Source organism: Armatimonadota bacterium (assembly GCA_029907255.1).
Lineage (GTDB): Bacteria > Armatimonadota > UBA5829 > DTJY01 > DTJY01 > JAIMAU01.
The window spans coordinates 1-57,671 of record JARYMF010000012.1; the positions used below are offsets into that span (position 1 = coordinate 1).

45 protein-coding genes (1 of these 45 running past the window's edge) are annotated in these 57,671 nt (G+C 47.9%); 15 read left to right on the plus strand and 30 right to left on the minus strand.

Annotated elements, in window-relative coordinates; genetic code table 11:
* Together QHH26_10970 and QHH26_10975 are read right to left on the minus strand one after the other, a co-directional pair.
* Nucleotides 1-942: GerMN domain-containing protein (locus QHH26_10970; protein MDH7482475.1), on the minus strand; the 942-nt coding region annotated here is incomplete at its 3' end.
* A 146-nt stretch (nt 943-1,088) separates the two neighbouring features.
* Nucleotides 1,089-3,275, minus strand: coding sequence for a hypothetical protein (locus tag QHH26_10975; protein MDH7482476.1), 2,187 nt, complete (start codon nt 3,273-3,275; stop codon nt 1,089-1,091).
* 329 nt (nt 3,276-3,604) lie between these two features.
* Here QHH26_10975 and QHH26_10980 point away from each other — a divergent pair, with 329 nt between their 5' ends.
* Nucleotides 3,605-4,981 carry a hypothetical protein gene (locus tag QHH26_10980; protein MDH7482477.1) on the plus strand — a complete coding sequence of 459 codons (1,377 nt, stop codon included), beginning with the start codon at nt 3,605-3,607 and terminating at the stop codon, nt 4,979-4,981.
* Nucleotides 4,982-5,085: 104 nt separating this feature from the next.
* Here the strand turns inward: QHH26_10980 and QHH26_10985 are convergent, their stop codons facing one another.
* Together QHH26_10985 and QHH26_10990 are read right to left on the minus strand one after the other, a co-directional pair.
* A complete protein-coding gene (locus tag QHH26_10985; protein MDH7482478.1) occupies nt 5,086-5,811 on the minus strand; it encodes a hypothetical protein in 726 nt (241 codons plus the stop codon).
* Nucleotides 5,812-5,838: 27 nt separating this feature from the next.
* On the minus strand, nt 5,839-6,273 hold the full coding sequence (locus tag QHH26_10990) for a hypothetical protein (protein MDH7482479.1): 435 nt from the start codon (nt 6,271-6,273) through the stop codon (nt 5,839-5,841).
* A 133-nt stretch (nt 6,274-6,406) separates the two neighbouring features.
* Here QHH26_10990 and QHH26_10995 point away from each other — a divergent pair, with 133 nt between their 5' ends.
* Nucleotides 6,407-7,135, plus strand: a complete 729-nt coding sequence (locus QHH26_10995; GenBank protein ID MDH7482480.1) for an NTP transferase domain-containing protein — start codon at nt 6,407-6,409, stop codon at nt 7,133-7,135.
* 34 nt (nt 7,136-7,169) lie between these two features.
* On the opposite strand, the gene QHH26_11000 is transcribed toward QHH26_10995, so the two are convergent.
* From QHH26_11000 to QHH26_11020, 5 genes are all read right to left on the minus strand, one after another.
* On the minus strand, nt 7,170-7,856 hold the full coding sequence (locus QHH26_11000; protein ID MDH7482481.1) for a glycosyltransferase family 2 protein: 687 nt from the start codon (nt 7,854-7,856) through the stop codon (nt 7,170-7,172).
* A 44-nt stretch (nt 7,857-7,900) separates the two neighbouring features.
* Complete coding sequence (locus QHH26_11005) at nt 7,901-8,641, minus strand: M48 family metallopeptidase (GenBank protein ID MDH7482482.1); 741 nt, start codon at nt 8,639-8,641, stop codon at nt 7,901-7,903.
* Nucleotides 8,638-9,090, minus strand: a complete 453-nt coding sequence (locus QHH26_11010; protein MDH7482483.1) for a hypothetical protein — start codon at nt 9,088-9,090, stop codon at nt 8,638-8,640. The genes QHH26_11005 and QHH26_11010 overlap by 4 nt, the downstream gene beginning before the upstream one ends.
* 100 nt (nt 9,091-9,190) lie before the next feature.
* Nucleotides 9,191-12,049 (minus strand): pitrilysin family protein, encoded by a 2,859-nt coding sequence (locus QHH26_11015; protein ID MDH7482484.1) that lies wholly within the window; start codon nt 12,047-12,049, stop codon nt 9,191-9,193.
* Between the two features lie 98 nt (nt 12,050-12,147).
* Nucleotides 12,148-12,708, minus strand: coding sequence for a hypothetical protein (locus tag QHH26_11020; protein MDH7482485.1), 561 nt, complete (start codon nt 12,706-12,708; stop codon nt 12,148-12,150).
* 319 nt (nt 12,709-13,027) lie between these two features.
* Here QHH26_11020 and QHH26_11025 point away from each other — a divergent pair, with 319 nt between their 5' ends.
* The 5 genes from QHH26_11025 to dxs all read left to right on the plus strand — a co-directional run bounded on the left by QHH26_11025 (nt 13,028) and on the right by dxs (nt 18,621).
* Complete coding sequence (locus QHH26_11025; protein ID MDH7482486.1) at nt 13,028-13,879, plus strand: 3D domain-containing protein; 852 nt, start codon at nt 13,028-13,030, stop codon at nt 13,877-13,879.
* A gap of 86 nt (nt 13,880-13,965) precedes the next feature.
* Nucleotides 13,966-14,838, plus strand: coding sequence for a 16S rRNA (adenine(1518)-N(6)/adenine(1519)-N(6))-dimethyltransferase RsmA (rsmA, locus tag QHH26_11030; protein MDH7482487.1), 873 nt, complete (start codon nt 13,966-13,968; stop codon nt 14,836-14,838).
* A gap of 49 nt (nt 14,839-14,887) precedes the next feature.
* Nucleotides 14,888-15,844 (plus strand): 4-(cytidine 5'-diphospho)-2-C-methyl-D-erythritol kinase, encoded by a 957-nt coding sequence (ispE, locus tag QHH26_11035; protein MDH7482488.1) that lies wholly within the window; start codon nt 14,888-14,890, stop codon nt 15,842-15,844.
* Nucleotides 15,845-15,907: 63 nt separating this feature from the next.
* Nucleotides 15,908-16,705: an NTP transferase domain-containing protein gene (locus tag QHH26_11040; protein MDH7482489.1), complete on the plus strand. Its 798-nt coding sequence runs from the start codon at nt 15,908-15,910 to the stop codon at nt 16,703-16,705.
* 5 nt (nt 16,706-16,710) lie between these two features.
* Nucleotides 16,711-18,621: a 1-deoxy-D-xylulose-5-phosphate synthase gene (dxs, locus tag QHH26_11045; GenBank protein MDH7482490.1), complete on the plus strand. Its 1,911-nt coding sequence runs from the start codon at nt 16,711-16,713 to the stop codon at nt 18,619-18,621.
* A 9-nt stretch (nt 18,622-18,630) separates the two neighbouring features.
* Here the strand turns inward: dxs and holB are convergent, their stop codons facing one another.
* The 10 genes from holB to QHH26_11095 form a co-directional block, all read right to left on the minus strand.
* Entirely contained in the window at nt 18,631-19,668 is a 1,038-nt protein-coding gene (gene holB / locus QHH26_11050; protein ID MDH7482491.1) for a DNA polymerase III subunit delta', read from the minus strand.
* A gap of 1 nt (nt 19,669) precedes the next feature.
* Nucleotides 19,670-19,999: a cyclic-di-AMP receptor gene (locus tag QHH26_11055; GenBank protein ID MDH7482492.1), complete on the minus strand. Its 330-nt coding sequence runs from the start codon at nt 19,997-19,999 to the stop codon at nt 19,670-19,672.
* A gap of 19 nt (nt 20,000-20,018) precedes the next feature.
* Nucleotides 20,019-20,639 (minus strand): dTMP kinase, encoded by a 621-nt coding sequence (gene tmk / locus QHH26_11060; GenBank protein ID MDH7482493.1) that lies wholly within the window; start codon nt 20,637-20,639, stop codon nt 20,019-20,021.
* Nucleotides 20,640-20,783: 144 nt separating this feature from the next.
* Entirely contained in the window at nt 20,784-22,328 is a 1,545-nt protein-coding gene (locus QHH26_11065; GenBank protein MDH7482494.1) for a R3H domain-containing nucleic acid-binding protein, read from the minus strand.
* A gap of 198 nt (nt 22,329-22,526) precedes the next feature.
* On the minus strand, nt 22,527-23,240 hold the full coding sequence (locus QHH26_11070; GenBank protein ID MDH7482495.1) for a DUF1559 domain-containing protein: 714 nt from the start codon (nt 23,238-23,240) through the stop codon (nt 22,527-22,529).
* 262 nt (nt 23,241-23,502) lie between these two features.
* Complete coding sequence (locus tag QHH26_11075; protein MDH7482496.1) at nt 23,503-24,207, minus strand: DUF1559 domain-containing protein; 705 nt, start codon at nt 24,205-24,207, stop codon at nt 23,503-23,505.
* Between the two features lie 95 nt (nt 24,208-24,302).
* Complete coding sequence (locus QHH26_11080) at nt 24,303-25,139, minus strand: prepilin-type N-terminal cleavage/methylation domain-containing protein (protein ID MDH7482497.1); 837 nt, start codon at nt 25,137-25,139, stop codon at nt 24,303-24,305.
* Nucleotides 25,140-25,451: 312 nt separating this feature from the next.
* Entirely contained in the window at nt 25,452-26,189 is a 738-nt protein-coding gene (locus QHH26_11085; GenBank protein ID MDH7482498.1) for a 16S rRNA (uracil(1498)-N(3))-methyltransferase, read from the minus strand.
* A gap of 226 nt (nt 26,190-26,415) precedes the next feature.
* The gene (locus tag QHH26_11090) at nt 26,416-26,790 is read right to left on the minus strand and encodes a response regulator (protein MDH7482499.1); all 375 of its coding nucleotides are present in this window, start codon (nt 26,788-26,790) and stop codon (nt 26,416-26,418) included.
* Nucleotides 26,791-26,928: 138 nt separating this feature from the next.
* Nucleotides 26,929-28,266, minus strand: coding sequence for a GGDEF domain-containing protein (locus QHH26_11095; GenBank protein MDH7482500.1), 1,338 nt, complete (start codon nt 28,264-28,266; stop codon nt 26,929-26,931).
* A gap of 158 nt (nt 28,267-28,424) precedes the next feature.
* On the opposite strand from QHH26_11095, the gene QHH26_11100 reads away from it, so the two are divergent.
* The 3 genes from QHH26_11100 to QHH26_11110 all read left to right on the plus strand — a co-directional run bounded on the left by QHH26_11100 (nt 28,425) and on the right by QHH26_11110 (nt 31,384).
* A complete protein-coding gene (locus QHH26_11100; GenBank protein MDH7482501.1) occupies nt 28,425-29,162 on the plus strand; it encodes an isochorismatase family cysteine hydrolase in 738 nt (245 codons plus the stop codon).
* Nucleotides 29,163-29,175: 13 nt separating this feature from the next.
* The gene (locus tag QHH26_11105) at nt 29,176-29,538 is read left to right on the plus strand and encodes a DNA polymerase ligase N-terminal domain-containing protein (GenBank protein ID MDH7482502.1); all 363 of its coding nucleotides are present in this window, start codon (nt 29,176-29,178) and stop codon (nt 29,536-29,538) included.
* Between the two features lie 319 nt (nt 29,539-29,857).
* Nucleotides 29,858-31,384, plus strand: a complete 1,527-nt coding sequence (locus tag QHH26_11110; GenBank protein MDH7482503.1) for a tetratricopeptide repeat protein — start codon at nt 29,858-29,860, stop codon at nt 31,382-31,384.
* Here QHH26_11110 and QHH26_11115 read toward each other — a convergent pair.
* The 6 genes from QHH26_11115 to QHH26_11140 all read right to left on the minus strand — a co-directional run bounded on the left by QHH26_11115 (nt 31,378) and on the right by QHH26_11140 (nt 41,118).
* Nucleotides 31,378-32,913 (minus strand): MBL fold metallo-hydrolase RNA specificity domain-containing protein, encoded by a 1,536-nt coding sequence (locus tag QHH26_11115; GenBank protein ID MDH7482504.1) that lies wholly within the window; start codon nt 32,911-32,913, stop codon nt 31,378-31,380. The genes QHH26_11110 and QHH26_11115 overlap by 7 nt on opposite strands.
* 88 nt (nt 32,914-33,001) lie before the next feature.
* Nucleotides 33,002-34,498: a GAF domain-containing protein gene (locus QHH26_11120; protein MDH7482505.1), complete on the minus strand. Its 1,497-nt coding sequence runs from the start codon at nt 34,496-34,498 to the stop codon at nt 33,002-33,004.
* 198 nt (nt 34,499-34,696) lie between these two features.
* Entirely contained in the window at nt 34,697-35,347 is a 651-nt protein-coding gene (locus QHH26_11125; GenBank protein ID MDH7482506.1) for a hypothetical protein, read from the minus strand.
* Between the two features lie 161 nt (nt 35,348-35,508).
* Complete coding sequence (locus tag QHH26_11130; GenBank protein MDH7482507.1) at nt 35,509-36,945, minus strand: aspartate ammonia-lyase; 1,437 nt, start codon at nt 36,943-36,945, stop codon at nt 35,509-35,511.
* 24 nt (nt 36,946-36,969) lie between these two features.
* Nucleotides 36,970-37,689 (minus strand): BON domain-containing protein, encoded by a 720-nt coding sequence (locus QHH26_11135; GenBank protein ID MDH7482508.1) that lies wholly within the window; start codon nt 37,687-37,689, stop codon nt 36,970-36,972.
* A gap of 111 nt (nt 37,690-37,800) precedes the next feature.
* Entirely contained in the window at nt 37,801-41,118 is a 3,318-nt protein-coding gene (locus tag QHH26_11140) for a lectin like domain-containing protein (GenBank protein ID MDH7482509.1), read from the minus strand.
* A 177-nt stretch (nt 41,119-41,295) separates the two neighbouring features.
* Here QHH26_11140 and QHH26_11145 point away from each other — a divergent pair, with 177 nt between their 5' ends.
* Nucleotides 41,296-41,940: a hypothetical protein gene (locus QHH26_11145; GenBank protein MDH7482510.1), complete on the plus strand. Its 645-nt coding sequence runs from the start codon at nt 41,296-41,298 to the stop codon at nt 41,938-41,940.
* A 17-nt stretch (nt 41,941-41,957) separates the two neighbouring features.
* Here QHH26_11145 and QHH26_11150 read toward each other — a convergent pair whose 3' ends face one another.
* Genes QHH26_11150 through QHH26_11160 form a run of 3 tightly spaced genes read right to left on the minus strand, consistent with a single transcriptional unit; the run spans nt 41,958 to nt 48,099 of the window.
* Entirely contained in the window at nt 41,958-44,039 is a 2,082-nt protein-coding gene (locus QHH26_11150; GenBank protein ID MDH7482511.1) for a sulfatase-like hydrolase/transferase, read from the minus strand.
* 28 nt (nt 44,040-44,067) lie between these two features.
* Complete coding sequence (locus QHH26_11155) at nt 44,068-45,099, minus strand: LacI family DNA-binding transcriptional regulator (GenBank protein MDH7482512.1); 1,032 nt, start codon at nt 45,097-45,099, stop codon at nt 44,068-44,070.
* A gap of 48 nt (nt 45,100-45,147) precedes the next feature.
* Nucleotides 45,148-48,099, minus strand: a complete 2,952-nt coding sequence (locus QHH26_11160) for a beta-galactosidase (protein MDH7482513.1) — start codon at nt 48,097-48,099, stop codon at nt 45,148-45,150.
* 231 nt (nt 48,100-48,330) lie between these two features.
* On the opposite strand from QHH26_11160, the gene QHH26_11165 reads away from it, so the two are divergent.
* Both QHH26_11165 and QHH26_11170 read left to right on the plus strand, forming a co-directional pair.
* The gene (locus QHH26_11165; protein MDH7482514.1) at nt 48,331-51,162 is read left to right on the plus strand and encodes a hypothetical protein; all 2,832 of its coding nucleotides are present in this window, start codon (nt 48,331-48,333) and stop codon (nt 51,160-51,162) included.
* A gap of 71 nt (nt 51,163-51,233) precedes the next feature.
* A complete protein-coding gene (locus tag QHH26_11170; GenBank protein ID MDH7482515.1) occupies nt 51,234-52,271 on the plus strand; it encodes a uroporphyrinogen decarboxylase family protein in 1,038 nt (345 codons plus the stop codon).
* 8 nt (nt 52,272-52,279) lie between these two features.
* On the opposite strand, the gene QHH26_11175 is transcribed toward QHH26_11170, so the two are convergent.
* A complete protein-coding gene (locus tag QHH26_11175; GenBank protein MDH7482516.1) occupies nt 52,280-53,326 on the minus strand; it encodes an ABC transporter permease in 1,047 nt (348 codons plus the stop codon).
* Nucleotides 53,323-54,990, minus strand: coding sequence for an ABC transporter ATP-binding protein (locus QHH26_11180; GenBank protein MDH7482517.1), 1,668 nt, complete (start codon nt 54,988-54,990; stop codon nt 53,323-53,325). The genes QHH26_11175 and QHH26_11180 overlap by 4 nt, the downstream gene beginning before the upstream one ends.
* Nucleotides 54,991-55,129: 139 nt before the next feature.
* Between QHH26_11180 and QHH26_11185 the strand changes: the two genes are divergently transcribed.
* Together QHH26_11185 and QHH26_11190 are read left to right on the plus strand one after the other, a co-directional pair.
* Nucleotides 55,130-56,497: a CCA tRNA nucleotidyltransferase gene (locus tag QHH26_11185; GenBank protein ID MDH7482518.1), complete on the plus strand. Its 1,368-nt coding sequence runs from the start codon at nt 55,130-55,132 to the stop codon at nt 56,495-56,497.
* Nucleotides 56,498-56,558: 61 nt separating this feature from the next.
* On the plus strand, nt 56,559-57,671 hold the 5' portion of the coding sequence (locus QHH26_11190) for a DUF6067 family protein (GenBank protein MDH7482519.1). 825 nt of this gene lie beyond the right edge of the window; 1,113 of the gene's 1,938 nt are visible here — the first part of the coding sequence; its start codon is at nt 56,559-56,561; the stop codon falls past the right edge of the window.

The following is a 57,671-nucleotide window of genomic DNA, read 5'->3' on the forward strand; positions in this document are numbered from 1 at the left end:
ATGCTCCGTGCTGCAGTCGTAATAAGTGATTGTACCTGTAGGACAAGAAGTACCATAGCAGTCGCCTTGGTATCCATTCGTATGTATTGAAATATAAATATCCGTGCCGTCGTAGTCCGAAGCAAGCGGCCTGGAGCGGATGTCATCGTTAATCTCGGTAGCGCCGTCTCCAAGTGAGCACCCACTATAGCTTCCGTATACGCTACATGGATAGCCAACGTGCTGAAGCCAGTAACAAGCTGCCATCTGCCACCAAGGCTTGCCACTATACGAGCAAGTACCATAGTTCTTGTCTGTACAACGCACCATCTTTACGGTCATGCCATCCTGTGCCAAATAGGTCTGGATGTACTGGCAGATTTCAAGGTTGTGGAAATCTTCTTCGTTCAGCGGCGAGCAGTATACAGGTCGCTGAGTGTACCAGCCACTGCCGTTCCAGAACCAACCGTGACCAGGCGATAGGGTGATGCTGTGGCCAGATAAGCTGTTGATACTAATGCTGCTTCGGGGTTCGATAACGGGAGTTGGTGCTACCCACTCGGCGATTGGAATCCCGTCCGCAAGCACATTGACATTTGCATCGATTCCCCAGTTATACAAAGTCCATTTCACCTGGTCGTGAATCGCCATAAGGGCTGCTTCCGAAACGCCATTGGCGACAAGGCGTTTGGAGAAATTCACCGTTGCTTGATCTCCCTCAATTCTTAAATCAAGCAACTTCGTGCCCTTTGGAATGGCGGAGGTGAGGCCTGCCGCAAATGGAGTTCCTGGGGGTGGCGCGGCTAGCTGGGACAATGCCGAGTAGACATCTACGGCTTTCGGACAATTCACGACGTATATTTCGCCGAAGCCGTCTACGTAGGCAACTGGTCCTGCCAGGGCGCTTACTGCTGTGCAAATGCACGCCACTGTGACGAGGAGAAAAAGTGTTGAGGCTTTCATTGCATCCCTCCCATGATGATTTTTGCTCGTGCTTTCTGCGATCGCTGGTGGCCATGGGATTTTGGATGCGGTGGAAACGATCGACATAGCGCTTGCGAGCTTTACCGCAAGCAATTGTAATAAAAGCAAGCTTGTTTGTCAAGTTCTTAAAATAAAATTTCAATCCATAAGCCATCCGCTGAGTTCGGGTATTTGATTAGGAGCGTCTTGCTTTTTGCATCCCAGATTGATTCAACTTGGTTTTGGCTGTATTCTCCTACTTTAATTGACTTTGGCGAACGGGGGAGCGCTATGCGAGTTGCCGCAACGGTACCGGATGGCCCCTCGGAGTGGAAGCGTATGGAGTTCGGGGAGACTTTAACGCCAAGGACTTTTGATGCCGAGGCGATGATTTTAGGTTTTGTTAAATCAAGTTTCTGCAAATCAATCAGTAAAAGTCTCGCTCCTGGGTCAACTGTTACCTGACGAGTGATTTTCAAGTTTGCATCGAAAAGATTTACAAATAAGCCTGTCAACTTCCTTGGTGAGACTTTGAGTGTTTCTTCAAGGCCGGCGGCGATTACATAGGGTCCACGGCGAAGAATTAGATAGTTCGTTTCAACCCAGGGCAGTTTCGCTTGAGTGAATGCCTGCTTTGCCATGCTTACGGTAAGCTCAGCGCCTTTCGCATCCTTGGTCAGCGATGCTGGGCTAATGCGCTTGTATATGAGCGAACCTTTGCCGATTTTGTATATCCCTTCGCCTGATTTCGCACTAAGCCCCAGCAGTTCGAAGAGGTGAATGCGAGGTGCAGGGTAATTCATGCCGTTAGTATTCCACCATTCCTTCACTGAATTATACGGGTCTGAGTCGTCGTCAACAAAAACGAGCACGCCGCCGGCTTTTATCCAATTCGCTAAGTAGGTATGCAACTCAGGTGTTGGTGGCTTCATGCCTTCGTATGTTAGAAATAGCACTTTATAAGGCTTAAGATATCCTGGAAGGCCTATATTTTCGTACTGAACTGGGTGAACCAATGCCCCGCGTTTAAGCAGCGGCATAGCCAGCCCGAAAAACGACCCCATGTGAGGGTCGCTTGGGTTTGGTTCGCCGCGCTGGAACATCATTGTGTCAGAAACAAGTATTCCGATGCCGGTTACGCCGCAACTCCATTCAATTTTGGGTTGATTCATGTCATTAAGGGCGTTCATAACTATTAGCAATTCTGTGGCGTAATCTGGAGGAATATTCTCCCGCTCGACTTCCTCCCCCGGTTTTCGCTCGGTAATATCTTTTACAGGATACTTGCCTAGGAATACCCTGTCGGGCCACGGCGCAACCTCATAGCGCCATACGTCTGGCCACATAAGCGATGCAACTAACGTGCATTCCCAGTTGCGTTTGTAGTCTGCCCAGCTGTGCTCGGGATTGTCCTCGACTGGATCATTAAGAAAATACATCCGCCGCCCGGTAGAACGCACGAGATTACTACACACCCCATATTCGAAGAAGGCATACTCGAATGTCCGTTCTTTGCCGACTCCCTGGTACACATTCCAACTCCTTGCAGTGCCTGTCCAGACTTGCGCAATATATCCATCGCAACCGTTCAAGAGCACAAGGCTTTGTTCAGGGCTGACGATACCCCAGTGGGCGTAATTTAACATACTGTGAGTAGGGACGTAGCACCGAATCCGCCGCCCGATTTGCTTGCCATATTCGATAACAAAGTCGAAAACTTGCTGGAGTGCTCGCCGATAGAGGCAATACATAAGTTTTGATGCCCTATATTGAGCATCTGGTGAAGTGTGCGGTGGAATCCAAGGCTCGCCATAATATGCCTCCCATTCGCGCTTGAAGCTCTCTGCATAGCCGCCACGGACCCAAAATTCGGGCTCCTCGAGATAGATTGCTTCTGCTCCCGCATCTATTGCTTTTTTGACACCTAAACAGAGATACTTGCCGAAGGTTTCTGTTGGTGAAACGTAAGGAACATCTGGCCCATGGAGAATTGGATTGCCATATTTGTCCGTTTGTGCTTCATCTTCATGGCTTTTGCCATCCCAGCGGCCGTGGAAGTAGTCTTGATAACCTCCCCATGCGACACCGGTCATTAGGTGTACTCGATATCCCTGGTCGCGCCAACCTTTAATTCGCTCCGCCACGTTGCCGCCAAAGCCATAGACTATTGCGACATCGGATTTTAGGTCAACCTGTGGACTGAAGGGGCTGGCTATCTGAAAACTAGTTCGCTCAAGATATTGTTTTGGGTCGCGCATCTTTTCACCACTCGCCTTGCTGGTTATTAAAACAAAAAACGTTAGTATGGCGGTAGTCCACCTAAAATGCTTCATGCTATTTGAAACCCCGATTCAAATATAATGTTATCTCTGCAAATTATGTTATTCGCAGGCGAACTATTAACCTGCAATTATTTTTAATAAGCAGTTTAGGCGTGCTTTAAATTGGGTAGTAAGAAATTACATGCTTGACAAAATTAAAACCAAGCGTTATATTTACTAATAATCTGCAGCTATTAATAATGAGCTAACTTAAGCAAAGCCCTACTAAGCACCTTATATTTGGAACTTTCCAAAATAGTTTAAAGGAGGTGGTTGGTATTTTAGCGTTTTTTGGGCTAACGGCAGCTCAAATTATAGATTCAAAAAGGAGGTAGACTGAGATGAAGAGTTTTGTTATTGCTCTTTTACTGCTGGCTTCAGCGTTATCGGTATCATTGGCGCAAATCCCAGGAGCGATATGGACAACCGATGCTGATTGCCTGGCAGTCAACCGCAACATCTTCTACGCAAAAACCGACGTATATCTGAACGGCGGACCATCATGCAAAGGTTGCTTAGGCTTGCCTGATGGGAATTATTACTACCAAGTTACTGACCCATCAGGGTCGGTGTTGCTTAGCACTGCACCGTTGGAAGAGCGAGTAGTTGAAGTTGTTGGTGGACGGATTACTAGCTGCAAGCAGCTGTATCCATTTGATGACACCCCGAACCCTGGCGGGGAGTATAAAGTATGGGTGACGGCAGTTGCAGACTATGACCCGCTAGATCCTGCTGCAGTTTTTGGGTTCGTGCCGGCAAAGTCAAAAACCGACAACTTCAAAGTAAAGTGTAGTGAGGATGGCGGTGGTATTCAAAGCTTTTTCAGTTTGTCGGGCTATAAATACTACGACCTTGATTTAGATGGAGAAAGAGATACCACCGAAGTAGGCATACCTTACTGGAAAATAGCCTTATATGAAAACTCGATTTCACCAGAAAACCTTGTGGGAATACAATGCACTTCCCCTGGTGGGGACGGTGTGCTACCTGGCTACTATTTATTCCCAAATTTAGCGCCTGGCACGTATATTGTAGTCGAGTTGATGCCTTTGGGTCCATGGCTGCAAACAGGTCCAAAGGAAAGCAGCATTGACCTAAACCCAGATCCTATGGTTACTGTCACTACCAGCAAATACAATGATAACGGTATTGTTTACACCGTTGTTGTGGAAGAAGGTATTTCGAATCTTTACGCTGTCGAAAATATTGACTTCGGCAACATTTGTCTTGGCCCTGGTGGCGGGAAAACACTGGGCTTCTGGACAAATAAGAACGGCCAAGCGATACTCCAAAAGCCAGAGAATTGGAGTATAGTGACAGGGTCGGGCGCTCTGAGTTGCCCGGTTTTGGCAGGTCTTCCATATACAAGAGCTGAAGCGCCTTATCTTAATAGCCCAAGCGAAATTAAGCGCTTCCTAATAAATGCAAATGCCGTAGACATGAGATACATGCTTGCTGCCCAGTGGCTCGCTATGGGGCTAAATGTTCTGGTGGGCGATGTTAATCCGGGCTCAATAATCTATATGGGCGATGGCACGTTCAAGACAATTCTCGAAATCCTTGATGACGTTTGTACTAACGGTGCTTCGTGGGACCGAATGACGCAGGAGTATTTTAAGAACGCCCTGGATAAAGCAAACAATAATATGAACTTCGTCCAGCCCACACCCTGCCCGGTGGTTTATGACGACACACTCCCACCTTGCCCTGGGATGTAATTCAACTCACAGGTGCTGCGGTGAAATCAAAAGCCACAGCACCTGCACCACATGAATAGAGGCGACCAAATAGCCGCTTTGAAACCCAAAGTCCATTTAGGTATCTATAGCTTTATGTCCACAAGGCCGGTTACACTAGTTTGGGGTACCCGGCTTATGCGCTGAACCACATTCTCGCTGGAAACCGGCACTAAAACTTTTGCTCTTATTGCATTGCCGAACATGCCTTCCACTTGTGCAACGGCCGTGACTTTATCCAATTGGTCTCGTGAGCCGGTTACAAGCGCTCCTCCAACTCTGGTGCCGCTTCCAACGCTAATTATTGGCACGACTTTCTGGCTGGTGGCTGTTGCGGGAGTCTCTGTTTCTCCTGCGAAAAGTGCTGATTTGAGATTGACCTCCCACTGCCGAGCTAGAAGGAATGGCGTTGTCTGGTTTATCCTGGCATGTGGCTGGTCTGCCGTAATTATAATCTCGGAATTTGCTAGAACGACATCCTGGCCATTTATGCGTCCGGTTGTATAGTCTTCAGGCTGAAGGTGTTTTGTTACAATGTTTTTCAATCTTTGTGCAACAATCTCGGCTCTGCGCGCCGGAGAAAACCCGCCAGCAGTCGTTCTGATTCTGAAGATAACTTGGCCATCAATTAATACTTCGCCCACTTGCTGGCCGCTTATGATGGCGCTTCTTGAAGTAATCTCGGGGTTGGAAGTCGCCTGGGCAAAAGCAGGTGACAATGTCGGTGTTTTGTCAAGTCTTGAGACGCCAATTAATGCGTATGCAGCTATAACAATTAAAGCCAATGTAGCAGTCAAAACTTTCCTTTTCATTTTCTTCGGTTTCTCCTTTCACGGTTGTTAAATCTTGAAGTCGAGAATCGCCGAGACACCTACTCCTTCGATGCGGCGCATATTTCTTAACGGGTTTGTCGTGTCCATTGGGAAAAGCAGCCTTGCGCGGGCATCTGATATTCTTGCCTCCGCCTGACCAACTCCCCTCACATCATCTACTTTATCGGTTGGACCGACAACTTGAGCGGCTCCAACATATGCGCCTGAGCCAACCGAAATTATTGGTACAACCTTCGTAGTGCCTTCCCATTCCACACCATTCTGGCTTGCAAGCTGATTAACAAATCTGTTTATGTCGTTGCCGAAAGTTCGGACAACATACGCAATGCCAAACAATTTGAGCGCACGCTCAACCAGAGACTGTCCTTGCACGGTTGGTAAGCAAATGCTAAATGCCACTACTACCGCCAAAGTAATACAGATAATTTTGTATACAACCATCTTATTTCCACCTCGATATCGTTTGGTTTTTTGGCTTATACCCTTTAGCCTGATTCGCGAAACTGGCGGATTCGCTAAGGACAGCTTGTGAAAATCACGCCCAGATTGCTACAATAGTGCGGTGTTTCAAAATATGATGGAATTTCAGGCGATAGTATTAGCGGCAGGTAGGGGCCGCAGAATGGGGTCGAAGGAGCCAAAAGTACTTGTATCTCTCCTTAGTCGGCCTCTAGTGTGTCACGTGCTCGATAGACTGGCAGAAGTTGGGATAGAGCATCCAATAATTGTTGTCGGCGTGGGAGCCGAGAAGGTTCGGCAAACTTTGGGCGATAATTACTTATATGCTTTTCAACAAGAGCAGCTTGGCTCGGGCCATGCCGTTCTCTGTGCTGCGGAGCTTGCGCGCGGCAAATCTCGCAATCTCCTGGTTATGTGTGGTGACAGCCCCTTGTTCAAAACCCAAACCATTCGTTCTCTTATGGAAGCCCACTTATTTGAGAAGCCAACTATTACATTGGTTTCTGCTGTACTGGATGATCCCAGAGGCTATGGGCGCATTATTAGGGATTCGAACGGCGAGATTATGGCAATAGTGGAAGAAGTAGACGCTACCGACGAAGAGAAGGCTGTCAAAGAAATCAATGGTGGGTGCTATGCCTTTAATGCAGAGTGGCTGTGGGATAATCTTAACCTAATGACGGAGAATGAAGCTGGTGAGAAATGCCTTACTCAAATGGTTGATATTGCGATAAAGCAACACAGGCGGGTGATTTCCGTGTCCGCAGAACCCGAGGAAGTATTAGGCGTTAATACATATGATGATTTGGCTACTGCTGAGCGCATACTGGCTAGCCGAAGCTAACCCTACGTTTACTGCTGCAAAGTACTAGGCAAACTTACAGTCCATCATCTACTCTGCCGAGAGCTTGTCTAATACGAACTGCACTTCGTGAGGTTGAGATTATAAACTTTATAATTTCGCCATACATCTTCAGCCTTGCCCAAGTGCCGTGAATTCTCCCCAGCTTTTCTTCTTTCATCGGATGCGTCATTCCTGGGAGTGGAACGAATACTGTTACGAGGCCCTTTTGCGAAGCATATCTCCCCAACGCAATCTCAGCGCCAAAGCGTGCTTGTTCTAAACCAGGAACGGAGAGAACGTGCTTGCTGTAAATCGCTCGCTGGCCTGAGATAAAGGGCGCTAGGCTCTGAGCCCAGTCAGTACGCCACCTGCCGCCTTTGAAGATGCCAATGCTCATATCTGCCCTGCCTTCTAATACTGGTTGCAAAAGTGCCTCCGCAAGGTTAGGAGTTAGGCCAATTAAATCGGCATCGAAAAATGCGACGACATCTGCGCTAGCGCACTTAACGCCGGCGACCAAGGCAGCGCCTTTGCCAAGATTGCGAGGCAAGCGAATGGCAGTAACTCCAGGATAGCTAGCTGCTACCTCATAGGTTCTGTCCGTGGAGCCATCACTTACTACTACTATGTCATCTAATTTGCTACATTGCCGGAGTGCGTCGAGTACGGCTCCTATCCGGTGCTCTTCATTGTACGCTGGGACAATAGCGGCGACTCTCAAGTTATTCTCCTTCTTGTGCTCCATCATACTTGGAAATTGTAATGCTACTCAGCCCCACCGGCGCGCAAAGCATCGTAATATTCTTGAGCCCGCTTGATGCGCTCTGAGGTTACTGGGTGCGTCCTAAATATTTGTTCGAACCGCGAGGGTTGGTCCTTCTGTTTCTGGAGAAGGGAATTAAAGAAATTGATTAGCCCTTGTGGGTCATACTTTTGGCAGCGGTACATATACTTAATACCAAGCTTATCTGCCTCAAATTCTTGCTTCCTGCTCCATCGGAGAAATTGAAGATTTGCGAAAAGAGTTGCTATTTCTTTTGTTTGACCCTTTGTTAGTGTGCCGATTAATAGTTGCGCTTGTATTTCCCTGCCCAACATTTGAGCATGGTGTCTTGCAGCTATATGCCCGATTTCGTGTGCGATAACGCCGGCAAGTTGGTCGGGTTTTCCTTGGGTCTCATCTATTAGGCCCTTGTATATATAGACCCATCCTCCAGGGAGCGAAATAGCATTCACGTCCTTTATGTCAAGGATTTTGAACGTGTAAGTAAGGTCGGGCCTGTCTGAACAACGCTGTGCTAGATCTTGGCCAATTTGGTTTATCAATGCATTTAGGGCAGGGTCTTTGTCCACTGGATATCTGCTCTCTATTTGTTGGGATGCTTCTTGGCCAATTTCTATCTCTTGACTTTTGCTGACTAGCGACTCAGGTTTACACCCGCAAACAAACAGGCTAACGATCGCTATAATAAAAAGCACGAAAAGCATGCGTTTGAGGTTTGTCACTTTGTTCGGCCTCCTTTGCTGTCGTTTGCGGGCAGCCTCGATTGGTTGCTCCAAATCTTTTCTAAGGCACTGCTAGTCTGGTCAAGCTTTTTCCGAAGGTCTTCAAGCATCGTCCAGCTAGGTTTTTCAGTAAAACGAGGTAGCCGGTCTAGCTTCTGCAGGCTCTTTTGCAATTCGACCTTTGCAGTCTTAAAGTTGCCTTTTGAAATTAACTTTGTTGCCTGCTCAATGTGTTTACGGGCTTCTTCTACTAGCGCAAAATCTGTAGACTGAGTGCCAGCAGTTTGCTTAACCGCCTTAAGCTGGGCAACCTTGATTTGCAGAGCCAAAACTTGCGTTTTCAACGCCGATACCTGCCACGCATTGTATATAGATAAGGCAATGGCGACCGTAGCCAGGCTCATGAGAAACAGGCTGGACATACAGCCGCGATATCGGCTACCTCCCATTCATGGCCTCCGTCATTCGTATACCCCTGCTCTTTATGTGCAAAACCTAGAGCAATTGCCTGTCATTATACCAACAAGGTGATGTTGGTGCAACTGGTTGCTACCTTGAATTCCTACTTCCTGTAGCTTCTGAGTAAGGCCCAGCTATTACCAGAGTGTATCTGTCAGGATGGAGATATTTCTTTGCCATTGCGTTAACTTGTTCGAGAGTGACCGACCTGTATAGTTTCTGGTAGTTTTGGATATAATCCATTCCCAGACCAAAGAACTCTGCTGCCCATAGGATATTCGCAATTGAGGAGTTCTTTTCTAGTCGTACAGGAAAAACGCCGGTGATATAGTCAATTGCTGTTTGAACTTCTTCTTTTTTTGCGCCGTTACTCCGCATGAGGGTCATTTGCTCAATAAGGACCTTGATTGCTTTTTCGACATTCTTGGGATTTGTTCCCAGTTTGGCATACCATGGCCCTGCTCCAAGGTTTGCTTCGAAGGTGCTGTAGACGTCGTACACGAGTCCCATTTTGTCACGAATCTCATCACCAAGTCTGCTGCCAAGAGCACCGCCGCCTCCTAGCACAAAGTTCATTACCATTGCGGCATAAAAATCTGGGTCGGTACGTTTTAGCCCCCCTGCATAGCCAAGTATCACATCTACTTGTGATTTGTCTGGCATAGGAATTATTTTCTTTTCTATCTTTGTCTGTAAGGGCACGTCCGGAATCACTGGCCGCTCTCCAGAGGCGTCGGTATTCCAATCGCTGAAATAGGCCTTGATTTTTTCAATGGCTTGCTTCGCGTCAACGTCGCCGACTACAACCAAAATCATCCCTTTTGGGCCATAGCGAGACTTGTAGAAACTTACAATGTCTTCGCGCTCAATTGCAGATGTATTTGCTAGTTCTTCCTCGATTGTTAGTGCATGATATGGGTGGTCGGCAGGGAAGATTGTGCCTTTGAACGTGCGAAAGGCAAGGGCTTCTGGACTATCTTCCTCTTGCTTAATTGATGAAAGCCGACGCGCCTTTACTTTCTCGAATTCGTTTGTTGGAAACGTTGGGTTTCTCAGCACATCGGAAAGTAGGTCAAGAAGTTTGTCGAAGTATTTTGAGAGTGCATAACCTGTGAAGTTTGCCGATTCGGTAGATGCATTGGCATCCAGGCTCATACCCACAAAATCTTTCTCTTTCGCAATTTGGTCTGCACTTCGTCGAGTTGTGCCTTTCATCAGCATTTCTGCTGTCATTTCAGCCAATCCATGCTTGCCTGGTGGATCAAAAGCACTTCCTGCGTTAAGACTGCCCTGTATGCCGACTGTTGGATTGCTTCGGTTCTCATGGACAATAATTACTATGCCATTATCCAAAACGACTCTTGTAGGCTTGATGGAGGGCAGTGTCGGCTTAACTTTCGCAATTTTAGCCTTACTTGGTGGTTGATTCGGCGATGACAATTTGATAAAGCTAGCATTGGGGATAGTTTTCTTTTTGAAAGAAGGTTGAACGAAATTGGCTTGCCATTTATTTGATTTCAAAATGGGATGGATGAAGACAGAATCAGTGCCATCATAAGATGTTGCCTTATTTTCTGCAGGTCGGTATGCCGCATATTTGAACTTGAGCGGCAGAGGTTGGCCTCCGACTGCTGCAGGGTGTTTTCCTTCGGGTATAAAAGTGACAACCGTTCTGTTTTTCTCGGTGAAGTATTTCTTGGCGACCCGCTGGATGTCGTCTTTGGTTACCCTTCGCACATTTTCAAGATACCGTTCCACAAAGCGCCAAGAAAATATGGTTTCGAAATACCCAAGCTGGCGTGCCTGATTTGTGACGCTGTCATTGGTATAGACAAAGCTAGCCTCAAGCTGGTTGAGTGCTTTCTGAAGTTCTTCATCGCTTATGGGTTCTGTCTTAAGCCGTTCTATTTCTGCTATGAGGGACGCCTCAACATCCGATATCTTTACTCCATCTTTTGCGGTTGCGCCTAGGATGAAAAGATTTGGGTCTTTGCTAATTGATGCGCTCGCCCATGCTGATGTTGCAAGTTGCCTGTCAACGAGGGCTTTGTACAATCGGCTGCTCGTCCCACTGCCTAGAATAATCTCTATTACGTCAAGTGGATAGATATCCGGGTTGCCAATTGCAGGGGTATGGAATCCGATTACTATGCGTGGAACAGCACCGGCCTTTCGGACGACCGCACGCCTTTCGCCGATTTGTTGTTCTTCTTTTGCTGTAACCTCCGGCGGTTTTGGGCCTGCGGGAATCTTGCCGAAGTACTTCCTAACCATTTCAATCGCTTTATTAGTCTCAAAATCTCCAACTATTACGATAGTTGCGTTATTTGGCTGATAGTAGGTTCTATAGTATTTGTAAAGGTCAGCGCGAGTAATGCTCTCAATATCATGTCTGCGACCTATTACTGGCCATAGATAAGGATGCGAACGGAAAGCTAGCGAATAAAGTTCGTTGTAGACCAGACTCTCTGGATCGTTTTCATCTCCTTCGAGCTCAGAACGAACGACAATCCGCTCTGCTTCAAGTTCTTTGGGGTCAATTAGACTATTTACCATGCGGTCGGCTTCTATTCGCATGGCTAGCTCTAGTTTTTCGCTGGAGAGAGTCTCCCAGTAGAAGGTGAAATCTCGCCAGGTAGCTGCGTTGCTTATTCCACCGTTTTTGCGAATCAGGGCGTCAATCTCACCCTTCTTAAAGGTTTTTGTGCCTTTGAACTGCATGTGTTCAAGAAGGTGTGATAGCCCTGTCTTGCCGAGCTGTTCGTTTCGCGATCCAACCTTGTACCACACCATGAAGCTTACGACGGGCGCGGCGTGGACCTCTTTTGTGATGACTTTCAAGCCGTTTGGGAGGATAGTCTCGCGAACCTGTGTTGCAAACGCAGGTATACATGTAAGCAAAGTTGCAAGTATCAGGATTGGGATAATTCTAGCGGCTCTTGCTTTCAAAGATATTTCCTCCTGTGAGCGAACTCTGGGGTGATATTATAACAAAAAAAGCCCACTCTAATCATTGGGAGTGGGCTTTTCGTTGGGTATGAATTGTCTTATTTTGACGTTGCCGCTTCTCGCTGACAGGCTGGGCACATTGGGCGGCCAAATACTTTTGTGCTATAGGTAGCTTGTCCTTTTGTTATTTCTCGACCGCACCCCTCTGTTGTGCAATAGAATTGTTCCGGCTCTTTTCCTGTTGAGCCGCTCTTAGCTCCTGCTAGGAGTGGTTCACCGATTGGAAGAGGTGAATCAACTATCCGCTGACCTTCGTCGAGCTCAGGCGCAAACTGCGTCCCAAAGCCGCATACAGCGAGCGCGCGTCCTATGGAGCCCGTCTCGGCCTTCTCGACGTAGTCCGAGAATCCGTTTGAGGTTTCCATTTTTGTGCCTTTTGCCATCAGGCGTCCTTCGGCGTTATAAACGAGAGCCTCGAAGATTGCATAACCTTTGTCAACGTCAATCGCAACTGGCCTGGTTTCAATTCCCCAATCAGGATGTTCTTGGCGGAACCAAACCAACCTTGAAGCTACCGGCAAGTATTCTTTGCCACCTTGTACTTTGATTAAATGTTTCTTTACGTCAAATGCCATCTCTACACTTACCTTTCTAACCACTTACACAAGCTTAAAATGCGAAATGATGCTAAAGAATCTATTGCTGATACCAATAATTATAGAGGTTTTGTGACTTTTATGCAACAGCAACAAATGTTAATAATTGACAACGAAGTGCAAGTAATATCTATAGTAGCATGCATTCTTACCCTTGGTTGACACCCTTACCCAAGCATGTTAGAATATGACGCCTTGTAGGTAGCTCATTGAGGAAGCTTTGTAAAACTCAGGGTGGGTGTGCTAAAAGTTGCTTGATGGGGCCTGGGATGTTTCACATTTGCGCAAAATTGGGTAATTCCTCCGCCGGAGGGACGGATAAATGCAATTTCTTGGCCTAAGAGGTTCAAGCTTGTATTTCCTTAGCGAATCAAAATTCGCGCGAAAGGTTTTTCCGTGCATTGCCGCTGTCGCATTAATCTTTGCGATGGGCGTAACTGCGTCTACTCAAAGTGCAAGGCAATCTGTTTTGGTTTCGATTACATGCGATGGCCAGACTTGGGAATATGTCTCCTGCCAGGGAACGGTAGGAGGGATTCTCAGGGAAGCTGGCGTTGGGCTTGGCAAAAAGGACCTTGTCATACCTAGCCTTAGTACGCCGGCAAAACATAGAATGGCAATCCGGGTCATTCGAGTCGAGGAAAAAATTGTTGTTCAGCGTGAGCCTATTCCTTATAAGACTGTAACGAAATTCAATCCTCACTCGCGCCTTGACCGCGTCGTACTTCAGAAGGGCGTCGCCGGAGTGAAAGAGGTAACCTACAAGGTTACTTACAAGAACGGAAAAAAAGTTTCAAGCGAAGTTATTGGTGCGAAGGTTCTTCAAAAGCCACGTAGCGAAGTTGTTTCCATATCAAGGGGCACTTTGCTTGCATCACGTGGCGGGTTCGTCAGATGCCTTCGCATGCGCGCTACTGCCTATGCACCATACGTATGCGGTGGCAGCAAAAGCGGGCGTACAGCATGTGGTATGAAAGCCGGAAAAGGTATTGTTGCGGTTGACCCGCGTGTGATTCGGTTGGGCACCAAGCTGTATGTCGAAGGGTATGGATATTGTGTAGCTGGGGATGTCGGCGGCGCGATAAAAGGCAATCGCATTGATCTTGGCTTCAATACGTATCGAGAAGCTATTAGATTTGGTAGTCGGTGGGTTACCGTTTACGTTCTAGAATAGCCACTAGGTTTACTTTCAACTGCAAATCGGAAGCAGGAACTTTACAAAGATTATGAGCCACCGACTGATATGTGCTTTTATCTGCCATGCGCTCAATTGAATTGACGTCCCCAACCAAACTAAATGAGCTTTTTCGCCAACATGGCTTCTCCCCCAAGAAGCGATTTGGTCAGAATTTCCTCGTTGACTGGAATATCCTAAATAAGATTTTGGATGCCGCCGACGTTCGAGAGGGCGACCACGTTCTCGAGATTGGCGCAGGTGCCGGCACGGTTACGCTTGCCATGGCGGAGCGAGGCGCGAGAGTAGTGGCCGTGGAAATCGACGGCACTCTGCTTGACATTCTTTCAGAATTATTTGCTGACCACTCAAACGTTAGAATCATTCATGCTGACATTCTCAGCCTCAGCCTGCCTCAATTTCTTTCCAGCCAATTTGGGTCGGCAAAAGTGAAGGTCATTGGCAATTTGCCCTACTATATCACGAGCCCAATTATAACCGAGCTCCTCCTGGCGCGTTCACAGATCGAACTAATCGTGCTTATGATCCAAAAAGAAGTTGCCGACCGCCTGAAAGCCTCTCCAGGTACAAAAGATTACGGTTCGATGAGTGTTTTTGTGCAGTATTATTCGGAAATTGAGGTCATTGCTTATGCATCGAAGACCGTTTTCTTTCCTCGACCGGATGTATCGAGCGCGATAGTCCGACTGACGCCTCGCAGTGTCCCGCCAGTCAAGGTTCCAAGCGATGAGTCTTTTTTCGCGGTTGTGCACTGTGCATTTGGACAGCGGCGAAAAACATTGCTCAACAGCTTGTCCGACTGCCAGGCTCTCGGGCTCTCAAAAGACCAAGTCTTGCAAGTGCTTCAAAAGGCGGGTATTGATTTTTCCCGCCGCCCTGAAACCCTTTCCCTTGAAGAGTTTGCCCAAATAGCCTCAGCCTATTCTAGCTTGGAATAAGGGGAAACCAAAATGGAGTAAATGCCCTGGTTAGGTTGACAAGAGGCATATGCATACGTATACTGAACGAGTGAATTCTAATAGCTATACAGCCATCATTCATTCGTATGCTAAGGTAAACTTGACGCTCGATGTGCTTGACTTGATGCCCAATGGCTTCCACGCAATTGAAAGCATAATGCAGACTATCGCCCTGCACGACACGATTCGGCTTTCGCTGGTTGAGCCTCCTGGGGTCCGTGTGGTTTGTGATTTGCCAGATATCCCGACCAACGAGCGGAATTTAGCATACCGGGCAGCCGTGCTTTTTCTAGAAAACGTGGGCTTAAAGCTGGGAATCGAAATTCAACTTAAGAAGCGGATTCCGCCTGAGGCAGGTCTTGGAGGAGGGAGCAGCAATGCCGCCTCCGTACTTAGAGGTTTGAATCACCTTGTTGCAAGCTCAGAGCTAAAGGTTAGCAAGGATGGAGTCCTAAGTCTTGAAGCTATGATTGACCTTGCGGCAAGAATTGGCTCAGACGTGCCTTTTTTCTTAGTTGGCGGAACAGCGTTTGTTCGCGGCAGAGGTGAGGATGTCGAGCCACTGCCGGACATCCGGCGCTGGTGGATGGTCATTGTGAAGCCGCCATTTGGAATTTCTACTGCCTGGGCGTATAAGCGCTTGGATGAGATGCGTGAGGAATGTGGATGGCGGGTACATAAGGAACAAGGTACAGCTTCTGCACGTATGTTGGATTGTATTCGGAAAAATTGCGATGAGCTTCCCAGCCTGTTGAGCAATGATCTTGAGGCCCCTGCTCAAGAACGTCATCAGGAGATAGCCACCATCAAAAGTGCTTTAATAAAAGAAGGCGCAAAAGGGGCGCTTATGTGCGGAAGTGGTTCGGCTGTGTTTGGCCTTTTTGAAGATGAAGACTCAGCTCAGCAAGCCGTAAAAAATCTTAATTTTGGCTTTGGGAGAGTATTCAAAACGCATACGATTAGTAGAAAAGAAGCGCAGGTTTAATTTTTGAGCAAACTTAGCTTTTTTTAGTTTAATGTCGCCCAGAATCCTTATAAGGAAGGTACTATGGCTAGCAAGAATGAAAGCTGTTCATTACCCGCATTTATAATAGCAGGTGCGCCTGCCGAGCCGGAATTCGAGCGGAGGTATGGAGTGAAGTACCGATGCGAAGTACCAATCGCCGGCAGGGCAATGCTTCTCCGTGTATTGGATGCGTTATCAGCATCGCCTAGGGTCAAGGGTATATACATAATTGGACATGCCGAGTCAATCGAAGGAGCTTGCATCCTAAAGCCTCGCGGCAGTTTCATAGATAACTTGCTAGTTGCAGTGGAAGCAGAGCCCGAAGCTAAGCGCCTTTTAATTGTCACGTCGGACATTCCGATGCTAACGTCGGCTGCGGTTACTAATTTCATCGAACTTTGTGGCGACATGAGCGCAGATTTCTACTACCCTATAATCTCCAAAGAAGTGAATGAACATCGCCTGCCAGGCATTCATAGGACTTATGCCAGGCTTGCCGAGGGTATGTTTACTGGCGGAAATATGGTAATCATTAATCCTCAAATGGTGCTACAAAATGCAGGAATCATCGGGGAGATACTTTTGGCTCGAAAGCATCCCATGAAAATTGCACGGCTTATTGGACTTGGGACTCTCTTCCGCGCTGCATTGGCACAAAAGGTTTGGCCTGGAGCTTTAAGCATTGCGCGGCTGGAGCATGTAGCCGGTCGCATTCTTAAGGGCAAAGTAAAAGCTGTGCCCGTCGAATTCCCTGAGATTGGCGCCGACGTAGATTCGCCAGAGCAGGCGGAAACAATCGAAAGGTTGATTAAGCAGAAGCAGGAAGGTGAACGCAGATAGGAAAGATTCTTGAGAAGATAACTAAGCCAGCGGACCTAAAAGGTCTTTCGGCAGAGCAACTGAACACCCTTGCCGCGGAGATTCGAGAGGAAATAATTAACGGCGTGGCAAAAAACGGTGGTCATCTCGCTTCGAATCTTGGAGTGGTTGAGCTAGCCACCGCTTTATATGCATGCTACGATTTGCCGAAAGACATTGTTATATGGGACGTAGGACATCAGTGCTACCCCCATAAGCTTCTTACTGGCAGGTATCACCACTTCAAGACGCTTCGGCAGTTCGGCGGCATAAGTGGTTTTCCAAAGCGGAGCGAAAGCCCATATGACTTCTTTGGAACCGGTCATGCTAGCACGTCTATATCAGCTGCCCTTGGATTTGCAAAAGCACGCGATCTAAAGGGCACAAAAGAGCATGTGGTTGCAGTAATTGGCGATGGTGCGCTCACCGGTGGGCTTGCCTGGGAGGCACTAAATAATGCTGGCCAACTCAAGACGAGCCTAACGATTGTCCTCAATGACAATGAAATGTCTATTTCAAAAAGCGTGGGCGCGTTTGCAACTCATCTTAGCAAGCTACGCATGCTTCCGCTCTATAGGAAGATGGAGCATAGGGCGAAGGAAGTCATCGAAAGCTTGCCGGTAGGCGGTAAAACGATATCTCGAACTGCTGAGGGCATCCTTCATGGTGTGACACACCTGATTGGGGCACAAGCTGGTATTATATTCGAAGAGCTTGGTTTTACATATCTTGGTCCAATAGACGGCCACGACATTAGCCTGCTTCTTGATGTTTTTTACCATGTTAAGCAGATTGATGGGCCTGTGATAGTCCACGTCCTAACTACCAAAGGCAAAGGGTATGAACATGCTGAAAATAATGCACGAATGTTCCATGGAATCGCGCCATTCCAAGTGAAAGACGGCAAAGTCGAGCAAACATCAAGGTCGCTTACTTATACTGAGGCATTTGCCAATGCCTTGGTTGACCTTGCTGAGAAAGACGAGCGGATAGTTGCCGTGACGGCGGCGATGCCCGACGGCACAGGGCTAAGCAAATTTGCTGAGAAGTTCCCTGCGCGGTTTTACGATGTCGGCATTGCCGAGCAGCATGCTGTAACATTTGCAGCTGGGCTTGCGGCTGCTGGGCTAAGACCAGTTGTTGCGGTGTATTCAACTTTTCTTCAGCGTGCGTATGATCAAATTGTCCACGACGTATGCCTTCAAAAGCTCCCCGTTGTTTTTGCTATAGACCGTGCGGGACTAGTTGGCGACGACGGCCCAACGCATCATGGTGCTTTCGATCTCTCATATCTCCGCCATATCCCCAATCTCGTTTTGGCGGCGCCAGCTGATGTCGCAGAGCTTCGTGATATGCTTGCACTTGCTTTCTCTTATGATGTGCCGTTTGCAATTAGATATCCGAGAGGTTCGGCGATAGATATTACTGCATACAGGTCTTCAGAACCCAGCGTTTCGATGGGCATGGCGGAATTGCTTGCCGAAGGAGATGATGTTTGTATAATTGCTGTTGGTCCAATTGTGGCATCGGCTCTGAGAGCTAGGGAGATCCTTCAAGAGTCGGGGGTTTCGGCGGCGGTGGTGAATGCTAGGTTCGTGAAGCCACTTGACTCCAAACTAATTCTCAGCCTTGTGTCCCAATGCCGACGATTGGTGCTTGTTGAGGAGAATGCAGTTCAGGGTGGCTTTGGCAGCGCAGTTCTTGAATTGCTTGCCGCCTCGGGAATAGGCGATGTGGATGTCAGGCAAATTGGCCTTCCGGATGAGTTTGCCGCTCACGGTGCAACTTCAATGCTTTACGAGCTTTATGGTTTGGATGCCGAGCATATCGCGGCAGTTGCACTTGAGTTAGTAACGAGAAAGTCTAGCGGTCTTGAAATTAAAGAGATAAGAGGTTGAATATAACTATCATATATTATCAGGCCGAATATCAAACAGCATATTCTCAAGTGCTAATTGAGCAGTGACATTTCCAGCCAAGTATCGCCGTGTGTCCATTATTGACTTAATTGCCGCTTGAAGCCGCTCTCTTGTATAGAGAACCACCTGCTCTTTCAAATCATCCACCATGTCAATATTGCAAACTGGCGCGTCGTTTCCCCGAATCTTAAGCGAAAGAAGGTCAGAATACCAGGAAAGGATGTAGTCCAGCAGTCTGTGGAGCCTTCCAATTCGCGTGCGTTCGTCGGTATCCGACTGTGTTCCTTCGGCCATCTTGCGAATTGTCTCGGCGGTCTTGAATGCTAGTACTGGTGGCGAGGTGGGCCAATTGCGGATGAGTCCTAGCACAGCAGCTCGGTCCTCAAGCATCGCAGGGTCGGATGCCATGCGTATTGCTCGACCGATGGCGCCTTGTGAGCATGCAGCGATTAGCTTTACTTTTTCCTCGGGAAGGTCGAAATTTCTTTTTAACATCGCTTCGACCTCAGACGTCGAAGCTCGCATAAACCTTATTGTTCTGCACCTCGACCGGATGGTTGGAAGGAGAAGGGTGGGGTTGCAGGATAGCAGAATGAGGACGGCATAGGAGGGTGGTTCCTCTAGGATTTTAAGAATTGCATTTTCAGAGCTGGGGTTCAGGGTGTCTGCTTGTTCGATAATTACAACAGACCAACGGCCTCCAAGAGGTGCGAATTGAAGGCTCTTGATCATCTCTCGCATTTGGTCAATCTTTGTCTGGTCGCCTTCTGGGGTGATGATTCGGACATCGGAGTGTGTGCCGGCTTCTATCCGCCTGCAAGATATACATGTGCCGCACGCATCCTCGTTATTTTCGAAGGTTTTGTTGACGCAGTTTAGCGCAGATGCAAATGCAAGAGCGGTTGCCATCTTGCCGGTATTTGCTGGACCTACGAAAAGATAGGCATGTGCAACTTCGCCGCGTCGAAGCGAGAATTTAAGTGCACGAATGGCACCTTCTTGACCTTCAATGTCAGAAAACCTCATGTCAGAACCGTTCGAAGCGTTCTACATCCACAACAAAGACGACTGCGCCGCCGACAAGCACTTTTACAGGGCTTGGCATAAATACGCCTACCGGACCGGCATCTGGTGGGATGAAATTTGCATATTGCTCGCGGGTTTTGCAGCTATCTCGGATTACGCCAAGCAACTCTTCCAGCCGCTTTTCCTCGACGCCTATGAGAAAAGTGACGTTACCATCGCGAAGAAAACCACCAGTGCTTGCCAGCTTTGTAAACTTAAAGTTTGAGCGGAGGAGAGCCTCCGAAATCCTTGCTTTGTCTCTGTCGTGGATGACTGTGATGACTAGTTTCATTTTGGCCTCCCACAAGGTATTATATTGGCAATCCGAGCTTTTCCGCAACATGGCGTAAGATTTCCTGGTGGACTGTCTTGACATCGCGGGATGAATCTATGACGACAATTCTGTTGGGGTTTAGCCTTGCCTCTTCCAGAAAGCCGGCGCGAACTCGCTGATGATATTCAATGGACTTGCGCTCGATTCTATTCCACCTGCGCTGGCGTCGGAGGCCTGTCTCAACATCAATATCGAGGAGCAAAGTGAGGTGCGGCATCAAACCGTTTGTTGCAAAGTGATTTAGTTGACGAATAAGCTCTAAGTCGAAGCCACTGCCGTAGCCTTGGTATGCGGTTGTTGAGTCAATATACCTGGCGCATATGATGGTAACGCCAGCCTCAAGGCTCGGGCGGATTACTCTTTCCGTATGTTGGGCACGTGCGGCTAGATAAAGGAAAAGCTCGGTTCTATCGGTTATCTCATCGTCTGCTCCTTGGAGGAGAATGTTCCTAATTTTTTCGCTGATTGGGTCGCCGCCAGGCTCTCGCGTTAGCTTTACTTTGATTCCATGTTTTATTAGGGCATCGGCAAGCATTTCGGCCTGCGTCGACTTGCCGGATCCTTCTGGCCCTTCCAAAGTTATGAAATAAGCATCCACATATGTCTCCAGGCAATGTTTTTTTTCTTAAATAATTATAAATGAAAGCGGCTTAATCCTGAAATTTTCAAAAGCATTTGCCTAAGCCATACACTTTTTACTCTTAGATCTTGGTTGTTTGTGGGGGGACACTGAGAAATTATGTTATGGTCTCATGATTCTTACGCGACGAAATGGCTCGGTTCCAACGCTTTCTGAGATGAGTTTATTTTCTGCGGCAAGTTGATGTTGTAGCCGCCTGATGTAACTGCTTTGCGGCATTAGTTCCGCCATTTCCTCGCCCGCCAGAACCCGTTCTATTGCTTCCTCTGCCTCACGGAGCGCAAGCTCTTCGTTTTCAAATTCCGAAACCTTGAATATCGTCTTGAGAACCGTTGCTATTTGGGTGTACGTGTTGCTTTTGACGATATATGTAGGAATTTCGCGTTCAGTAGCATCTTTCAATTTAGCGGGTTCTTTCCTAGCATGTGCTTTGAGGGTAATGATTACATCTGCCTCTCGCCAATCTTTGGTGATGTATGCAGGGACTTTAAGTTCTCGAATTGCTCGTTCGAGCCTATTCCTACTTACACCATAGGGGAAAATTCGAACTGTCTGGGGTAGGGGTTTGGCTTGAGGAATTGGCGGCACCAGTGTGCCTACCTCTTCGGGAGCTCGCACATCGAGGTCGGCTTCTTGGACAACCTCAACTTCGCCCTCAGGGTTTCTGATGCGGATTTCAGGGCGAGGAGGTGTGCCACGCAGTAGCTTATCCACAACCTTCGCCACGTCGTGGTGAATGGCTAGCTTGTCAACTTCCATGATTTCTATGACTATGTCGAATGTCGGTGGTGCTTTTCGCTCTAGCACCGTTTTTTGTGTGCCTCTCCGCTTTGCCTCCTCGTCGCTAAGGGTTACTGCTTGGATGCCTCCGACAAGGTCGGAAAGAGTGGGGTTCATCAGTAGGTTTTCGAGCGAGTTGCCGTGGGCAGTTGCAATGAGCTGTACCCCTCGCTCAGCAATTGTTCGCGCTGCAAATGCTTCAGCTTCCGTGCCAATTTCGTCAATAACTATGACCTCAGGCATGTGATTTTCAACTGCTTCAATCATGACCGCATGTTGGAGCTCGGGTGACATAACTTGCATGCGGCGAGCATGTCCAATGGCTGGATGTGGTATATCTCCGTCGCCAGCTATTTCATTTGAGGTATCCACGACGACGACGCGCTTTTTAAACTCGTCGCTTAAGACGCGGGCAACTTCGCGTAGCTTGGTAGTTTTTCCGACGCCTGGGCGACCTAGCAAGAGGATGCTCTTACCGCTCTCCACGACGTCGCGAATTATGTCTATGGTGCCATATACAGCACGGCCAATTCGGCATGTAAGGCCGACTATTTTTCCTTGGCGGTTGCGTATGGCGGAAATGCGGTGTAAAGTGCGCTCGATTCCAGCTCTATTGTCTTTTCCAAATGCTCCGACCCGGGAGACTACGTAGTCAATATCCTCAGAAGTAACTTCTATATCGCAAAGCTCCAGTACCCTAAGTGGAAACCGGGCTTCGGCAGGCCTGCCGAGGTCAAGAACAATCTCCAACAGCTCGTCCAGGTCTGGTTGGTCCTGAAGGCAAGCACGAATGTGCGTCGGCAGGACATCGAGTAGCTGATCGAGGTTGTCAGTTATTTGCTCCTGGCGCATGCGCGTCCTTTCCATTGTAGATGTCTAATGACCAAAGGGGGTGCGCATCCCAAAAATTCCTTACCCAATATGCGCCGTTTACACAACTATGTTCTGCAAACTCTACGAAATTCCTGCTGAATTTCATAGTACATCAGCAATAATAGCAAGAGAGCGAACCTATTCTAAAGTCCGCTCTCTATGTCTTACTTTATTCGCCACTTGAAAGTTGCATTAATTATTGGCTGGTTTGGGCCCTGACATGCGGCACCATACATTTCCAACGTAGCCGAGTTCGTCAACGTTGTTATCCTTTAAAAGATAACGCTCATTTGTCATTGCGCTTACGTGGCCGTCAATCCAGAGCACGTTGTTCAGGCCGTTGTGCCGTCCTGGCGGTGCTATGTAGTTCAAGGGCGGGTTTGGTGTGGCGGCGAAGAATGTACCCTTCTGTCCGCCAGGCCAACATGTTTCGGCTATTCGCACTGTCTGTGCGGGATAGCGTACCTTGCTTAATGGTACGACTCGAGCATCGCTTCCATCGAGTTTGTACCAGCCACCGCAGTAGACGTTCATGCCATATGACCGCTCCGCAGACCAGGAGGCTACTTCGTCCGCTTCAAAGCTTGGGCATCTGTAGATTTTTCCCAAGTTCGTGCCTGTCATCCTACCCCCTTCGATTTGTTTTAGATAGGGGTCAAGCAATTGCGGCCAGTGTGCTCCTGCCCAGTCGAAAGGTGCGCCCCATGGAACGAGGACGTCATCCCAGTCAGACTGGTACATTTCGGCGGCTACGCCGAGCTGCTTTAGGTTGTTGGCACAAGTTGTCTGCATTGCCCTTTCTCGGGCTTTCGCGAACACAGGGAATAATATTGCCGCGAGAATGATAATAATTGCTATGACCACAAGCAACTCGATGAGTGTAAAGCCTTTCTTTCCACTCGCCATTTCCGATCTCCCTCCTTCTTTTTAAGAGTCATTTATTAGAAGGTAACCTAATTTGTAAGGCTTGTTCAGCCCTCTGCTTTCAAATGCTATCTTCTACTTTAATTTTACTACAAAGCTTCTCTTTAAGCAAGCTTTTTTTTGCAATCTATGGCGATTGGGACGCCAGTAATTGATTTTTCAAGTTCAAAGGTCTAAGAAAAAGGCGGGCCGTACCCGGTGCCCGCCTTTTTCTTAAATTATTGCCAAGTTTACGTTCATTCCATTAATTATTGGCCGGCTTCGGACCTTCTAACCTGCACCATACGTTTGGCCCACCTGGTCCTGTGCCGTTATCCCTCAGCATGTAGCGCTCATTTGTCATTGCACTTACATGACCGTCTATCCAAAGCACATTATTTAGGCCGTTGTGCCTACCCGGGGGAGCAACGCCATCCGTTCGAGTGGGGTATGGTGCGAAGAAGGTTCCCTTCTGAGCCGCTCCCCACCATGTCTCGGCTATGCGGACAGTCTGCGCCGGATAGTGTACCTTTGAAAGCGGAACAACTACAGCGGTTTTCGGGTCGCTCATCCATCCACCGCAGAAGGGGTTCATGCCATATGAGCGTTCCGCAGACCAGGATGCTACTTCATCCTCCACTGCGCTTGGGCACTTAAATACTTTGCCCAATTTGCCTTCTGTATCCATTGTGTCGCCCATTATCTGCTTTAGATATGGGTTTAGCAGTGTGGGCCACATGCCTTGCCCCCACTGGAATGGAGCGCCGTAAGGAACGAGGACGTCATCCCAGTCAGACTGGTACATTTCGGCGGCTACGCCGAGCTGCTTTAGATTGTTGGCACAAGTTGTCTGCATTGCCCTCTCTCGAGCTTTCGCGAACACAGGGAATAGGATTGCCGCAAGAATGATAATAATGGCAATTACGACCAGCAGCTCAATTAGGGTAAAACCCTTCTGTTTACCAACCATTTTATTCCCTCCCATCTGTCCCCGTATTGTCTTGGGACTATTGGAGAGCAGGGAATGGGTTGGGCTTGAACCATGCCCTGCTCCCTAAAAATTAATTACAATCTATCCCACAGCCTGTTATCTGGGGCTTTTCCTTGTTCGCGGTTTCTTGGGTCCTGGCTTCTATTGCCATACCAAAGACCTGCAGCAACAAGTTCTTGGGTGTCGCGCGTTGAGGTGTGCCCATCACACCAGGCGACATTGGTTTTGTTATTGTGCCTTGGCCTCACGTACTGATTCGCAGAAATTTGCGATCCCTTAGTATTAGTCGAGTCAGGGTTTGGTGGGACCGGGTCAACGAAGCCGTAGGGCGGAAATGCCCATACCGTTGCGTTCTCCACTAGCAGGATTGTCTCAGATGGGTTCACTATCCGTCCCAATCTGGCGGCTCCCCAGTTGAACTTGTAGCTTCCTGCATATGGGTTGGTTTTGGTATCACCAAACTTATACGGCAAACCAAGGAACAGGAAGTTATATCCGTAGCTAGCTTGGTCAGGTTGTCCTCTGCGAAGATAAACCTTCCAAACTTTGCTTGCATCGGGGCATACAAAACAACCCCTCAGTACGCCGTCTACTACCTCTCCCGATTTTACATAGGGATCAATCCGAGATACCCAGGTCCGAGAAAGGAAAACAGGATCTGCGCCTACTAAGGTATAATCCCCATTGTACCTATCCCTAGGTATCTCTGTGCAAGGGAAGCGTTCGTCGTAGTCCGATGTATACATCTGGAACGCTTTGGCAAGCTGGTTCAAGTTGGACAAACACTGGCTTGATCGTGCCTTAGCCCTTGCTGATAAAAACACGGGGAAGAGAATCGCGGCCAAAATAGCAATGATTGCTATGACCACAAGCAACTCAATTAGGGTGAATCCTTTCTTTCGGTTTTTCATTTTCACCTCCTCCTCCTAAATCAGTTGATAATGCGGCGGGTGCTTAGAGCAAATGTTATACTCCTCACCACCCTTGGAGCGCGACTAGTACAATTGCTAGTTTTTGCTCCTACTTCCTCTGACGATGTAACCACATCGCAGAGTTCCATAGGATGGTGATGATCTCTTCAGGAGCAAGAGCATGCTAATGTATACGTTTTCATTAGCTCCCAGCGCAATTTCCCCTTTCTCGTAGTCTACCAAATGTTTTTTAGTTTGTCAAGGAAATTTTTGCCTGATTAGAAACTACTTATAATCTCGTCGCAAGTTATTCTACGTACCAACCAAATTGTATATAATCAACGCACTTCCTACAATAGCCGCCGTTTCTGCTCGCAGAATTCTTGGCCCAAGCGACACCGTGGTCGCTCCATTTCTTTTTGCGATATCAATTTCTTCTGTTGTGAAGCTCCCCTCCGGACCTATGAAAAAGGCAACTTCATTTACTTTTTCTATGTTTCGAACCGCGGCCCACAGGGTTACTTCTTTTTCTTGCTCCCATGCAATAAATCTTCTGCCTTGGTTTTTTACCCGAATTATTGCATTCTCAAACGAAAATGGACCCTCCACGCTTGGCACGCGGGTTCTGCCTGATTGCTCGGCGGCTTCTCTGACGATTGCGCGCCACCGTTCAAGTTTTGTGTTCTGTTTGTCTTCGCTTATTCGGCGCACTGAGCGCTGGGCTTGCACAATCAGGAATTCTGATACGCCAATCTCTGTGCACTTTTGCAGTGCAATGTCCATTTTCTCGCCTTTTAAAAGGCTCAAGCCAAGCGTTAGGCGAATGCTTGGTTCGGTTTTCGGTATTCGGCTTTCAAGGATCTCAACTAAAACGCGGTCTTTTTCTATTTTCTGAATTCGCGCAACGAACTCCCTGCCGGAACCGTCGAACAGGGCAATAAGGTCTCCAACTCTTAGACGTAGGACATTGCGTATCTGCCTGTGCTGGCCCCCACTTAGCCAAGCTTGGTTATCAAAAAACTGCTGAGTCGGTACATAGAACCGATGCATGTCCAGTCTCGTGAAGACCTATTTAGGCGCACGCGCTCGTTTGTTGCTTCCTTTGGCTGGTGGTTTTACGAGAGATGCTTATTTGTGTAATCGTTTACACCACCTAGGGCACTTTTCGACACCTCCCAAGGAATATCCTTCATCCTGCGGCGGGTTGAAAAAATTTTTTTTCGCTTTTTTAGATTCTCCCCACCGGCCAGCGGTTGGTGTTTATTCTAGCTCTAAGTTAAGCAGCTTTCTCTATTTCTAGCACGTCAAGAATGGCAAGGACGTCAGCCATACTGAAAGGTTTTATTAGACAGGCAAACGCCCCTAATTTCATTGCTCTATCGACCAGCAAATCGCGGGGGTAAGCGGTAATGATTACGACTGGCGTAGTAGGGTGAGTTTCTCTGATGCGCTCGAGGGTTTGCGCGCCATCCGTGGCAGGCATTCTCAAGTCTAGGAAAATTACGTCAATTTGTTTCTTTTTAAGGAGTTCCAGGGCTGTTTCAGCATTCTGGGCTCCAAAAGTCTGATACTCATTGCGTTCGAGAGCCTCTGTGAGCAGGCTTAATACCTGAGGTTCGTCGTCAACAATGAGAATGCTCGGTTTTGCCATGCGCGTTTCCCCTTATCTGAGGTGTGATGTCTTAGGCGTATGGCCTCAGCTTAACACTGCACCCACATCGGTAATTATCGGCTAAAAACTCCTCAAACAAGAGGTTATAGCAACTAATTATCAGATTTTAGTTTAATTTCAAGAATTTTGCTTGAGGCCGAGAAAACCTATTTGTCTGTTGACCGCATCTAGCAAGGCGGCTGCAGCTGCTCGGTAGGCGTCTTGCTTTACTATGGAGCTGCCAGACACCTTAATTTCCGCTTGCGGGGTGATAATAAGCGCTGTTACCAGCACTATGTCGTCATTAATGCCGTTCTCAATTAGGTTAATGCTGTCAACAACCACGCCATATCCTGCTGGGAGGAACTTGCAAACAGCTCCTGCGGTGGCGTCGGAAACTAGGCGCAATGCATTTCTTCCGAGCGCAAATCCGCTACATGAATGTCCTTGCACAACCTCTCCTTGGGCAAGTTGAACTTCTGCGGTTGCGAGTGACCCACCCTCCCAGGAGAAGTTTAGTGCACGTATTCTTAACCTAGAGCGTGACAAATCGATTGCAGGAATTTCGGCGGCTGGCGGCGTCGGCGCAGATTCGGGCTCAGCAGTCGCAGGTGGCTCGGCAATTGTTTTTTCACCGTTGAGCGAGGCTACTCCCAATTGCTTGCTTTTTGCTGCTGTACATGCTTTGCTGGCGAGGTTAATCAGATTATCAAGCGTCGCCTCATAGTGAACGTCTTCTCTTTCTTTTGTTCGCTTGCCTCCATGAACTCCTATCGAACCTGTAACAGGTTCCGGAAGGTCGCCCGGAGGGGTCTCGCGCAGCTTTTTCTCTAAACTATCGGCGAGTTCTCTTGCTTCTTTGCTATTTCGAAGGGTGACTATTACGAACTCGTCGCCCGCGTAACGGCATAGGAAGTCGGTGCCCTCATCCGTGCCGGACGAAAGGATTTCAGCCACATGGCGAAGAACTTTGTCGCCAGTTATGTGGCCGTATTTCTTGTTGAAGTCGCCGAACTTGTCTAGGTCTATGAAAATGACAGTTATCTCCTGCCCTCGCTTCAGGGCGGCAATTCCCCAATCACGCATTGCATCAGACCTGGGCAGTTTGGTGATTGGGTCGAATGATTTTCCTAATTCGGGCAGAAGGTCGCCGCGCGTCACAATGCCAACTAGCCGGCTTTCCTCCATCACGAGTAGCCGATTTGCCCCAACTTTTGCCATCAAGTCGGCAGCGTCGGCAACTGTCATGTCGGGAGGAACTGGCACGTATTCCTTATCCATAATATGTTGAACGGGCACATCTTCGTCTTTGCCAAGCAGGTCTTGATAGTCAACAATTCCAAGAACAACGCCGTTGTCGACTACAGGCATGCCCCCGATGTTGTGACCTTTCATTAGCATTATTGCAGTCTTTATTTTGTTTGAAGGGACAAGTTGGATGACATTGGTTGTCATGACGTCGCGTACTGTCTTCATATTGGCTGGAGCTTACCTTTCCGAAATTGAACTTCTGGGGAACCCCAAATGCAGTATATCATGCAGGACAGGAAATGTGTACTCGTATAAATACTTGAAAGTAGGTTTCAACTGCGGATGGGGTAAACTTTAAAATAAAACGCTTGGAGGCGGACCTTATGGAAATCCTGGAATGTCAAGGTACTAATGAGTTTATTCGCGGGCGTGAGGAGTTCCTTGCTTTTCTAAAGGATTGGATGGACCGCTTGCCTGAGGCGCGGATGAAGGATATAGTTGAGGCGGCTGGCGGGGCTGAAAATGTCGCGATTGTGTGTGTTGACGTAATTGTTGGTTTTTGCGGAAAAGGCAGGCTAGCCAGCCCCAGAGTTGCGACTATCGTTGAGCCTATTGTTGAGCTTTTCAAACTCGCATATTCGCATGGCATAACGAATTTTGTGCTGCCGCAAGACCAACACCCAATTGATTCGCCGGAATTTGAGGCGTATGGACCTCATTCGATTGTAGGGACGGAAGAGGCCGAGACAATGCCCCAACTTAAGGCGCTTCCATTTTCCGACCTTTTTGTCGTCCTTCCAAAGCAGAGCATAAATGCGGCGATTGACACGGAATTTCCCAATTGGCTTGAGAGGCATAATAATATTAAGCGTTTCATTGTAGTTGGTGACGTCACCGATATATGCATATATCAAATTGCAACCCATTTGAGGGCGAGAGCTAATCAGTTTAAAATGGACTACGAAGTCATTGTTCCGGAAGACTGTGTGGATACTTGGGACACACCAGTAACAGTTGCAAAAGAAATGGGCATAATGCCTCATGATGCGGATCTTTTGCATGCTGTATTTCTATATCACATGGCTCTCAATGCTATACAGGTCGTGCGGAGAATAACATAAAGGATGATAAATAATGAGCCGATTTGTTGTTCAAGAACACCATGCTTCACATTTGCATTGGGACTTCAGGTTGGAGATGGACGGAGTGCTCAAGAGCTGGGCAGTTCCTAAGGGGCCTCCGGAATCACCTGGGATCCGGCGGTTGGCGGTCCAGGTGGATGATCATCCGCTGGACTATATAGATTTTGAGGGTGAGATAGCAGAGGGCGAATATGGTGCTGGAACGGTAACTATTTGGGACCGCGGCTACTTTGAACTAAAAGAGCGCAGTAAGGATAAGATTGTTTTTGACTTGCATGGAGAGCGCTTGAAGGGAGGATATGCGCTAATACACATGCGAGGCAACCAATGGATTATGCTCAAACGCAAAGATTAGGGATGTGCACAAGACGAAGCGGAGAGTTGCTTTCGGCGGAAGATGAGTGTGCAATTTTTTAGCTTTCTATTAATTATCTTCTATCAGTGGCTAGCATTTAGATGCCGATATGTGAAAGATTTAGGCAGTTTTACATCAGCATTTAAGATTAACCTTAAATCAAAGGCGAACCCCTGCTGGTCTTTCTGCGACTAATCAATAATTTATATTAGGTTTTGTCACCCCTCTGATAGCCGTTGCGGATGAACATTTTTACAAGGCAAGAATTTTGCTTTCGGATACCGTTTAAACCTGTTATACTTAAGTAGGGGGAAGTAAGATGAAGGCTTCGGGTACATCGTTTGCCCAGAGATTGCTATGGTTAGGCCCGTTTGTTGTCGCTGTTGCCCTGGGAATTTTGGTTTATCTCCGGGCTGTGAACGGGCCATTCATCTGGGATGATGAAGTTTTGGTCCAGCAGCTTGACATGCATACAGGCGAAGGTTGGTGGCAAATATTCACAACTGGGTTCTTAATTGACCCTTCAGGTGGAAAAGCTGCTTTCTACCGCCCAATAATAGTTGCCTCTCTGCTTTTTGACCGTGCACTGTGGGGTGATAATACTCTTGGCTATCATCTTACGAATCTATTCTTCCATGCAATTACAATTCTATTTGTTGGAGTTTTGACCTGGCAGATTCTTCGCAGTCGCATTGCCGCAATTGCGTCTGCGTTCTTGTTCGCTGTTCATCCAATCCACGCTGATTCTGTATGTTGGATTTCTGGCCGTACCGATGTGATATGCGCAGCATTCCTTATCCCTGGGATATGCGCATATATGGAGTATTATCGCAGTAAGCGTCGGGTTTTTCTGGTGCTTTCACTTGTGCTTATTCTTCTTGCGTTAATGTCGAAGGAACTTGCGGTCCTGTCGCCAGTTTTAATAGCTCTTTCGGCGTGGGCATCAGGGGTTAGAGATTATCGGAAGTTGCTTAAAGATGCCATACCGTACGTGGTACTTGCAGTTGTCTTCCTGGGTGCGCGGCATTTTGTTTTGAAAGAAGCAATGGCTCCATCGGTTCTTGTGCCGCCGAAAGCGCGTGCGGCAATAATAGGCTTTTCATTATTTGCACATTTGCAGATGCTTTTGCTACCTTGGACCGCAAAGCTTGGCTACGGATACTTGCCGAACCAAATCATCAACAATACTAGCCTATTGCGCGGTGCCTTTGTATGCGCACTTGCGTTTTGTTTTTGGTCAATCAGTCTCACTATGCCCATACTATTCTTTGGCATGGCATGGTTCTTGGTGACAATTGGCTTGATATCTGGTATTACTGGGCCATATCTAGCAGGTTTGGTAGCGCAAAGATTGCTATATATCCCTTCTTTTGGGTTAGCTATCGTCTTTGGGTGGCTAATCGCCAAGGCAGTGGAAAGCGGTAAATATGTGCGCTATGCAGGCTTGGCTTTGGCTCTTGGTGTAATAGTTGCCTTTTCGTTCTTAAGCGTCAAACAGTCGGTTTTATATACTGACGATGTCATATTTTGGCAGCGATTTATTAAAGATGTTCCTCTCAACCCCGCCGCATATTACAACCTTGGAGTCGCATATGTGTCGAACGGCGAGCCAGAAAGGGCGATTTCTTATCTCCGAAAGGCAATCAAGCTTGCCCCAAGCATTGCAATGAACTATTATGCAATGGGACAAGCTCTGAGTCAGTTAAATAGGGTGGATGAGGCAATTTCATATTTTGAGAAGGCGGCACACCTGGACCCAAATAACGAGATAATCCAACAAGGGCTAATGGAAATCTATGAGAGAAAACGTGCTGAAATTGGGTTGCCAGGCCAACCTCATCAATAAAGATTAATTGGTACCCCCACTTCGGGAACTTTAACTTGGCATTTTCCTTTAAGGGAATCGTTAAATATCGAAAGGTTTTTCTCTTCGGTGTGGATGGGTATGACAATCTCCGGTTGGATTTCTTCTATCAATTTTAGTATATCAGCACCGTTTGCATGTCCGGAAACATGAAATGGGTTGCCCTGGTCGTCGTCTGTGCCACCGAGAAATACCATATCGTATTTTTCCAACCAGGCTTTTAGCCTTTCTTGGTCAATTTTCATTTCTTCATTAAAAGCCTCGCACGACGAATATATCCATATTGAACCAGCGATGGGCTTAATCAAGGCTAGTTCGTTTACGTCAAAGAATCTGAAGCAGCAAATGAACTTATCTTGGTTCTTTCTGACGTCTTTTGGTTCAATAAGCTTATGTTTATATTCATCTTTAATTGATTTTTTCCAATTGGTTGTAGTCGCCTCAAACTCAGAATAGATTACGATGTTGTCGTCATCAAGCGATGGAATGTTAGAATCTACAAGCCTCATTGCCCTTATGAGGTAAGCGTCTTTCGTTAATATTGCCAATTTTCTGTCGGTTTCTTTGGCAATTTTTAGGAAAGCGTTTAGCCTTTCTACGTTTCTTGAATTAAAGTCAGCAACCACTAAACCTTCCGCCTTTTTTACCTCTTGAAGAGCATTATTATAGACATCTTCTTCGGTTCGCTTAGTGTTAGAGTTGATGCGTGTTCCTTCGATTATTAGCGCGCGGGGCTTGAGTTTTTTTACCTTATCTGCAAAATCCCATGTACAATGGCAAGCTGTTCCGTGGCATCGCAAATCGCCTGTGTAAACCAACCATCCTTCACTTGTTTCTACTGCCCAAGCTGATGCTCCATAAATTGAATGGTCTACGGAAAAACGGTAGATATTCAAGTCTCCGCACTTTGAAGATTTTATGATAGGCTTCGGTTTATGTGCCTTTCTAGACGATGGGGTTGAGTTCCAGAATTCTATTAAGTTTTCATTAGGCTCTTCATCAGTAAGGCAGTAGGGTCGCGAAACGGTTGGTTGGTCTCTAGCAACTTCGAGTTCGCCGGTAGGTTTTTCCCTGCGTTCGGAGATATATGAACACTCGTTTCCCATGCCAATATCTTGGCACGCTTTTGCGAGTGCTAGGGTCATGGCGGAGCAGTAAATTGGGATGTTACCCTTTACATAGTGAATACTGCCAAGATGATCTAGGTGGCCGTGTGATATAAGAATGCCGTGCGTTTCTCCGATATCGTGGATTTCTACACCTTCCCAGGGATTGGCAATGCTGGATTCTAAGTCCTCACGGTAAAGGTTGCTGATGGGAGGAATTAGCCCCATCTGGATTGGTTCATAAAGGCCTAGGCAAGTTTTTGGCTGTAAGTATTCTTCATAAAACTTGCCCATGTGGGAAACGTTGAGGCCAAAGTCGAACCAGAGCCCCGTATTTTTGTCTTTGAGGAAAATCTTATTGCCGCCGATGCACCCAACACCGTCGAAGCATGTGATGGTCGCCATGTTTGTTGCCTCCGAAGGTAGCATCCTCATGCTATAACTTCGGCAACAATTCAAGAAGTTCCTTTTATTGGTTGCAATAATGCTAAGTCTAAGATGCAAATCGAATCTTTGGGGAAGAGGCTGGATTGAAAGCAGAGGAGAGGTCGGCAGCTAGAGACTTTTCATATAGCTGAGCATTTGCGATTGCCACTGCAGCTGCGGATGCAACCGTCTGGAAAAGACGCATTTTTTCGTCATTCAAAGGGACATGTTTGTTGAAAAATAAATTCAATACACCTAGGGCGACATCTTGATATACCAGCGGCACTGATACGGCATAACCGCTGCTTGCGGCTAGAACCCTCCAAGGGATAAACTCAACATCTGCGAAAACATCATCTACAACGACTATGCGCTTTTCTCTGAACGCTTTTGCTGTATGGCCGGAATAAAATCCTGGCCTGCCACTTCCCTCTACGTTCTGCGGCTTCCTAGGGTTTAGGGGCATTTCAGGCAAACCATATGTCGCATAGGTGGTGAGAGTTGTTCCTTCTTCGTTAGCAAGCATGACCGAAGCATATGTGGCAGAAAGCATTCTAGCCATGTCGGAAACCATCGCTAGCAATACTACGCGAAGGTCGAGTGTATTTGATAAGCTTGATGACATGTAGTGGACGGCTTCTAGATGTGAAATCCTGGCGTGTGCGTCTGAGTATGACGCACCAAACTCTTTTGCCATATAAATGACCAGAAGGAAGAAGCCGCAGAGCCTAAACAAATGTGCTAGCCACCACATAATGCTGTAATCCAGCCCAGATGCGGCATCAGCCATTTGTGAGAGTGCTATGAATGAGCCAAAGACCATGAGCGAACGAGTAAAACTGTCTTCTCGCTTTGCATAAGCATTTGCGCCCACATATAGTGCGGCGAATGTGGCAGTCACTAGAAGTGCATCGTGGAGGCTTTTATTCGCTAACTGTTCTTTGAAGTTTTGCCAAATGCCGCCCAGCCCAAATGGCAAATTTTCCTGCAACTTTAAGTTGCATCTAGCAAGTATGGGTAGACAGACTGCGAGGCATATGGAAAGTGATAAGCTGGCAATTATAGGTCTCTTGCCCATCCGGCGCACGGTTTCGAGCTCTTCCACCTTTTCGTCCCTTGCTGCAGCTGCAAGAAGAATGGCGCAGGCAATTTGCCAACCTATACAGTAATAGTTCACAACTCTTTCGATGATTGAACAGGAGATTGGATTAATTAAGCTTGCTATTCCATGTACAATAAGCGCTATGCCGGCGCCGCTAAAAGCAATTGTAGCCAAAAGGGCTCTGCGCTCACCATTTACATAGTAGTGAATCCACATACAGTAAATGAGGCCAAGGTCAAGAAGCCCCGCATAACCTTCTGTGAGCGCATGTACCCCTGGGTTAGAGTATATCCATCCAAACAGGGGCAAGTCCCGAATTGCCCAAATCAGCGCGCCTAACGCAGCCGAACATAGAATCATCCTGACGGCGTATCGTTTTGCAGGCTGTGTCTGCTGAATTAATATGTCTTGCTCGGCTTCTATTTCGGGAGCTTTCTCAATTTCAGGTGACAATACTTCCAATCTTGTGTCACCCTTCTTTGTAATGTGTGATGGTTTCCAACCAATTTGATTATCGGTGATTGTGCACTGCCTACTTAGGATATGCACCCATTAAAAAGTATCAATGGGTGGGTATTTTGTGGTGGGGTAAAGCTAATTAACAAATGAACCCCACCGCATGGTGGGGTTCATACATCTAGCGAAAGTTTTTAATTAAGCTTAAGGCATGCCTGGTAGGAGTGGAGGGAGCGAGATGTCACCGATTCCCATACCTGGAAGGTAATGGCGCGCTACATCCATCGCTTCTTCTACGCCAGCTGTCGTTTTTTCGAAAGTGCCCTCGGGAACCTGTCCGCTGATTTCCGCCACCAGCTGGTTCATAAAGGCTGATACATCGGGAGGCTTATTTCGCTCAATTTGGTCAAGCATGGCTTCGTAATCCATCGCATAGCAGGTAAATAGTGTATTCCAACCAGCTTTTGTGCGCTTTTCATTTTTGTATACTGCTGGCAGGTGAACAGTCATTATCCTGCCATCCATGGATTTGTACTTAAACCGAAGTATTTCAGTCGCACTGCCATCCCAGTTTTTAATTTTTACGACCTTTATACCTGAGGACACGACCTGTTTTAAGCCATAGACTGGTTCCGTTGGAGTCGGAGGAGGCACCGAAGCTATGGATCCTGGTTGCGCACTGGGATCACCTGGTGCACCAGTAACGCTGCTCTGAGCCTGGCTTGGTGGTGGTAGCTCAGCGGGCGGGTTTTGTGCGCTAATCTCCTGCTGCCAGTAAATGAAAACTCCCAATCCTGAGAGGAGAAGGCACAATGGGATTAACCAAAAGTAGTGCTTTTTGATTATGAGCGACATCTGCGTACCTCCCACAGTGAGCACCTTGGGAAAATTGCATGCGTATGATTGCGAAGGTCACATAATTAATCCTTAGGCGCTTGTGTATGGTTAACTTATTGTATATCATAACATCCCTGTTTGTCAAGCGTCCAAGAACTGGAGTGAGAACAGGTTCTGTGCTAGGAGGTATCAGGGATTCCAGGTTCGGTTAGGACATCCGGTTTTAGGAGCCGGTCGAGTTCCTCAGGGGTAAGGAGGCCATTTTCAATGATGACCTCGCGGATGGATTTCCCTGTAAGAAGCGCTTCTTGGGCTACCATTGAGGCAGCTTGGTAGCCAATTTTTGGGCTCAATGCGGTTGCCAGCCCCAAGCTATTCTCTGCAAAAGTGCGGCAACGCTCCTCGTTTGCTACCATTCCGCGGAGGGCTTTTTCCGTAAATACCGAAACAGCGTTCCTTAGAATTATCAAAGATTCGAATAGGTTGCGTGCTATGACTGGTGTCATTGTGTTGAGGTCGAGGCGGCCGCTTCTCGCCGCATGAGCAATGACCGAGTCGTTGCCTATCACTTGGCAGCATACCATTTCAAGCACTTCAGCCATCGATGGGTTGACCTTTCCTGGAATGATTGAGGAACCTGCCTGAGCGACAGGCAGGTCTATTTCGGCAAAGCCTGTCATTGGTCCTGAATACATGAGGATTATGTCGCCTGCTATTTTCATTAAAGCAACTGCGGTATCTCGGACGGCTCCCGAAATATCGAGAAAATCATTTGCACTCTGGGTAACTTCGACCCAGCTTTCTGGTGGGCGAAGGTCTTCCATTTCGGTATATTCTTTTAGTTCATCCAGGGCTATAACTCTATATGCAATTGTGGAGTTGATTCCTGTGCCAACGGCAGTCGCTCCGATATTGAGTTCCTTTAGGCTCTCCATAGCTATGTGAACATGGCGAGAGACCTTTCCGATGGTAACCGCGTATGCGGCTAGCTCTTGGCCGAGGCGTATTGGCACAGCGTCGCGAAGATGCGTGCGTGCCGACTTTAGCACATGGTCGAATTCATCTGCTTTGCTCCAAAGAACGTCTTCAAGCTCTGAAAGCGATTCCAAAAGTCGGTTGCCTAATTTTAAAGCAGTAATGCGCATAGCAGTTGGAAAGACGTCATTGGACGATTGTGACATATTAACATGGTCATTGGGATTGATTACATCATAGCTTCCTTTTGGGAGGTTAAGCAATTCGAGGGCACGGTTTGCAATCACTTCATTCATATTCATGTTAAGCGAGGTGCCAGCCCCGGCTTGGAACACGTCTACAACAATTTGGTCGTGCCATTTGCCATGGATTATTTCGTCGGCGGCATCACGGATTGCTAAGCCAATGTCTTCGTTTAAACGGCCAATTCGCATGTTTGCTACTGCCGCGGCTTTTTTTACCATTGCCAAAGCCGCGATGAACTCGGGGATAGCTTTCTGTCCGCTTATTGGGAAGTTTTCAAGAGCGCGAACCGTATGAATCCCGTATAAAGCATCTGCCGGAACTTCTTTTTCCCCAAGCCAGTCGCGCTCGATGCGGCTGTCAGGGTTTCTTTCTTTCTCGTTCTTATTCTTGCTCATAATTTCATTCTCCCGCTAGTCAAGCTATCTAACAAAAAGGAGATTTTGGACGTCAACAACACCAGGAGTGAATCTGGCGATTGCTTCTGCTTGCTCAACCTGCGTAAAACTATCTACAATCCCGTTGAGGGTAACTATGCCATTTTTGACCGAAATATCTATCTTTTGGTTTGCAACAAACGCATTTTTTCTAAAGCGATCTTGCACATCGGCTAATATTTCCGCGTCTGTTCGAAAAATCTTCGGGCGCACTACAATTTCATTCTTTACGTCTATAACGCCAGCAACCAAGCTGGCAGCCAATCCAGCAATTTGTTTTGAGTAGCTGTTGTTGAGGGTGCCGGTAAGTGTAACGACTCCGTTCTCCACACGAACTTTTATTGCGGAGATTTCGTCCTTGCTGAGGTTGCCTTGGAGTGCTGTGCGGATTTCTCTAAGAATTTGATTGTCAGTTTGCTTCTGCAAAGGCACAACGGTTATCTGATCAACTATTTGCTCAACTCCAATTGTCCTCTTTGCAAAATTGAGTATGCTTTGTTTGGTTTGGAGTTCGGCAACCTTGCCAGTGATTGTGACAACTCCGTTTTGAACGTTAACTGTAATGTCATCAAGGGGCCTTAGTTGGGGCTTTATTCGACTGAGAATCTTCTCTTTAATTTGTGTATCGGTTATATTCTGAGCTTGAGCGCCCCCTGCAAGCATGCATATCAGCAGAATTATCAAAATTGTATGCGGAAATTTCATTGGTTCAATTCTAAAAATGAACTAGTGCTTTATTCATATACCCTGGCGAATAAAGAGCAAAACTAAAAGCACAAGTGCATGTGAATGTTCTTATTGGGGGCGTTGCAGCGTTTAGTCGTATACGACAATGTCGGATTGAACTCGCGGACGAAGAAGACGGTAGATATCCGAACCTGATTTCCAACATGAACTTATGCCAGTAACCACCACATACTTGCCTACCTCAGGAGTTGAAAGACCACTGCGCAACACGCGGATGCCTGGATAGCCAGACGCATCCATTATTCCCGAGCCGTCATCTATGTAAAAATAAGAATAAGATGGGTTGGAATAGGTTACTCGTCCCGTCGTGCAAACGAGGAGGCCTATGTTGCATGTCTGAGGAGAAGGTTTGCCTATCTTGTCACACACTCCCCGCTGGCCTGCACCAGTTATTGGGTCATAGTTCCAATCGCCGCCGCCTAGGTCGCGGTTTGAAAGCAAGAGGGGTTCAACTGTGCCGGTATTATCGGGGGGCGGCGATTGTTCGGCTGTTATTGCTTCTATATACCTTTCGCCATTTGAGTTTGTCTTCATTGTGCCGACGACATTAACCCGCATTCCAGTTTGGAGTCCATGATATGGCTTTGAAACGGCAATTCCACATCGGCGGTCGTCAGCTTCGATATAGAAAAGGCTGGACCATGAGGCAGAGATAATTGCCCTATCGATGGCAACTATTTCATCATTTGGCAAGCTCTTTGCGGTTTCGATTCCAATTCTGGGAAGCATGGTGAATCTAATCGCTTGATTGTTCGAGAGCAGTGTACTGCCATTATAGGAATACTTGCATGCCATGTTTCCGGATGAGTTTTCGATTCCAATTGTCGCACTTCGTCCTGCTCCGCAATTAGTATCGTCAGGCTGGACCTCGAGATACTGGAAGACTATGTCGTTCAAGTTCTCATATAGAACAACTTGGAATGTGAACGGCTTTGAGGGTGTGGAGTAGTGGGGTACGCCAACCCAGCTTATTACAAATCGGCGGTTGGGCGAAGTGCCTTCAGTGCCAACCTTCACACTGCCAGCGGCAGATGGGTCTAAATCATCCCAATAGGGGTAAAGTACTGCATTTGGTGCGGCCGGGTTAGGTATATCCGTGTTCGAAAACGCATCAAGGCCATTGTTTAGGAACCCTATCATACCGTTTGCTGCCACATAAAGTTGAGTGTATGCTGTGCCGTAAAAGGTGAAAGTAAACGGTATTGTCAGGGCTGGGGTAACGCCGTCATCGGAAAGAGTATATGTTGTATGGTTAGTTGGGTCTATCCAATTTATTGGTATGGTTTCCATGCGGTAGTTCTTTGCTATTTCGAGTTTTACGTTTCGGGTTCCGCCACCATCGCCATTAGTTGTGTTTGTAAATGTCACCGTATCATTGTAAATCCCAACCGGCAGGGTTGCCGCCTCTGCCCCGATGGATACAATCACGTCCTCGCTTGCCCCGGGCTCGAGATTACCGGAAGTTTTGGAAAGGGTAATCCATGACGCTGTCTTGGTGGCATTCCAATCCAGGCTTGAATAGCCGATGTTGGTTAGGGTGTAGGTAATGCTGGAAGGGTAAAATGGTCCACCAGGTTCTCCTATTGATTCGAAAGCGGTGTCTGGGCTTACCCGTAGGCTGCCATCTCGCACAGTTAGAATGATATTTCGAGTGGTGCTACCTACGCCATTGGTTGTGTTTAGGAAAGTAATCGTATCGGAGTATACGCCGGCGGGTAAGCTGTTTGCATTTAAGTTAACCGAAGCCACAACGTTCGTACTTTCGGCAGGTTCAAGAGTGCCATTTTCGCTGGATAAACTAACCCAAGGCTGGGTCTTGCTTGCGCTCCAATTGATGGTTAAGTTGCTGTTGTTTGTTAGAGTGTAGGTGTGGCTTGGCGGGTTAAATGGCCCACCAACCGGTCCATATGAGAACGTTTCTGAAGTTGGCGTGACCGACAAGCCGATTGCATCTGTTGTAAAGGCTTTTAAGCAGACGTTCGCATTGGAAACGTAATTAGTGATGTCATTCCATGATGTTCCATCGCTGCTAACATAACTCTCGCCGCTGTTTGCTGTTGCAGCGCTCGAGTATCCTGGGAATGGGTGTTCGTATGGAATCGGCCAGTTGTACTCGGGTGTCGTTAGCTTTACTACAACCGAGAATTTTTCACCAATCGTAAGTTGAACCGGCGAATCCAAGGAGATTGTTTGGTACCCGGCGTTCGCTAGACTGCCAACCTTGCTTGCGACAGGGCCACTTGGGTTGATTGGTCCGGATGTTGGGTTGAGGTAGATATATATTTCGTAGCTGGAGTTTGGCGAAGCAGCATAAAAACTAACGGCCGCGAGATAATCGCTAGTGGCTGCAGTGAAGACATTAGCAAACCAGCCAGTTGTGTTGCCGTAACCAAGGCTTGATACCCAGCCGAGGGGGTCATATTGATAGACTTGTTTGAAGTTAGTTGTTGGCTCTGCAGAGCGGAAGAGAGCATTATCGGTGCCAATGCAAGTGTCGTAATATGAAATATAAAGGTATCCGTTCGAACCCCAGCTTGTGCCCCAACTATTTTTGATGATGAAGGCGCCATTACCGGGAGGGGTGATGTAGAAGTTGCTTGCTGGATAGTTGTCATCCCATCCCACAATGCACACCGCATGGTTGCTTACTCCCATGCCGTTGAAATAGTATGCGCAGGTCGAGGAATTATAATAGTAGGAGCTCCAATAGAAGGTTGTATATACCGCTCCATAGGTCATTACAGCCTGCTTAATGTTGTCATTGTCGAGTGGTCCCGCCCTGTCTGGAATAAAATCAACTGCTTGGACATGTTTTCGAATTGCAAGCCCTGTTGGTGATGTGCAGCTTGAGGCGTTATAGATATCGTCTCCTTCGATGATTGGGCCATTCCAGCGCGCAAGATATGCTGTTGACATCCAATGATTGCCGCCTGCACAGCATGTTGGGTCAAAGCCATGTTGGTTCTTTAAGTTATTCTCTGAAAAATCCCATGTTTCATTAGGAAGGAGGCAAGACTCCATTGAGCCATAAGTTGCGAACGCCCAGCAGCTTCCGCAGGAACCTTGGTCTCTTATTGGGGTAACCTTCCCGAGATTTCGCAGGTCAAATGACGATGGGAATCCTACTAGAGTGCGAGCGGTTGAGATGCGTTCTCCTTTAGAGTGTGAAAGGTCGAGTGGCGGTGGTATAAGGCCTGTTGCGATGCTTTGGTTGGCTTCGGAACTCACCAGAGCGGTCTCTTGAAAATATCTCAGGAACGCAGGATTAGGCGGGGCAGTCGTGGGGATGCTTTCTGTTTGCGAGCTGGCAGGGGCTACGGCGTTCAAACAAAGCAAAATTAAGGAAAGAAAAACTGCCCTTTGTATTCGAGGAACTTTAAGCCTCATTTGGGCCTCCTCTTCATTCTTACCCTAACCTATCTAGTTTATATCGCTACTGCCTTTTTGTCAAGTAAGCAATCAGAAAACTAGTATAAATATTTGGGTATTTATGCTCTAAAGTTTTTCCTGCGCATTGCCAGAATGAAGGTTGAGCGATTTCTCGTTCGTTGAAAGGGGATCCTGGTGAACATTTTACTGCGCAGGATATTTGCCGCTTTTGTATTTGCCGGCATGCTCATCGTCTTGCTTACCTTAACGGCACACGCCCAGGGTTGGAATTCTGCGGTTACAAGTGGCCTTACGTCAGTAACTTGGAAATTTGCTGAAGGTGAATATACATGGACTCTTTTTAATAACTCCTCCCTCCCTGGAGATGCTTGTCGTGAGTACGATGTTTTGATTTGGGAATTAATTCCTTTTCAGGTGGAGGAACCACTTTCTTGGGTGGCTCCTGAAGGCTGGACATGGAGCGGCAACAAATTTAAAATCGCAGACTCAAGCAAGAAATACTTTACACCATGTGCAATAGGGCCAGGGCAATCTGCTGTCTTTAGATATAAACCAAAGCCCAACGGTAAGCTAATCAACAGTAATGGTCCGCAGCCAGTTGGCTTGGCATTCGTTACCCATGTTGCAGCGGTTGTTTCTGGGTCGGGAGCGCTTGACGGCAGTCGCCCTTGGATTCCGAAGTTCACTCAGCATGGCTCAACATGGTTTGATGAATCGAATATGGCGGCAGTTCCTGAACCAGCAGGCTTGGGAATTCTCGCCTTTTATGTTGGGGCTTTTACTTTATATTCTTTATATTGGAGGAATCGCTTAGGATAGGCAATAGCCGCCAGCCATCATTCAATTTTGTGTTCTCCTGCCCAAATGCGCACATACTCAATTAGCCCGCTATATGGAATTGATTTCGAGTAGCTGCCGACCAAGCTTCCTGTATCCATACCGATTTGTAGACCTTCGTGCGGTTTGGCAGGAAGAAGTCCCGCATTCCCCGTGGATGCAACTAGCTTGCCGTCTACGTACAGCTCGATGCCATGTTTTCTAATGGCTGCCGTGAGGCGTACCCAGTCGTTGCCTATTGGGTTGTTCCCTGCAATTTCCGTTAAGGTTTCCTCTGACCTCAATGCAAATCGAGGGATGCCGCCATCGAGATAGAGGGAGTAGCCAAAACTTGCGCCTCCCTGAGCAATGACGACGCCTTCCTTGCCTTTGATGAGCGCTTCAATTGTCCATGGCGTCATGCAAGGATTGAGGGCGGGTGAACTTGAAACGTCAATATAATCCCCTTTTTCAAGCTTGAGGACTTTTCTGCCGCCTTCTTCTACAAATTGTCCGCCGTGTAGAATGCCCTTGTTTCCATGCCCAGACACATCAGTCGCATCGCCGCGAGCAAAGTCAAAGGAAAGCACAAGCCCCTCGATTACCTTAGCTTCTTCTATGGGCCCCACTGGCGGCGCTCCCAACTGTTTACCTTCTGGATATTCTGTTTCCTTCTTTAATCGCTCAAGCTCAGCACGCATTTCCTGTAGTTTCTCCAGATGTGCCGAATCTAGAGCAAGGTTGCGAACCTGAGTCGGGTCATTTCGAAGGTCATATAGCTCCTCAATATCGTTCATATCGGGATAAGAACAGTATGTCCAATCTTTTGAACGAACTCCTAGCATTAAGGGTATTCCTGCTGCCCATTCTTCTCGGAAATATTCGTATAGGAATGACTCGCGCCACTCACTTTTCTTGCCTTTTAGGATTGGTAGGATTGAACGCCCCTGCATTGTTTTGGGAATGTCTACTCCTGCTATATCAAGGAGTGTTGGAGCAAGGTCTATGTTAAGAAACATTTCTTTTCTCTTGCTTCCAGGTTTTATTATCTCTGGGTAGCGCATAAGAAGTGGGATGCGAATTGATTCTTCATATATCAATCGCTTGTCTCCCAAGCCATGCTCGCCCATGAAGAAGCCATTGTCGCTTGCAAAGACAATAACGGTGTTATCAAGCTGACCAGTCTTCTCAAGGGTATCAAGTACTCGTCCCACGCTTTCATCAATAGCTAGTATCGTTCTGTAGTAATCTAGCCGCCTTGGCTCGCGAGGGTTCCATTCACCCCGTTCGACCTTTTGGGGGGCGGGCTCTTTCAGGCTTGCAATCCACCGCTCTCGCCTGACTCCGAACGTAAACGCTCGCCGCATCCACTCGGGTTTGTCCTCGAACGTGTCCTTGTAGCTTGCGGGTTCTGGAATCTCGGCGTTGGGGAATGCGTCTTTGTGCCTGGGCGCAGGGGTAAATGGACTATGAACTGCTTTGTGTGCAAGTATCATGCAGAAGGGCTTGCTCCTCTTGCGTTTTAGCCAATTGACGGCGTAGTTGGTTAGTAAGTCGGTCATATAACCTTCTGCTTGAAACTCATGTCCGTTTTCGTTAAGGTTTGGGTTTTCGTATATGCCCTGAGCCTTAAAGCTGAGCCAATAGTCGAAACCTGGTCGGGGGTCAGCCTTCGGTTCCATATGCCACTTGCCAATGTATGCTGTTTCATAGCCGGCTTTTTGAAGGAGAAGAGGGAACGTTGGACATGAGGGGTCTGGGTCATTAGCTTCATTATTCACAACGCCATGCCTATGGGCATAGGTGCCAGTTAAAAATGAGGCGCGGCTTGGCGAGCACAGCGCAGTGGTTACGAATGCGTTTTCAAAGTGAGCGCCTTCACGAGCGATGCGGTCGAGGTTTGGCGTCTTTAGAAATGATGGCCGGCCCATGAAGCCCATGGCGTCGTATCGCTGGTCATCGGTTAATATAAATAGGATGTTTGGTCGCTTTTCCCCGAATGCAGGTCTTGATAATGAGAGCCCTGTTGTAAGTGTTCCGATGGCCGCGGCTCCTTTTACGACGAACTCTCGTCTAGTCATTTTGCATGATTGTTTGCCCATTATTGATTCCTCCTTTTTATTCAGACGCCTATGGAGCGGGACCGGTTGATTCTCGGATAATCAGTTCGCCGGGGATGTATATATTCGCTCTTTTGGCGTTTGGGTTGTTTCGCAGCCGCACAATCTCATTTACTGCACTTTCTGCGACCAAATCCGCAGAAAGGCCAACGGTGGTGAGGGAGGGGTGCCAGTACTCACCTTCATCAAACGCTCCGTAACCGGCGAATGAGATATCGCGTGGACATTGCATGCCCATGAACTGGGCGCAAGCCATGGCGCCAAGTGCCATAGGGTCGTTTATGCAAATTACGGCGGTGAAATTCAGCTGGCGGGTAATAAGTTCTTGAAAACCCTGAAAGCCGCCGTCAAAGCCAAACCCTTCAACATTCTGCATGAGGCTGGGGTCAATATCAATTCCTGCCTCACGAAGCGCCCGTTCATAGCCGGCGTATTTCTGCATGGTGGTCTTTATGCGAGAGATTGTGTCCCCGATAAAAGCTATGCGCTGGTGTCCTAGTTCGATTAAGTGCCGCGTTAAGGTGTAGCCGGCGTGTTCGCGGTCTGCAGCGACGCTTTCGATGTTTCCTTGGGCGCCCGGAAGAAGATCAATCACGGGCAACCCCTCGTTGGCAAGCTGGGCTAGCGTGCTCTTTTCGACTGCTGGCGAATCCCACAGGACTAATAATCCTTCGTGGTTGCTAATCATGCTGTGATTCAAAAATGACTCTGCCTCGGAATCGTTTTTAACTATATTTACAGTAAGCTGAAGCCCTCGCATTGTTGCTGAGCGGCTGAGCGCCATTGCTGTCTGCGAATGTGACTTAGCCATTTGCCAAGTAACAATTAGCAAAAGAATAGTATCGGTATGTCCGCGCTTGAGGGCTCGGCCTACTGGATTAAACTTATACCCTAATTCCTCCGCTGCAGCCCATACTCTGAGCTTTGTTTCTTTACTTATCCTCGAGGCGTGTTTACTGCCAGCGAGAACATATGACACTGTGGCGTGTGAAACCCCTGCTCTCCTGGCAACATCTTTAATTGTCGGTTGTGTTTTTGACATAGTTTTTGATTGAGTTTAAGAAAACTGAGTATTTATTTTCTACATATCTTATTGCCCAACTTCCGCTAGTACAGGCGTTACTGGTTTTAGTGTTCGCACCTTTGCCTGCCCACCGAGGGAAAGGAGATCTCGAGCCTGCAGAATTCTGGGGGACATTGGCTTATCCTCGGTAGTTTGTCTGCCTGATGAAACTATTCTTACGTCCACCGGTTTCTCTAGAAGGTTCACCATGTTTATGACCGTTCGACTGCCGATTTTGGCAGGGAGCCATTCCACTCCCCATACCGGTTGGTTGGTTGATGCATCTACAACGCGAATCTCGGGCAGTAAGTTCATATTATCAAGCAGTGAGAGCAGTTTGGGCCAGAGTTCTTTATCTGTGCTTGCATCGAGAGGAATAATCACCGCCTGCTTAGAAAGCTGGGCGACTTCGTTATCGGGAAAGTCGTTTCCCCATGGGTCTTTAGATGGTGGGTTACCGAAGATGACGCATTGGCTGGAGGGCGGCAATTTAAGGAGGCTTTTAAAGGATGCCTCTGGCAGGTGGGTTGCATTTGGAAGCATGATGATTTGGTAATCACTTCCCTTGCCGGCAGCAAGTTGCTTTTCTGAAATGAAGTCAATCTTTATGCCGCAGAAGTTCAAGGCTGTGTAAGCTCTGGACATTGCATCTAGATATTGCTGGTTTCGGGCGATAGAAGTATTTGACCACAAAATCGCCACCGGCGCCTTAACGTTCTGCAGAGCCGTAACCTCAGCTGCAAAACGGTTTAGGTCTAGGCATGTGCGCCCGACGGCCTCTGCGCACCCCGGTCGGTCCATCACATTGCCATAGAAGTCCGAACCTTTATCATATGTCTTTTCCCATACCCAAATAGTGGTTGCTCCCTGGCCGTGGATTGCTCCTTGCCAAAGCGCTGTGCGGAAGTTCTCTGGCTTGATGTAATAATTCGAGCGGTCTGGGCTGATGTGGTTTTCTGAATTGAATATCGGCTTCTTGTTTAGTGAGCGCTGTAGGTCATAGCCGATATTCATTGAGCCCCAGGCGATTGTCTCGCCGCTTGGGAACGCGTAGTTGTCATTGCCGTTAATTTGTGAAAGTTCGCCAAAAAGCTCTGGGTCAACGCCCCATGCGATTGTGTACCTCGAAAGGAGTGCCGAGTCCATGATTTTTGCGTGCACAGGAACCTTTGGAGCCATTTCATGAATAACATCTGCTTTCCATTTGTGCCAGTTTGCAAAGCGCTCTTGGTTGAACACGACATAATCGTAGAATTGCGGCGCGTCATACTGGTCATTCGCAGGGATTGGCACTTCAGAAAAGCTTGAAAATTGGGTCTTGTACCGTGCGTTCAGCGTTGCAATGTCGCCATGTACTTTGGCAAGATATTCTGCCCACATGGCTGGTGTGTTATCGCAGCCGGCGGCACGGTCGAAAATAGGCTCATTTGAGAGACAAAAGCTGTGGAGAGCCGGTTTGTCTTTGAATAGAGGGACAACCGTTCGAAGAAACTTCTCTATTATTTGTTTTGCTTCGGGTGCATCCACACAGTATCCAAAGAATCCACCGCCGCCTTTCATTAAATGTGGCCATTTCTGGTATGCCCAACCTGGGAAGTAGTGCGGCGAGAGGAGAATATTTACCATCACATTGTTCTTTGCCGCTTGGTCAAGAACATTCACAATATCTTGCGCAGGCTTGAGATTGACCTCATTTTCCGAGGGGAAAACAGCGCTAGGACCAATCTCAATTTGAATGATGTTCACGCCGTAGCCTGGCCAACGAGGCATATCTGTCCTCACTTGGCCAAAGTGCCCATAGCCGCAGAAAAAGACTGGACCTCGGCTCTTCTTGCCACTTGAATCTTGCCTATCGCCAATAAAGCTCAAGCCCTTTATCTCAACCTTACTCGTGCGATATCTAACAGCGTTTGGTGCAAGTTTTGGATTTTTGAGATATGCCTGCATCTCCGCCATGGCATTGTCGAGTGAGCGATTAAAATCGCCAACAGCCCAATTAGCCCGCGTTATCTCGCCCTTCTGTAAATCCATCCGTGCCAGCGGCAGGAATTGCTCAACCATGGTTCGCGTTACACGCGGATAATCGAGGGGGATTCCTTTCATCTTGCACTTTTTATAGAGTGCATCGAAATCTTTGAGTTTAGCTTCAACCTTGTCCAAATCGGCAGAAATTGCCGAACCGAGTTTCTCAATCTTTTTTGTTCCGGCAACAACCTTGCCTTTTTCATCCGAAATGGTTATGGTGCATTCGAGTTGTCTAACTGGTGCCTTGCCGCTGTTCCACTCCCATTCGAAAGAGTTTTCGCCCGGCTTTACTTGGGCGCTCTTTTTGAAAATGATTTCGCTCCCAGCGCGAATTGTAGCTTCGACGGTTGCTGTGCTTTTCCGTGTAGAATTGAGAAAGATAGCGACTGAGGCGGGAGCGTTGTCACCAATAACCGTGCCTGGCGCTAGAAACCAACCATTTATGCCTTTCGTTTCTAGTGGGGAACCGATGGGTTTGAGTGAAATGTCATCAATCGCTAGTTCATCGCATAAATTGACTACGTTGATACCAATGTTTAGGCTATTTTGGTCATTCTTTGTTCGAAACCTTGTGGATATTTTTTGCCAATCATAGCTACCAGTTGGGATGTTAAGGGTGTAAGAGTTCCAATCGGTGAAATGTATTGCGGATGAAACATTTTTTCCCCGAACCCATACGCTCAATTCATACTCAGTTGCTGGCAATACGCCGATAACCTGGAATAATCTGCCATAGACCTCAGGTTCGAGAGGGCTCTCATTATGGAAGACAATGCATTGCCTGCCTGAGTAAGGATTTTCCTTGCTTACAGCATATGTGCATTTGGCTCTGGAATACCATCCCCAACCTGCACTGCCTTCTTCGAATCCAGGATTGGCTATAACGGGTATTACACCTGCCGCGGCTAGCCTGGCGAGTGCTAGACAAGACAAAATTACTGTTAGAATTCGCATTTTTAACCTCCTTGATTGGCAATGCACGAAAAGACGAATGCCGGAAAAGTAAAAGCCCAAACTAGCATAACCTAGAGGTATGGTGATTCGTGTAACCAACAATACTCCCACTCGGTAAACTTGTCAAGCGTCTACAGATACTTGACAACTCTCCAACCTCACGGCTAGAATGGGGATGAACGGCTGGTTACACGTTAAACTATTTACATCATACTTCGCGGAGTAAACCAAATGAGCTTGCTCAACCGCATCATTTGGGCTACCACAGTCTTTGTCATATTGATTATGGAGCCCTCTGCTTTGGCTATACAGTCAATAGTGATTAGAAACAATCATGACCTGCCATACAAGGGGCCAGTTACCTTCCTTACGGATTCCGCAGATGGATATTTTGAGGCCAAAAATGGCATTGCAGAGGTAGCAAAGGGAAGGGCTTATGTGCTTATTGATATGCCCGGGCATTCGCAACTGCGCTTAACGCGAAAAGGAGATGGCCACCAAAAAGATAGTCTCCTTTTCCAAAGCATCCTCTCCGTGGAGCCGACGGCAAGCGGCCTTAGGCTTCTCTGCCGCGGCGTGGAGATAGGGCGCGTTGAGCTCGGGTTAGTGGTCGTGCCTGGCACGGAAGCCGGCACGGCCCACGCAGTGTCTTGCTTTGAACCGTTAAACTTCGAATTCAGGGGCAAACGATTGATAACTGGTAAGTGCCAGAACTCCGGCTATGACATCGAAATTTCGGTCATGCCATGCGCCGCTGGATTCATTGATTTTGATGCAAAACTTACTAGGGTGGAGGGCAACTCGGAGAAGGCGTATGTTGCCCTTGTGAGGCGAGTTACAACACCCGGAATCGAGCACTTGAGAATGCGCTGGTGTGGGAAAGTTATCGAGGGTTCGGATGAACCAACCAAATACCACAGGAACTTCACAATGACCCATGGCGCCGATTGGTGCTCTTGGAAGGCGGGTGGTTTCCACTTTGCAGTAGTAAATGGCTTTGCGGCGGGATTGACCGCTGAGGAGAAACCGGGTCGCTGGATTGCCGTCAACAGCTACTACATCCGTGAGGCAGTCCGAAAAGATGGCGACAGCGTGTATTTGGTTTCCCAAATTGCTGGGCCAAGTCCCGAACAAGAGCGCACACGTTCACAGTTGCCAACTTCCTATGTTCCTCCCATAAAAGGTGAGCCAGTTCAACTGCGGTGGCGGCTGGTAATTGCTGAAAAGCCTAAGGTTGGGTGGGAGGATAGCCAACTATTTGTATATTCGGGTTTTCAGCGCGTGGTTGATTTGGGCGATACTGTAATAGTTGACCTGGGTGTTCCATTTGTTGAGTTTGGAACAAGTTATTTCCCTTATTCGACTATGTGCGAGAACTTTGACTATTATCGAGTGTCTGGTCTTGACCGCGAAGGCTGGTGGCCCTTCTCGCCGAAGCTATGGAAAAAATGGCGGGATTTAACTCCTCAAATGAAGACCGACCTTCGAATCATTCGCTCGATGGGTTTTGATTGGGTGCGCCTGCACCACTTGGAGCTTCTCGGCGAGATGGATAGAAAAGATGCACTAGCGTTTCTTGATTTCTACATGAGTGAGTGCCGCATGCTTGGGCTCAAAGTGTTGGTAGACACAGCAGGCTCGCCGGAATGGATGCAAACCATTGTCCGTCGGTATGGTGATGTTGTGAAGCGGGTTGAGTTGGAAAACGAAATTCTAATCCCAGGGATAAAACCAGGTGATGGAGAACGCTGGACTGCTCAGTACAATGCAATCAAGAAAGTTTCCCCTGATACGCAGGTTTTTCTCAGCGGCAACTGCAATGTTGGGATGTTTGATCGTCTCTTGCGGCTGGGAGTGCCTTTCGACCGCGCAGGATATCATTTCTACCAACACGGTCCAGAATGGGACATCGCAACTTCGTCTATTGCACTTGCCATGGCAGGCTATGCCCGAACCATCTGCCGCGAGCCAACGCTTGGTGAGTTCAATTGGAAGATATTGACCCGCTGGACTCCCGAAGCCCGAGCAAGGGAGTTTGCAAAGATATACGGCGGAATGCTCAAACCGAGAGCGATACCCGAATTTATGCAGTTCCACTGGCAGGAAACGCTGAGCGTGAATCCACGGCTTACTCGACAAGGCATTCGCCATTATGAGACAATCCATCTCGACCGCCGACCAAAACCAGAAGCGGTGGAGCTAATGGGGCTTATGCGGCGGTATGCACGGCCCGATTCTCCAATTCGCATGTTTCCAATAACAATTGGAGAGACAGTATTTAGGGACGGCAGAGCCACGGCTAATTTTACTATCGAGAACAAGACTAGTAGGACAATCTCGTTGAGGCTTTCGGCAGTTGCTTTCGGTGGTGTAAAATCGCGGCTGCTTACAGGGTCACAAGTTACCATTAAACCTGGTGGAAAGGCGGAGGGAAGTATCGAAATCTTGCTGATGCCCGGCGCGCAAGTCGGCACCTATCATCACTTCCTCAAGGTTGACTACCCAGGAGGTAGTGCTTACGGCTGGGGAATTGCCTCTAATCAAGGGATGCCCAAGTTCAGCGACCCTATTTTGCCCGACCTCGTGGAGTATCCCCAGGGACCTGGTGTTGTTAAGCAATTTGATTATGCCCATCCCATAACTGTTGCATTTGGCAAGGATTCGCCAGCGCAGGAATTGGAAATGGCTTACCAAATCTTCAATACTCTCCAATCTGCGACAGGCAGATTACTCTACTTGTGCAGTGTTGAGGATTTGCCTAAAGAGCGGATAGCGAACGATAATCTAATTTTAGTTGGCACTCCGAAAACAAACATATTGATAGGCAATCTATCACAAAGCATTCCTAAAGACAAAGGAGTGGTCATACTTCATAATGCTAGCAATGGCCGCCAGTGGCTAATTCTTACAGGCGAGTCAAAGGAATCTGTTGCGGCGGCTGCGACTGATTTCACCTTGAGGTATTGGGTGAACGCAAAGGATTCCGTTATTAGGATAGCTGGCATGGAAAAAGGTGCCGCCCTGGGAAACCGCGCTAAGCCTGGGGAAGTTAATATGCCTTAAAAAATTAGCGTTGGCTTTTTCGAAATTAGAATAGCCTTCCGCAACTTTTCCAAAAAAGTAAGGAGCAACAGATGAGAAAAGACCAATTCGAGCAATTGAAGGCGATTGTGCAAGGAGCAAAGATCAAGCCTCCAGTAGCATTATTAGTTGACAGCCCTTGGATTCCGCCGTTTGTGGGAATAGAGGCAATGGAATACTTCACCGAACCTGATAAATGGCTGGAGGCGAACCTGCACGTTGTCGAGCGCTTCCCTGATGTGATATTTATACCAGGCTTTTGGGTGGAATACGGAATGGCGATTGAGCCCTCTGCGCACGGGTGCAAAGTATCATGGTGGAAGGATTCTCCACCTTCGGTTTCGCCTGTGCTCTCCGACATCTCTGAGGTCAGCCGGCTAACAGTGCCATCGCCGCAAAATGACGGACTAATGCCGTTTGTGCTGCATCTTCAGCGGCGTGCTCAAGAACAAATTGCCCCAATGGGGTATTCAATTCGCATAGTCTCTGCACGAGGTCCGCTCGCACTTGCAACATTCATTCGGGGGATTACCGAGTTCCTGATAGACATAAAAATTGAACCTGAGAACTCGCATCGTTTGCTCGATATTTGCACTGAAACCGTAATCCGCTGGTTGGATGCCCAAGCAAAGAACTTGCCCGATGTTGAGGCAATTTTTGTTCTTGATGACATAGTAGGTCTTTTATCACCAGCTGACTACGAAGAGTTCGCCCACCCATATCTTAAGCGAATATTTGATGCTTTTAATGGCATGCTCAAACTCTATCACAATGATGCGAATATTGAGCCATTTGCCGAGCGCCTGGCAGAAACGGGATTCGATATCTTGAATTTCAGCCATCTAATAGACGCTGGCGAACTCTATCGGCGGATTGGAGACAAGGTAGTCCTAATGGGAAATGTTCCGCCTCTTCAGGTGATGGCAGAGGGGACGCCGGAGCAGGTGAGAGAAAGCGCCAAGCGAGCGCTTGATGGGACTGGGGGGCGCATAATACTCTCCGCTGGCGGCGGCACGAATCCCGGCACATCAGCTGAGAATATAGATGCTCTTGTCCAAGCGGCGCGGGAGTGGTCAGAAAGCCATGGCTAGTTTTGCCGCTAGTTGCTTGATGCGTGCCTTGGATATCTCTTTCCGAGGAATTTCATCCCTGCAAGAACGATTACAATAGCTTGGATAACCGTGACTATCTCCTTTGGCGTTTCGGTGATTAGCTGCATACTTACCGCGCCATTTCTCAGCGCACCGAAGAGGAGTGCTGAAAGCGCTGTTCCGACGGCAGTGTTATTACCGAGAAGAGCGACAGCGATGCTGTCGAAACCATATCCGGGGGAGAATTGGTCATAGAACCGATGGTGTACCCCTAGAACTTCGACTGCGCCTGCGAGTCCTGCTAGCCCGCCGCTAAATAACATAGCAAGCACAATCATCCCTGGCACATTTATGCCGGATGCTCGGGCGGCGTCCTGGTTAGTGCCTACCACCTTTAGTTCATAGCCGACTACCGTGCGATTCATTAGGAATGCAAAGCCGATAACGCCAAGAACTGCTATAAGAATTCCCCAATGTGCGCCTCCGAGGCTACCTAAAAAAGCGGTTGGCTGAATTTCGGGCGTCTGCGGCGCCATTGAGTTGGGGTCTTGAAATTGGTTGGTTACAAGGTAGTGAGTTAGGAAAAAGGCTATGTAGTTAAGCATGATTGTAGTGATGACCTCATGCACACCGCGTTTTGCCTTTAGCAAGCCAGGCAGGAAGCCCCAAAGTGCACCGCCAAAGATTCCCGCAATGAGGCATAAGGGGGTATGCAAAGGCGCTGGCAGTTTTAGAGTGTAGCCAGCCAACGCTGCCGCAAGCCCGCCGATTAGGAGCTGACCCTCTACGCCAATGTTGAAAATCCCCGCACGGAGACCTAGTGCTACCGCCAGCCCAGCAAGCGTAAGTGGGATTGCCTTGACAATGGTTTCGCAGACTGCCGGAACACTTCCAAATGCGCCCGAGAACATTGCGCCAAATGCGGCAAAGGGATTTTCTCCTGATGCTAGGATAACTATCGCACCAATCCCAAATGCAATTCCCAGCGTTGCCAATGGATTGCCAGCCGCATGCAAGAAAGGCGACAACCTGTTAATTATGGGGGCGCTCTTCATGCTCCACCTTGGCTTTCTTCCTTTGACGAAGATGGCAAAATGCCTTCTCCAAGCATCAGTGCTCCCACGTTCTGGGGGGTTGCCTCTTCTCCTTTTAAGATGCCAGCAATTCGACCTTGGAACATCACCATTACTCTATCGCTAAGGCTTAGTATTTCATCCAAATCGTAGGATATCAACAAAATTCCTGCTCCTTGGTTGCATGCTTCAATTAAGCGCATTCGCACCTCTGCCGATGCGCTTACGTCCAAGCCGCACGTTGGCTGGCTTGCAATCAGCAGTCTAGGCTCGCGCTCAAGCGCTCGGCCAAACACGAGCTTTTGCTGATTTCCTCCTGAGAGCTGTCCGGCAGCCATTTCAGGACCAATTGCCCTTATATTGAGGTTCTCGATTAAGCGCGATGCATGCTCCCGACAAGCCCTTATATTAAGAATGCCAGCCTTCGCAATTGGTTCCTCCCAGTGTGAGCCAAGTATTGCATTATCTATTATGCGATTCTCAAGCAGGAGAGCAAAGCGGCGGTCCTCAGGTATGTAAGCAATTCTTAATTTAAGACGCTGGCGGACCGACATACCGATGATTTCCCGACCATCAAGCTTGATGCTTCCTAACCCTTTGCGAAGTCCAATAAGCGCCTCCGCCAGCTCCCGCTGACCGTTGCCGTCAATCCCTGCGACGCCCAGTATTTCGCCAGGGTAAAGTTCGAAGCTTACCCCATTAACTGCGGGTACGCCGGATTCCCCAATTACTCTCAAGTTGCTTACTTTTAAGATGGGTTCGCTTGTTAAATCTACTGTTTTTGCAACCTGCCTCGGTATTTCAAAATTGCCCTCACTGCCGACCATCAGTCGAGTAAGTTCTTCAGCAGTCGTTGAGGTGGTTTCAAGGCAGGCGACGGATTTACCATGTCGAAGAACCGTCACCCTGTCGGAATAACCCAGCACCTCTCGGAGCTTGTGGCTGATAAGGATGATGCACATGCCGTCTTCAACCAATCGCCTGAGCATGGCAAACAGGCTTTCCACTTCCTGTGGTGCAAGCACGCTTGTTGGCTCATCGAGGATTAGTATTCGCGCTTGCCGATAGAGGGCTTTGAGTATTTCCACTTTTTGTTGGGATGAGACAGACAAGTCGGCTACTCGGGCGTGAAGGTCAACATAGAGTCCAAACTGCTCGCATATCTCGCGAAGCCGTTTTTCTGCTGAACGATAGTCGGTTTGGAGCAAGTGGGTTGGCTCGCAACCTAGAATGATATTTTCCAGCGCTGTGAAAGCCTGCACGAGCATAAAGCGCTGGTGAACCATGCCGATTTTTAGACTAATGGCATCGCGCGGGCTTTGTATTCTAACTGGCTTGCCGAAGACACGTATCTCTCCGTGGTCAGGAGTCAGCATGCCATAAAGGATGTTCATGAGGGTCGTCTTGCCGGCTCCATTCTCGCCGATAAGCGCATGCAATTCTCCCTGATAAGCAGTAAAATCAACCTTATCGTTTGCAATGACGCTGGGGAAACGCTTTGTTATCGCTCGCATCTCGACGGCAGGTGAACCCATGCTACCTATTGTCCCCTCTGGCTGGCGGTGAAAATCAACTTGATTCGCCAGTGCTTCAGCATTGGTGAAAAGGTAAACTGTAAATATCCTGGGTAGAGTTTGAATGCCCAACCCCGATAACTTTGGAGAATATAAAATTGCAAAACCTTATTTGGCTTTAAAACCATTAAACCATATCAATTCGGCATTCGAACTGTCAAATTAGGTATAATAAGAAACAAACGTTAAGAACATAAAGTAGCTGCAAACCATGAACCCTGCCATTGAGACAATTAGGGAAATCACGAAAGGGACGCCTTATGAGGGAAAGTTATTTCTAGTGGGCGGCTGTGTGCGCGATGAGATTATGGGCTTGCCACCTACAGAGGATGTTGATATTGTCCTTGAAGGCAGCGCCCTCGAACTTGCAAAGTTTCTATACGAGAAGGGAGTAGCCGACCACCGCCCTGTAACTTACCCGCGTTTTGGGACGGCAATGGTGACAATCAAAGGTCATACGGTGGAGCTTGTCAGCGCAAGGAAAGAGGTTTATACTCCGGAGAGTCGCAAGCCTGAGGTCGAATTTGCTGGGCTTTATGAAGATGTCCTGCGCCGCGATTTTTCCATAAATACCCTTCTAAAAAATCTGCACACTGGCGAGATTCTTGATTTAACCGGGCGGGGAAAAGCAGATATCGAAGCGAAAATAATTCGCACGCCAACCGACCCCGATGTTACCTTCTTTGACGACCCACTTAGGATGCTTAGGGCAGTTAGGTTTGCAGTCAGATTAGGATTTGAGATAGACCCGCAAACTTGGGAGGCAATTACGAGAAATGCACCCAGATTGGCAATCATCAGCGCCGAACGCATTCGTGACGAATTTGTGAAAATTCTTTTAAGCGACAACCCGGTGCGTGGCATTCGAATGCTTAAGCAAGCTGGTCTCCTCAAGGAGTTTGCTTGGGAGCTTCTCGAAATGCAAGGCGTTACCCAGGGCGGCCGTCATGTCTATGACGTATGGGAGCATACCCTTCATGCATTGGAGTCACTGCCGCGCCAAGCCGATCTTATCTTGCGGCTCGCTGTTCTCTTTCATGACGCAGGAAAACCTCGGACAAAAACGGTAGACAGCGAGGGGCATATACATTTTTACGGCCATGAAGTTAAGAGCGCTGAGATTGCCAGTCGAGTGCTAAATCGCCTAAAGTTTCCAAAGAGCGAAATCTCGCGCGTAGTTCGTTTAGTCGAATTACATATGAGGGTCGGCGAATACCGAAGTGAGTGGAAAGACTCGGCAGTCAAAAGGCTTATGCGCGAGGCTGGTGACGATATATCTGATCTCATTGCGCTTTGCAAGGCAGATAGAAAAGGTTATGGGCCGCATGCCTCGACTGAGGAATTAGAAGAGCTAGAACAAAGGATAGAAAAAATTATATTGAAAATTCCGATTCACAAGATTGAAAGTCCGTTAAATGGCTGGGAAATCATGGAAATACTCAACATTCCACCTGGCCCGAAGTTGAGGCAAGTGAAGCAGTTCCTTCTAGAGGAAGTCCTCGAAGGCCGTCTTTCTCCCGGCGATAAGGAAACAGCAAAGAAGTTGGTTCGAGAGAAGTTCGCTGCCGGTGCAACTTGACACCTCAATTCGCAAGCCCTAAACTGGTAGCCAATTATCCTGAGAGGCAGGAACAGTGGATATGCTTTATTTTCTCCTGTGCGCGATAATCCTTCTGACAGCGGAAATATCCCATGCCGCCGTCCCGCCGCCATATGAGCCGGTTAAGGCTACTGCGGCAGAAATAAGATGCCTTGGCAGAATAATCAGGCTTGGGCCTATGTTGTTGCCAGCCCAGATAAAATCGGCTGGTGAAGACCTGCTTGCCAACCCCATAACCCTCGTTGTAGACCCAATATCAGCACTTGATGGGCTTGCTGGCAAGGGCAGGGTGGTCGCTAACAATGGCGACTCGGCAGTTTTGGAATGGGAGGGAGAATCGCAGGCATTCGGTATTAAGGTACGCATGACGGCTGATTGCGATGGCTTTTGTTGGTATAACATCACTCTTGTACCAAAGCAACCGACGAGGCTGTCTTCTCTAGCGCTGTCTATTCCTCGGCGTGAGGAGACAGCGAAATATGTGCATACTGCGAATTTTACTTGGGGGCAGGGTATATCGCAAGGGTTGGCAGAGCTTGGCGGAAACTGGCGTGGAGGTTTCATGCCTTATGTCTGGATTGGCGATGAAGAAAGAGGACTGGCGTGGTGTTGTGAGTCTGACGAGGGTTGGAACCTAAAAGATGCAAAAAGCACGCTTTCCATAGCAAGCTTAGAATCCGCAGTGCTTTTTAAAGCCGCCTTGCTAGACCACCCTGAGAACATCAGCTTGCCAATAAATATAAGGTTCGGAATACAAGCAACTCCCGTAAAGCCGGTCTCGTTTGATTGGCGAGCAAAGGTGCGCATATTCCATGGCATCACCTATGATTGGGTTGCCCCAGGAAGGGACGGCAGGATGCCTCTAGACCTGCTTCAAAGGGCTGGCGTTAAGACTGTAATTTACCACGACATGTGGCCCACGTATTATGGCCAGCTTGTTCCCAGTTCGCCGGAATTGTTCCGCAAGCTGGTTGATGAGTGCCATAAGCGAGGAATCAGGTTCCTTGTATATGTTGGCTATGGATTGGCTCGAAATGCGCCAGAAATGCAGGGCCATCATGATGAGTGGTCCATCTTACCGCTTATACCTTGGGTTCCCAGCTATAAACCCGAATTTCGCGCTTTCGATGCTTGCTGTCCGAGGAGCGGCTGG

Coding starts and splice junctions, on each gene's coding strand:
- QHH26_11155 (MDH7482512.1), bottom strand. CDS start 45,099: ATGTCAAAAACACAACCGACAATTAAAGATGTTGCCAGGAGAGCAGGG.
- QHH26_11085 (MDH7482498.1), bottom strand. CDS start 26,189: ATGCATCGGTTCTATGTACCGACTCAGCAGTTTTTTGATAACCAAGCT.
- QHH26_11010 (MDH7482483.1), bottom strand. CDS start 9,090: ATGGGAGGTAGCCGATATCGCGGCTGTATGTCCAGCCTGTTTCTCATG.
- QHH26_10985 (MDH7482478.1), bottom strand. CDS start 5,811: ATGAAAAGGAAAGTTTTGACTGCTACATTGGCTTTAATTGTTATAGCT.
- QHH26_11080 (MDH7482497.1), bottom strand. CDS start 25,139: ATGAAAAACCGAAAGAAAGGATTCACCCTAATTGAGTTGCTTGTGGTC.
- QHH26_10980 (MDH7482477.1), top strand. CDS start 3,605: ATGAAGAGTTTTGTTATTGCTCTTTTACTGCTGGCTTCAGCGTTATCG.
- holB (MDH7482491.1), bottom strand. CDS start 19,668: ATGAGGTTTTCTGACATTGAAGGTCAAGAAGGTGCCATTCGTGCACTT.
- QHH26_11095 (MDH7482500.1), bottom strand. CDS start 28,266: ATGAAGACAGTACGCGACGTCATGACAACCAATGTCATCCAACTTGTC.
- QHH26_11135 (MDH7482508.1), bottom strand. CDS start 37,689: ATGAAATTTCCGCATACAATTTTGATAATTCTGCTGATATGCATGCTT.
- QHH26_11090 (MDH7482499.1), bottom strand. CDS start 26,790: ATGGCAAAACCGAGCATTCTCATTGTTGACGACGAACCTCAGGTATTA.
- QHH26_11055 (MDH7482492.1), bottom strand. CDS start 19,999: ATGAAACTAGTCATCACAGTCATCCACGACAGAGACAAAGCAAGGATT.
- QHH26_11040 (MDH7482489.1), top strand. CDS start 15,908: ATGGCTAGCAAGAATGAAAGCTGTTCATTACCCGCATTTATAATAGCA.
- QHH26_11165 (MDH7482514.1), top strand. CDS start 48,331: ATGAGCTTGCTCAACCGCATCATTTGGGCTACCACAGTCTTTGTCATA.
- QHH26_11140 (MDH7482509.1), bottom strand. CDS start 41,118: ATGAGGCTTAAAGTTCCTCGAATACAAAGGGCAGTTTTTCTTTCCTTA.
- rsmA (MDH7482487.1), top strand. CDS start 13,966: ATGCGCTCAATTGAATTGACGTCCCCAACCAAACTAAATGAGCTTTTT.
- QHH26_10975 (MDH7482476.1), bottom strand. CDS start 3,275: ATGAAGCATTTTAGGTGGACTACCGCCATACTAACGTTTTTTGTTTTA.
- QHH26_11065 (MDH7482494.1), bottom strand. CDS start 22,328: ATGGAAAGGACGCGCATGCGCCAGGAGCAAATAACTGACAACCTCGAT.
- QHH26_11130 (MDH7482507.1), bottom strand. CDS start 36,945: ATGAGCAAGAATAAGAACGAGAAAGAAAGAAACCCTGACAGCCGCATC.
- QHH26_10995 (MDH7482480.1), top strand. CDS start 6,407: ATGATGGAATTTCAGGCGATAGTATTAGCGGCAGGTAGGGGCCGCAGA.
- QHH26_11160 (MDH7482513.1), bottom strand. CDS start 48,099: ATGCGAATTCTAACAGTAATTTTGTCTTGTCTAGCACTCGCCAGGCTA.
- QHH26_11105 (MDH7482502.1), top strand. CDS start 29,176: ATGAGCCGATTTGTTGTTCAAGAACACCATGCTTCACATTTGCATTGG.
- QHH26_11175 (MDH7482516.1), bottom strand. CDS start 53,326: ATGAAGAGCGCCCCCATAATTAACAGGTTGTCGCCTTTCTTGCATGCG.
- QHH26_11100 (MDH7482501.1), top strand. CDS start 28,425: ATGGAAATCCTGGAATGTCAAGGTACTAATGAGTTTATTCGCGGGCGT.
- QHH26_11125 (MDH7482506.1), bottom strand. CDS start 35,347: ATGTCGCTCATAATCAAAAAGCACTACTTTTGGTTAATCCCATTGTGC.
- QHH26_11170 (MDH7482515.1), top strand. CDS start 51,234: ATGAGAAAAGACCAATTCGAGCAATTGAAGGCGATTGTGCAAGGAGCA.
- QHH26_11110 (MDH7482503.1), top strand. CDS start 29,858: ATGAAGGCTTCGGGTACATCGTTTGCCCAGAGATTGCTATGGTTAGGC.
- QHH26_11025 (MDH7482486.1), top strand. CDS start 13,028: ATGCAATTTCTTGGCCTAAGAGGTTCAAGCTTGTATTTCCTTAGCGAA.
- QHH26_10990 (MDH7482479.1), bottom strand. CDS start 6,273: ATGGTTGTATACAAAATTATCTGTATTACTTTGGCGGTAGTAGTGGCA.
- QHH26_11150 (MDH7482511.1), bottom strand. CDS start 44,039: ATGGGCAAACAATCATGCAAAATGACTAGACGAGAGTTCGTCGTAAAA.
- QHH26_11070 (MDH7482495.1), bottom strand. CDS start 23,240: ATGGCGAGTGGAAAGAAAGGCTTTACACTCATCGAGTTGCTTGTGGTC.
- QHH26_11115 (MDH7482504.1), bottom strand. CDS start 32,913: ATGGCGACCATCACATGCTTCGACGGTGTTGGGTGCATCGGCGGCAAT.
- QHH26_11185 (MDH7482518.1), top strand. CDS start 55,130: ATGAACCCTGCCATTGAGACAATTAGGGAAATCACGAAAGGGACGCCT.
- ispE (MDH7482488.1), top strand. CDS start 14,888: ATGCATACGTATACTGAACGAGTGAATTCTAATAGCTATACAGCCATC.
- QHH26_11075 (MDH7482496.1), bottom strand. CDS start 24,207: ATGGTTGGTAAACAGAAGGGTTTTACCCTAATTGAGCTGCTGGTCGTA.